The sequence below is a fragment of the Prosthecobacter vanneervenii genome (genome assembly GCF_014203095.1).
Taxonomy (GTDB): Bacteria; Verrucomicrobiota; Verrucomicrobiia; order Verrucomicrobiales; family Verrucomicrobiaceae; genus Prosthecobacter; species Prosthecobacter vanneervenii.
In genome coordinates this window covers 171753-227243 of sequence record NZ_JACHIG010000010.1, presented here as the reverse complement: position 1 = coordinate 227243, position 55491 = coordinate 171753, and the positions used below count along the sequence as shown (strand labels likewise).

58 protein-coding genes (2 of these 58 running past the window's edge) are annotated in these 55491 nt (G+C 62.0%); 31 read left to right on the top strand and 27 right to left on the bottom strand.

Going from position 1 to position 55491, the window contains the following annotated elements; translation table 11 throughout:
* Together HNQ65_RS21005 and HNQ65_RS21000 are read right to left on the bottom strand one after the other, a co-directional pair.
* Positions 1 to 1237 carry the 5' portion of a hypothetical protein gene (locus HNQ65_RS21005; protein WP_184342703.1) on the bottom strand. It extends 494 nt beyond the left edge of the window, so only the first 1237 of its 1731 coding nucleotides appear in the window; the start codon lies at positions 1235 to 1237; its stop codon lies off the left edge, out of view.
* Between the two features lie 73 nt (positions 1238 to 1310).
* A complete protein-coding gene (locus HNQ65_RS21000) occupies positions 1311 to 4166 on the bottom strand; it encodes an exo-alpha-sialidase (protein ID WP_184342702.1) in 2856 nt (951 codons plus the stop codon).
* A 175-nt stretch (positions 4167 to 4341) separates the two neighbouring features.
* Between HNQ65_RS21000 and HNQ65_RS20995 the strand changes: the two genes are divergently transcribed.
* Positions 4342 to 5118, top strand: coding sequence for an FCD domain-containing protein (locus HNQ65_RS20995; protein ID WP_184342700.1), 777 nt, complete (start codon positions 4342 to 4344; stop codon positions 5116 to 5118).
* Positions 5119 to 5125: 7 nt separating this feature from the next.
* Here the strand turns inward: HNQ65_RS20995 and HNQ65_RS20990 are convergent, their stop codons facing one another.
* From HNQ65_RS20990 to HNQ65_RS20980, 3 genes are read right to left on the bottom strand one after another with little or no spacing between them, the layout of a single operon-like run.
* Positions 5126 to 6457, bottom strand: coding sequence for a neutral/alkaline non-lysosomal ceramidase N-terminal domain-containing protein (locus HNQ65_RS20990; RefSeq protein WP_184342698.1), 1332 nt, complete (start codon positions 6455 to 6457; stop codon positions 5126 to 5128).
* A gap of 14 nt (positions 6458 to 6471) precedes the next feature.
* On the bottom strand, positions 6472 to 7569 hold the full coding sequence (locus HNQ65_RS20985) for a glycoside hydrolase family 99-like domain-containing protein (protein WP_184342696.1): 1098 nt from the start codon (positions 7567 to 7569) through the stop codon (positions 6472 to 6474).
* An 11-nt stretch (positions 7570 to 7580) separates the two neighbouring features.
* Positions 7581 to 8975: a hypothetical protein gene (locus HNQ65_RS20980; protein WP_184342694.1), complete on the bottom strand. Its 1395-nt coding sequence runs from the start codon at positions 8973 to 8975 to the stop codon at positions 7581 to 7583.
* A gap of 279 nt (positions 8976 to 9254) precedes the next feature.
* Between HNQ65_RS20980 and HNQ65_RS20975 the strand changes: the two genes are divergently transcribed.
* The 3 genes from HNQ65_RS20975 to HNQ65_RS20965 all read left to right on the top strand — a co-directional run bounded on the left by HNQ65_RS20975 (position 9255) and on the right by HNQ65_RS20965 (position 11936).
* On the top strand, positions 9255 to 10010 hold the full coding sequence (locus HNQ65_RS20975) for a DUF899 domain-containing protein (protein ID WP_246438500.1): 756 nt from the start codon (positions 9255 to 9257) through the stop codon (positions 10008 to 10010).
* A gap of 289 nt (positions 10011 to 10299) precedes the next feature.
* Positions 10300 to 10662: a YciI family protein gene (locus tag HNQ65_RS20970; RefSeq protein ID WP_184342690.1), complete on the top strand. Its 363-nt coding sequence runs from the start codon at positions 10300 to 10302 to the stop codon at positions 10660 to 10662.
* A 2-nt stretch (positions 10663 to 10664) separates the two neighbouring features.
* Positions 10665 to 11936, top strand: coding sequence for an RNA polymerase sigma factor (locus HNQ65_RS20965; protein ID WP_221306236.1), 1272 nt, complete (start codon positions 10665 to 10667; stop codon positions 11934 to 11936).
* Positions 11937 to 11972: 36 nt separating this feature from the next.
* On the opposite strand, the gene hemC is transcribed toward HNQ65_RS20965, so the two are convergent.
* The 5 genes from hemC to msrA all read right to left on the bottom strand — a co-directional run bounded on the left by hemC (position 11973) and on the right by msrA (position 16902).
* Complete coding sequence (hemC, locus tag HNQ65_RS20960; RefSeq protein ID WP_184342688.1) at positions 11973 to 12917, bottom strand: hydroxymethylbilane synthase; 945 nt, start codon at positions 12915 to 12917, stop codon at positions 11973 to 11975.
* Between the two features lie 120 nt (positions 12918 to 13037).
* Entirely contained in the window at positions 13038 to 13589 is a 552-nt protein-coding gene (locus HNQ65_RS20955) for a GDYXXLXY domain-containing protein (RefSeq protein ID WP_184342686.1), read from the bottom strand.
* Complete coding sequence (locus HNQ65_RS20950) at positions 13586 to 14926, bottom strand: DUF2157 domain-containing protein (RefSeq protein WP_184342684.1); 1341 nt, start codon at positions 14924 to 14926, stop codon at positions 13586 to 13588. The genes HNQ65_RS20955 and HNQ65_RS20950 overlap by 4 nt, the downstream gene beginning before the upstream one ends.
* A gap of 92 nt (positions 14927 to 15018) precedes the next feature.
* A complete protein-coding gene (locus tag HNQ65_RS20945) occupies positions 15019 to 16050 on the bottom strand; it encodes a GumC domain-containing protein (RefSeq protein ID WP_184342682.1) in 1032 nt (343 codons plus the stop codon).
* Between the two features lie 177 nt (positions 16051 to 16227).
* Positions 16228 to 16902: a peptide-methionine (S)-S-oxide reductase MsrA gene (gene msrA, locus HNQ65_RS20940; protein ID WP_184342680.1), complete on the bottom strand. Its 675-nt coding sequence runs from the start codon at positions 16900 to 16902 to the stop codon at positions 16228 to 16230.
* Between the two features lie 194 nt (positions 16903 to 17096).
* On the opposite strand from msrA, the gene HNQ65_RS20935 reads away from it, so the two are divergent.
* The 3 genes from HNQ65_RS20935 (at position 17097) to HNQ65_RS20925 (ending at position 19140) form a co-directional block, all read left to right on the top strand.
* Positions 17097 to 17477, top strand: a complete 381-nt coding sequence (locus tag HNQ65_RS20935) for a globin domain-containing protein (RefSeq protein ID WP_184342678.1) — start codon at positions 17097 to 17099, stop codon at positions 17475 to 17477.
* Between the two features lie 46 nt (positions 17478 to 17523).
* Positions 17524 to 18462 carry a 2-hydroxyacid dehydrogenase gene (locus tag HNQ65_RS20930; RefSeq protein WP_184342676.1) on the top strand — a complete coding sequence of 313 codons (939 nt, stop codon included), beginning with the start codon at positions 17524 to 17526 and terminating at the stop codon, positions 18460 to 18462.
* Positions 18463 to 18549: 87 nt separating this feature from the next.
* The gene (locus HNQ65_RS20925) at positions 18550 to 19140 is read left to right on the top strand and encodes a hypothetical protein (protein WP_184342674.1); all 591 of its coding nucleotides are present in this window, start codon (positions 18550 to 18552) and stop codon (positions 19138 to 19140) included.
* Positions 19141 to 19388: 248 nt separating this feature from the next.
* On the opposite strand, the gene waaF is transcribed toward HNQ65_RS20925, so the two are convergent.
* Positions 19389 to 21377, bottom strand: coding sequence for a lipopolysaccharide heptosyltransferase II (gene waaF / locus HNQ65_RS20920; RefSeq protein ID WP_184342672.1), 1989 nt, complete (start codon positions 21375 to 21377; stop codon positions 19389 to 19391).
* Between the two features lie 79 nt (positions 21378 to 21456).
* On the opposite strand from waaF, the gene HNQ65_RS20915 reads away from it, so the two are divergent.
* A complete protein-coding gene (locus HNQ65_RS20915; RefSeq protein WP_184342670.1) occupies positions 21457 to 22788 on the top strand; it encodes a sulfatase-like hydrolase/transferase in 1332 nt (443 codons plus the stop codon).
* Positions 22789 to 22859: 71 nt separating this feature from the next.
* Here HNQ65_RS20915 and HNQ65_RS27035 read toward each other — a convergent pair whose 3' ends face one another.
* On the bottom strand, positions 22860 to 23498 hold the full coding sequence (locus tag HNQ65_RS27035) for a response regulator (protein WP_184342668.1): 639 nt from the start codon (positions 23496 to 23498) through the stop codon (positions 22860 to 22862).
* 222 nt (positions 23499 to 23720) lie between these two features.
* Here HNQ65_RS27035 and HNQ65_RS20905 point away from each other — a divergent pair, with 222 nt between their 5' ends.
* From HNQ65_RS20905 to HNQ65_RS20810, 20 genes are all read left to right on the top strand, one after another.
* Positions 23721 to 24170, top strand: coding sequence for an ExbD/TolR family protein (locus HNQ65_RS20905; RefSeq protein ID WP_184342666.1), 450 nt, complete (start codon positions 23721 to 23723; stop codon positions 24168 to 24170).
* Between the two features lie 120 nt (positions 24171 to 24290).
* A complete protein-coding gene (locus HNQ65_RS20900) occupies positions 24291 to 24512 on the top strand; it encodes a hypothetical protein (RefSeq protein WP_184342663.1) in 222 nt (73 codons plus the stop codon).
* Positions 24509 to 24814, top strand: a complete 306-nt coding sequence (locus HNQ65_RS20895; RefSeq protein ID WP_184342661.1) for a type II toxin-antitoxin system RelE/ParE family toxin — start codon at positions 24509 to 24511, stop codon at positions 24812 to 24814. Before HNQ65_RS20900 ends, HNQ65_RS20895 begins: the two co-directional genes overlap by 4 nt.
* Positions 24815 to 24930: 116 nt before the next feature.
* Positions 24931 to 27858 (top strand): hypothetical protein, encoded by a 2928-nt coding sequence (locus HNQ65_RS20890; RefSeq protein ID WP_184342659.1) that lies wholly within the window; start codon positions 24931 to 24933, stop codon positions 27856 to 27858.
* 46 nt (positions 27859 to 27904) lie between these two features.
* Positions 27905 to 28321, top strand: a complete 417-nt coding sequence (locus tag HNQ65_RS20885; protein WP_184342657.1) for a hypothetical protein — start codon at positions 27905 to 27907, stop codon at positions 28319 to 28321.
* A gap of 138 nt (positions 28322 to 28459) precedes the next feature.
* Complete coding sequence (locus tag HNQ65_RS20880; protein ID WP_184342654.1) at positions 28460 to 29449, top strand: hypothetical protein; 990 nt, start codon at positions 28460 to 28462, stop codon at positions 29447 to 29449.
* Positions 29450 to 29660: 211 nt separating this feature from the next.
* Positions 29661 to 30065 (top strand): hypothetical protein, encoded by a 405-nt coding sequence (locus HNQ65_RS20875; RefSeq protein ID WP_184342652.1) that lies wholly within the window; start codon positions 29661 to 29663, stop codon positions 30063 to 30065.
* A gap of 217 nt (positions 30066 to 30282) precedes the next feature.
* Entirely contained in the window at positions 30283 to 32466 is a 2184-nt protein-coding gene (locus tag HNQ65_RS20870; RefSeq protein ID WP_184342650.1) for a TonB-dependent siderophore receptor, read from the top strand.
* An 18-nt stretch (positions 32467 to 32484) separates the two neighbouring features.
* On the top strand, positions 32485 to 33303 hold the full coding sequence (locus HNQ65_RS20865) for a DJ-1/PfpI family protein (RefSeq protein WP_184342648.1): 819 nt from the start codon (positions 32485 to 32487) through the stop codon (positions 33301 to 33303).
* Positions 33304 to 33361: 58 nt separating this feature from the next.
* A complete protein-coding gene (locus HNQ65_RS20860) occupies positions 33362 to 33838 on the top strand; it encodes a c-type cytochrome (RefSeq protein ID WP_184342646.1) in 477 nt (158 codons plus the stop codon).
* A 24-nt stretch (positions 33839 to 33862) separates the two neighbouring features.
* Complete coding sequence (locus HNQ65_RS20855; RefSeq protein WP_184342644.1) at positions 33863 to 34522, top strand: c-type cytochrome; 660 nt, start codon at positions 33863 to 33865, stop codon at positions 34520 to 34522.
* A gap of 4 nt (positions 34523 to 34526) precedes the next feature.
* A complete protein-coding gene (locus HNQ65_RS20850) occupies positions 34527 to 35264 on the top strand; it encodes an SCO family protein (protein ID WP_184342642.1) in 738 nt (245 codons plus the stop codon).
* A gap of 58 nt (positions 35265 to 35322) precedes the next feature.
* A complete protein-coding gene (locus tag HNQ65_RS20845) occupies positions 35323 to 35640 on the top strand; it encodes a heavy-metal-associated domain-containing protein (RefSeq protein ID WP_184342640.1) in 318 nt (105 codons plus the stop codon).
* Between the two features lie 38 nt (positions 35641 to 35678).
* Positions 35679 to 36116 (top strand): hypothetical protein, encoded by a 438-nt coding sequence (locus HNQ65_RS20840; RefSeq protein WP_184342638.1) that lies wholly within the window; start codon positions 35679 to 35681, stop codon positions 36114 to 36116.
* Between the two features lie 133 nt (positions 36117 to 36249).
* Positions 36250 to 38394, top strand: a complete 2145-nt coding sequence (locus tag HNQ65_RS20835; protein ID WP_184342636.1) for a TonB-dependent receptor family protein — start codon at positions 36250 to 36252, stop codon at positions 38392 to 38394.
* A 231-nt stretch (positions 38395 to 38625) separates the two neighbouring features.
* Positions 38626 to 39330, top strand: a complete 705-nt coding sequence (locus HNQ65_RS20830) for a PepSY domain-containing protein (RefSeq protein ID WP_184342633.1) — start codon at positions 38626 to 38628, stop codon at positions 39328 to 39330.
* 31 nt (positions 39331 to 39361) lie between these two features.
* A complete protein-coding gene (locus tag HNQ65_RS20825; protein WP_184342631.1) occupies positions 39362 to 40603 on the top strand; it encodes a DUF3142 domain-containing protein in 1242 nt (413 codons plus the stop codon).
* Positions 40604 to 40644: 41 nt separating this feature from the next.
* Positions 40645 to 42903: a hypothetical protein gene (locus HNQ65_RS20820; RefSeq protein WP_184342629.1), complete on the top strand. Its 2259-nt coding sequence runs from the start codon at positions 40645 to 40647 to the stop codon at positions 42901 to 42903.
* Positions 42904 to 42970: 67 nt separating this feature from the next.
* On the top strand, positions 42971 to 43975 hold the full coding sequence (locus HNQ65_RS20815; protein WP_184342627.1) for a sialidase family protein: 1005 nt from the start codon (positions 42971 to 42973) through the stop codon (positions 43973 to 43975).
* Between the two features lie 5 nt (positions 43976 to 43980).
* Positions 43981 to 44181: an addiction module protein gene (locus tag HNQ65_RS20810; protein ID WP_184342624.1), complete on the top strand. Its 201-nt coding sequence runs from the start codon at positions 43981 to 43983 to the stop codon at positions 44179 to 44181.
* On the opposite strand, the gene HNQ65_RS20805 is transcribed toward HNQ65_RS20810, so the two are convergent.
* From HNQ65_RS20805 to HNQ65_RS27030, 3 genes are all read right to left on the bottom strand, one after another.
* Positions 44157 to 44687, bottom strand: a complete 531-nt coding sequence (locus tag HNQ65_RS20805; RefSeq protein WP_184342621.1) for a hypothetical protein — start codon at positions 44685 to 44687, stop codon at positions 44157 to 44159. The two genes, HNQ65_RS20810 and HNQ65_RS20805, sit on opposite strands and share 25 nt — an antisense overlap.
* Before the next feature lie 40 nt (positions 44688 to 44727).
* A complete protein-coding gene (locus tag HNQ65_RS20800) occupies positions 44728 to 45162 on the bottom strand; it encodes an SMI1/KNR4 family protein (RefSeq protein ID WP_184342619.1) in 435 nt (144 codons plus the stop codon).
* Between the two features lie 82 nt (positions 45163 to 45244).
* Positions 45245 to 45499 (bottom strand): Fic family protein, encoded by a 255-nt coding sequence (locus HNQ65_RS27030; protein ID WP_184342715.1) that lies wholly within the window; start codon positions 45497 to 45499, stop codon positions 45245 to 45247.
* A 326-nt stretch (positions 45500 to 45825) separates the two neighbouring features.
* Between HNQ65_RS27030 and HNQ65_RS20790 the strand changes: the two genes are divergently transcribed.
* Entirely contained in the window at positions 45826 to 46026 is a 201-nt protein-coding gene (locus HNQ65_RS20790; RefSeq protein ID WP_184342617.1) for a hypothetical protein, read from the top strand.
* 85 nt (positions 46027 to 46111) lie between these two features.
* On the opposite strand, the gene HNQ65_RS20785 is transcribed toward HNQ65_RS20790, so the two are convergent.
* The 11 genes from HNQ65_RS20785 to HNQ65_RS20735 form a co-directional block, all read right to left on the bottom strand.
* Complete coding sequence (locus HNQ65_RS20785; protein WP_184342615.1) at positions 46112 to 46498, bottom strand: hypothetical protein; 387 nt, start codon at positions 46496 to 46498, stop codon at positions 46112 to 46114.
* A gap of 132 nt (positions 46499 to 46630) precedes the next feature.
* Positions 46631 to 46822 carry a hypothetical protein gene (locus HNQ65_RS20780; protein WP_184342613.1) on the bottom strand — a complete coding sequence of 64 codons (192 nt, stop codon included), beginning with the start codon at positions 46820 to 46822 and terminating at the stop codon, positions 46631 to 46633.
* Between the two features lie 36 nt (positions 46823 to 46858).
* On the bottom strand, positions 46859 to 47365 hold the full coding sequence (locus HNQ65_RS20775; RefSeq protein WP_184342611.1) for a hypothetical protein: 507 nt from the start codon (positions 47363 to 47365) through the stop codon (positions 46859 to 46861).
* A gap of 19 nt (positions 47366 to 47384) precedes the next feature.
* Positions 47385 to 48080, bottom strand: a complete 696-nt coding sequence (locus tag HNQ65_RS20770; RefSeq protein ID WP_184342609.1) for a hypothetical protein — start codon at positions 48078 to 48080, stop codon at positions 47385 to 47387.
* 69 nt (positions 48081 to 48149) lie between these two features.
* On the bottom strand, positions 48150 to 48356 hold the full coding sequence (locus HNQ65_RS20765; RefSeq protein ID WP_184342607.1) for a hypothetical protein: 207 nt from the start codon (positions 48354 to 48356) through the stop codon (positions 48150 to 48152).
* 28 nt (positions 48357 to 48384) lie between these two features.
* Complete coding sequence (locus tag HNQ65_RS20760) at positions 48385 to 49032, bottom strand: hypothetical protein (protein WP_184342606.1); 648 nt, start codon at positions 49030 to 49032, stop codon at positions 48385 to 48387.
* A gap of 137 nt (positions 49033 to 49169) precedes the next feature.
* Complete coding sequence (locus HNQ65_RS20755) at positions 49170 to 49706, bottom strand: hypothetical protein (RefSeq protein ID WP_184342603.1); 537 nt, start codon at positions 49704 to 49706, stop codon at positions 49170 to 49172.
* A gap of 224 nt (positions 49707 to 49930) precedes the next feature.
* Entirely contained in the window at positions 49931 to 50257 is a 327-nt protein-coding gene (locus HNQ65_RS20750) for a hypothetical protein (protein WP_184342601.1), read from the bottom strand.
* A gap of 111 nt (positions 50258 to 50368) precedes the next feature.
* The gene (locus tag HNQ65_RS20745) at positions 50369 to 51943 is read right to left on the bottom strand and encodes a solute symporter family protein (protein ID WP_184342599.1); all 1575 of its coding nucleotides are present in this window, start codon (positions 51941 to 51943) and stop codon (positions 50369 to 50371) included.
* 35 nt (positions 51944 to 51978) lie between these two features.
* Positions 51979 to 52326: a four helix bundle protein gene (locus HNQ65_RS20740; protein ID WP_184342597.1), complete on the bottom strand. Its 348-nt coding sequence runs from the start codon at positions 52324 to 52326 to the stop codon at positions 51979 to 51981.
* Between the two features lie 51 nt (positions 52327 to 52377).
* Positions 52378 to 52686, bottom strand: a complete 309-nt coding sequence (locus HNQ65_RS20735) for a DUF485 domain-containing protein (RefSeq protein ID WP_184342595.1) — start codon at positions 52684 to 52686, stop codon at positions 52378 to 52380.
* Between the two features lie 142 nt (positions 52687 to 52828).
* Between HNQ65_RS20735 and HNQ65_RS20730 the strand changes: the two genes are divergently transcribed.
* On the top strand, positions 52829 to 53386 hold the full coding sequence (locus HNQ65_RS20730) for a hypothetical protein (RefSeq protein WP_184342593.1): 558 nt from the start codon (positions 52829 to 52831) through the stop codon (positions 53384 to 53386).
* Here the strand turns inward: HNQ65_RS20730 and HNQ65_RS20725 are convergent, their stop codons facing one another.
* Complete coding sequence (locus HNQ65_RS20725) at positions 53387 to 54301, bottom strand: alkaline phosphatase family protein (protein WP_184342591.1); 915 nt, start codon at positions 54299 to 54301, stop codon at positions 53387 to 53389.
* 123 nt (positions 54302 to 54424) lie between these two features.
* Here HNQ65_RS20725 and HNQ65_RS20720 point away from each other — a divergent pair, with 123 nt between their 5' ends.
* Positions 54425 to 55491, top strand: the 5' portion of a protein-coding gene (locus tag HNQ65_RS20720) for an SLC13 family permease (RefSeq protein ID WP_184342589.1). Its footprint extends 697 nt past the window's final position; 1067 of the gene's 1764 nt are visible here — the first part of the coding sequence; the start codon lies at positions 54425 to 54427; its stop codon lies off the right edge, out of view.

Genomic DNA, 55491 nt, shown 5'->3' with positions numbered 1-55491 from the left:
TGATGCTGTGATTGATGAAGATGTTCCCCCAGTACACCTGCAGCAGCGGCGGGATGCGCACGCGGCGGAAGAAGAGCTTCTGCTGCGCGAATTCCTCGGTGTAAAGCAGCTCGCGGATCACCTCGTCGGAGTAGCGCAGCAGCTCGATCAGCGCCTCGGCGTCTCCCAGCGCACGCTCTTTGGCAAAGGCACGCACGGCGTCCTCCACCGGCATGCTGTCCTTCATGACGCGAATGGTGACGAAGGTGTTCAGGTCCGTCCAGATGGCCTCCGGATCGATCAGCGCGATGCGGCGGAAGGGCACCCAGCCGCCGGTCTGGCACCACACCATGCAGCCGATCACATTCTTCGCGTGTTTCAGCTCGCGGGCGTAGCGCTCATACTCCCAACCGGTAAAGCTGGGGTACTCGCCGCAGCCCTCATACTCGCGCCGCGTCTGCAACTCCACGATCTTCGCCACATCGGTGCGGAAGAAGTTGGAATTGAGCGGCAGGTAGCGGAAGAAATCGGACTCGCCGTACTTCATCGAGATGACTAGCGCCGGGCTCTCCAGCCCCTCAAACACACTGGTGAAGGTACGGCGGTGCCACATGAGATCGCCGATGCGGTACGCGCCCACTGTCCAGGTGCGGAAGATGAGGCGGCGTGCGTGCTTCTCGCACACGGGCAGCAGATCGCACAGGAGCTGGCGCGCCTGCGCGGGCTTCTGAATCACGAGCTGGCTGCGAAACTCATCGTGCACGCCTTTGCCATCCGATTCACCAATGCGGATGATGATGCCCGCCACCTGCGGAAAGCTGACAAAGAATCCATCAAGCAGCTCGGCCAGGTAGTCGTTCACCTCCCGCTTGTCTTCCACCATGCGCCGCTGCAGCTCGGGCGTGTAGGTCATCACGTCCATCGTCAGATGCACCTGCATGCCGCGTGTGGTGAAGATCTCGAAGCAGCGCGCAAACTCCTCGCGGTAGCGGGCGATGCGCGCGCGCAGCTCAGGCTCCAGCCAGGCGTGGTCCGCCAGATGCGTCACGTCATCGAGAGAGACCGCATTGAAACCCCACGCCGATGCCTGATCCGCAAAGCGCGTCAGGTCCGCCCGCACCAGCGCCCACCACGCCTCCGCCTCCGACCCGCCCGCCTTGGGCAGATGGTGCCAGGGAATCTTGGACCAGTTGATCGTACGCACGTCATGCCCGCGAAAAAAGGGACCGATGGCGTCGATGAGGTGGAGCGGTTGCAAGCGCCGCGAATGAAGCACGCAGGCGTGGGATGCAAGTGACGATGTGGTGGCGGACGGGAGACGTGGGACGATTCTACGGCTTCACCGCCTTGTTTAAATCCACGACGGTTAATCCCGTGGCCTCTTTGGTGATGGAATAGACGATGTAGAGCCTGCCTGCGTGCTCAACGGCGCTGGGGTAGGCCCACTGGGAACGCTTGGCCTTGGCGGGTATGCGGACCGGCGGCGAGGGGCGGTCGATGAGGCGGTACATTCGGTCAAACTGGAAGGTGCCGGGCCTGGTAAATGCAAGCACCAGCGTGTTGCGGGAGCGGACATTGCTTACCAGAAAGTGACGCCCGTCCGCGAGACGGCCCAGCATGGGGCGGCCGCCGCCGTGGGGGAGGTTGCTCTCGCGCAGCACGGGCCAGGTTTCGCCGTGGTCGGTGCTGATGGAGCACCAGAATCCTGTGCCGCCTTTTTTGCCATTACGGACGATGGCAAGCACACGCGAGCCCTCTACGCTGACAGTGGTCTCTCCCCAGATCTGGCCGGGCTCCAAACTGGCAGGATGTGGTAGGGTGCTGACACGCCAGCGAGTGATGTCCTCACCGTCGCAGATGGCCACGGCGGCGAGCACGGTTTTGTCTCCGTTGCGCGCTCCAGCCATGATCCATTTGCCATTGCCAAGGCGCACAGGTTTGCACAGGGGCCAGAAGCCCTCCAGGCCTGTGGTGGTGTGCGGCTCCCATGTTTTTGTGTCCGTCTTCCAGAGGAAGGCATCGGTGCACAGGCCGGAGAAAAAGCCGCCGAGCTGCGGCTGCTGGCGGATCTGGGCATTGAAGCTCCACAGTGCTCCCTCGTGTGAATGAAACACTCCGTGTGAGTGAAAGCCGGGGCCTTCAAAGCCCGGCGCGATGACTTCTCGTTCGCTCCAGGTGATGGCATCGTGCGAGCGACGGGCGCGTGCAATGCTGAACTCATCATTCTCCTCCACGCGGCTGTTGGCCCACTGCGTGATGAACTCTCCCTCATGAAACACGATGTCTGCGCCGAGCGTGAACTGAAACTCGCCAGCGGTGCATTCATCGATGACGCGATGTTCTGCCGGGAGAAAGGGGATGTTTTCGTTTTTGGAGAGATCTGTTTCACCCACCCACAGCGCTTCGGGGGCGGTGGTGGCAGTGGTTTTGGCAGAAGCGGTTTGAGCGAGTGCGGCCACAGGCACGACCGCCAGCTCATTGGCCGCATGGCTTTTATGCGTGTAGCCGATGTAGAGGCGGCCATCGTGCTCGACGGCATAGGGATAGCTGAAGTCGGCTTTGGGATCTGAAACGCCCGGGGTGCCCTCAAAAACGGAGGGGCGGATGAGGAAGACTTTGCTGAAGACATTCTGCCCCGGTCTGCTGACGGCGATGGTCAGCGGAGAGCGGCGGCCTCCGGTGTCTGCGGTGGTGGTGCACACGAGGTAGCGCTGGCCGGTGCTAAGCGTGCCTGCATAGGGTTTGCTGGTGGCCATGGGCAGATTGGACGGGGCGGAGGGCTTCCAGGTGCGTCCGTAGTCCTCGCTGGCGGCCACGAGCGCCTGCGCCCTCCTGCCATAGCGGGAGATGTTGATGATGCGCCTGCCGTCCACGATTACCGTGCTTTCGCCCCAGACACTGCCAAGACCGGGCACCACGGGGATGACCACGAGGTCCCAGTGCGTGAAGTCATCTCCATGGCTGATGGCCACGGCAGGCGGGTCGCCGCTGAGGTCGTAGCCTTTGGAGACTCGCGCGCCTGCCATGATCCAGTTTCCGTCCGCCATTTTCTGCGGTTCCTGCATGGGCCAGAATCCGGCATCGATCACGACGCCATGCGATTCCCACGCGCCGGTGGTTTCATTCAGCGTGTAGGCTCGTGTGTGCGTGCGCTGAAAGCGATCATAAAACGCGCCCATGAAGGCCCACAGCCTGTCTTTGTGAGAGAGGAACACACCGTGGCTCACGCCCAGGCTGCCCTCTCCGGCGTCCATCACCACCGAGGGGCCCCAGGTGCGGCCGGCGTCGCTGCTCACACGCACGTGCGCCTCCTCGGTGGGGGTATTTTCTTCGCCTTTGTTGAAGCCGTAAGAGGCATACAGCCTGCCTTTGTGCCAGGCCAGACCGACGCCGAGCGTCCAGCGGCAGCCGTCCACATCTGGTGCTTTCTTTTTGATGACGTGAAACTCCGTGCCCTGTACCAGGGGCAGTTCGGCGGCAGCCGGAAGCTTCTGCGTGCTGTCCCACAGGGGAAAGTCTGCGGTGAAGAACTTGGCAACTTCATGAGTGGCATCCACCGGATGATAGGCAGTGGCAATCTCAGCTGCTGACAGCGCGCGCGGCTCGATGCGGGCATCATCTAAAGCGCCGATGAACTGCTGGCGGGGTTTGGCCTCATCGTAAATGCCACCGAGCGTCACTGGCGCGGCGGTGGTGGGGATCGGCTGCATGAGCTTCACTTCTCCGGCGGGCAGGGCGTTGAGATACAGGATGGCCTGATCGGCAGTGACCACCAGCGTGGCAAGATGCCAGTGGCCCGCCTGCAACGGCTGTGCGCAGGTGATCTCGCTCCAGCGGCCTTTCTGCTGCAGGTGCGCGCGCAGCCTTCCATCTGGCTCGATGGTGATGCCCCACTGGCGCTCGCGGAGGGAGTAGCGGTTTTTGCCGATGACCATCTGCTGCCCACCTTGCAGCAGGTAGGGGTTGAACCACACCGAGGCGGTGAAGCTGGAGCCGCAGGCCAGGGCGCTGCTGTTTTTCAATTCAAGCACGGAGCCGCCATCGAGCACAAGGCTCTGGGCTGCCGCGCCGGGTGCGGGCCTGGCCTCTCCGTGCAGCAGGAGTGTGTTGTCCACGGCATCCAGCGGCCAGACCTCCGCCGTGCAGGTCAGGGGCAGGAAAAGGCAGAGAGTGAGGAGGTGTTTCATGAGAAGGGACGCCGGCAGCGAGTGGAAGGCCTTGGGTGGATTTGGCACAGGCGGTTGCCGTAGAGAATGATCAAACGTGCTGCCAGCAGCGTTTTCAATGCAGGGAAAGAGGCCTCCTTTCTTTTGGTCATTGCCGCATAGAATAAGGCCCGATTTCGCATAGCCACCGCCACGCATGAACATCGCCGATGTACGCAAGCTCTCCGAACTGCGCTCCGTGCTCGACGGCTTTGCCGCGCGCCACGCGGCCATGAACGCAGCCGCCGCCCCTGCGTCGCTGAAGCAGCTGCGCGTCCTGCTCTGCCGCGTGACACAGGCGCTGCGGCAGCGGGACTATGCAGCTTTTCGCCGTGCGGACCGCGAGCTGCACGAATGCATCATCGAACTCTCCGGCGTGCCTCTGCTGCACGAGACCTGGCGGCGTATCTGGGACAGCATGCTGGCTTTCCACCGGCAGGGATTTGACGACTACTTCCCGGATGCCCGTGTGCTGGCGGATGAGCACGAGCATCTGGTGGAAACCATCGCGCTGGGAGATCCCGCTGCGGCCGAGGACGCCGCGCGCAGTCATGTGGAGGCTGTGTGGTTCCGCATCTCGGAGTCTGTGCCCCATGCGCCCGAGCCCACAGGCGATCCGCTGCAGCGCGCCGCGGCGCATCTGGCCTTTCGTCTGCACTGCCCGCTGAAGCTCACGGAGGTGGCCCGCGAGATCGCCTTCACCAGCCCGGGAAATTTGAGCCGTCTTTTTCGACGACGCCATGGCCTCAGCTTTCAGGCCTACCTGCAAAAGCTGCGCATGGAAAAAGCTGCGGAGCTCCTGAGCCACACCCGCCTGCCCGTCTCACGAATCGCCCGCCGTGTGGGCTATCGTGATGTGTCGAGATTTGGCCAGCACTTTAAACGTGCCTTTGATGCGACTCCGGTGGAGCATCGCACTGCACGGAGGGGCTGAACCGCAGTCATGGCTTCGGGGTTTCCTGGCGCAGCTTGTTCAGCACCTCCATGGATTGCTTCTCGATGATGTCCGCCGCCTGGGTGGTCAGATACGAGTGCTCGCCGAACCAGGTTTCGTAGCTGCCGCCTTCAAAGCCTTTGGCACTGGGCACATAGCCGTGCGCGCCATTGGTCTGCTCCACGGTCATGGTGTGTTTGAAGGGGGACTGCTTTTTAATGCCCATGGCGATGCCGCAGAAGAGCTCGTTCGCATTCGTCACGATGGCAAAGTCCGGGCCGATGCGGATGCCCGTGATGAAGTAGAGGTAGGAGGGCTTCTCCCGCGCTTTCATGCTGGTGTAGGCCTTGCGGTAGTGCTCCAGCTGGCCGGGCCAGTTGCGCGCGACCTCGGCTTCGCGGAACTCTGGGTGCTCGCGGCCAGGCATCTGGAATTCGCGTGCGTCGATGGCAAGCGTGGGCTTCGCCACGGGCTCCAGCCGCTCGAGACATTGGAGGATTTCGCCGCCGAGGCGCTGCTCAAAAAGATCGCGCCGCACGCTGTAGATGGGGTTCACATCGCCGCAGGCGCCGGTGAGGAAGAGTGCGGGCACGGCGTAGCCGAGTGCCTTCTGCACATGCAGCTCCACATCGCCGGGATAGTCTGCGGAGATGAGCGGCGCGCGGTTGTTGGCGGCATGACAGGCGAAGTTGTAGAGGATGGCTTTAAACTTTCCGTCCGCGCTGCGCAGGGCCAGCAGATCAAAGTCGGGATCGGCAGGACCTTCGGCGGGATACTTGTCCGCCTCGTCCGGTTTGAGCTGCCAGCGGTTCCAGGCGTGGCCTTCTTTGATGACGCGGCGGCACTCCGCCACGCCCTCAGCGCGACCGCGTGCCATGCCCAGCGTGCAGGGCATGAGATCCTGCGCGGCTTTGCTGACAGCCTCCGCGATGGGAGTGACGAGCTTGTCCGGATAATAACTCCAAAGCGGACCGCTGTGCGTGTGCGAGGAGCAGATGATGACATTCGCCGCCGGGATGCCGGTGGCCTGCTCGATGCTGGCGCGTGCTTTGACCGTGAGATCCACGGGATACTTCAACGTGTCCAGCGTGACGATGGCCACCTTCGTCGCGCCAGAGGCAAGAACGAGCGCCCGCACAAAGAGCCTCGTTTTCACCTCCGACGTTTTCTTGGGCGAAGGTGAACCTGCGAGCGTGACCTCACCAGTGGGCGTGATGTCCACCAGGCCGACGCCGGCTTCCAACCTATCTGCTGCTGACGCCAGGCACTGCAGGCCCGCGATGGCGAGGGCGATCAGGCTTTTAAAACATGGGAGAACAATGCGGGACGGATGATGCATGAGAGGGAGATGTTTCAGTGGGAGCGAAGGACTTTACCGAGCGCTTGAATGCGTGAGTCGTCGGGCTTGCCATCATCGCCCAAGGTGGGGATGAGCCAGCCGCCTTCGTCGTTTTCATTCCAGCCGTAGATGAGGACGCAGTTGGCAGGATTGAGGTCGCGATGGGAGCGCGTCCAATGCACGGCCTCCAGCACATGCTTGGCGATCTGCTCCGGCTTCGCTGTCACAGCATCCCGCAGCGGCTTTTGCTGCTCGGGCGGTGTGAGATCCGGCTCGGCTTTGATCCAGCGGCACCAGCTTGGTGGCCGCTCCTGGCGCGGGCGGGTGTCCCAACCAGCCGTGGCAAAGGTGATGCACGGCGTGCGGTCGTGCTCCCATTTCTGCCACAGCTCCTGCGCCACATGCTTGCTCACGAGCTGCTCATACGCCACGGGCTTGGGCGAGTAACCGGTGCCCACGGCCGCGTACTCAGACACCGCATCAAAGCCCAGCTTCTCCCGTTCCTCAGCCGGGTTCCAGCCCATGAGCACGAGGTAGGGCTCCGGCATTCCCGCAGCGACGGTGAGCTGGCGCAGCTGATCAAACACCTCGCGGCCATATTTTTTCGGGCGTGCAAAGACGCAGAGCAGCGGGCGGCCATCCAGCACACGGAGGTAGTGCGGGTTTTTGAAATGCTCGATCACACGCGGCCAGTCTTTCGGACCACGGCCATCGATGCTTGCGCCTTCTTCGATGAAGCAGAAGCGCAGCCCGCGCTTGTCCGCCGCCGCGAGGAAGCGGTTGAACGCATGCGTCATGTCACTGCCCGGGCCATAGTCCAGAAAGGCCCAGTAATCCAGACCGGCAGTGGCGGCATAGTCCAGCTCCTGCTGCATGATGGCTTCGCTGTCGCCATTGATGCTCACCTTGTCGCCGCCCTGAAGGCGCGCAAACCACGGCAGGCGGAAGTGGTACTTGGGCGGCCCCAGAGAGCGCTCCACTTCCTTGACCGGGCCTTTGTCTGAATACCACGCATCCCAGCGGATGGCCCCGACGAGCGGACGGCTTTCCTCTGCAAAAAGGCTGACGGAAGACGTGGCGATGGCGAGAATAAGCAACAGAGCAGGCTTCATGGCAGAAGTGTTCATTTGGATTCGAGCTTCACCGGGGCCTTCTTCCACAGCTCGTCCAGCATCTCCACAGCCGTGTCTACCAGCGTCTGGATGCCTTCCAGTGACACGAAGTTGGCACCCGCGAGGGTCTCGTAGCCTTCGTGTTTAAAGGCACCTTCCGTGGGCTCGTAGCCCACCCAGTGGTTGGTCAGCTCGCTGAGGACGGTGTGGGGGAAGGGGGAGCGCTTCTTCACTGAGATGCCCCATTCCACAAACAGCTCGCCCGCATTGGTGGCGATGGCAAAGGGGCCGATGCGCGCGGCGCTCACAGGCACATTCAGCAGGCGCGGCATGGAGGCGGCGGTTTTCTTCGCGCCCTCAAAAGACTCCGGCCGCCAGCCAAGGCGCGAGATCGCCTCCGGGCGCTGGGCCTCGGCGTTGCAGCGTGGCACGTCCACATCGCGCCGGGCAAAATCGACGGTGGGAGATTCCACTGGCAGTGCGGTTTTCGCGGCCTCCGCTGCAGCATTGGCAAACACCGCCGCGCGTTCCTTCCAGTCCTGGGCCCAGCACACGGGCGGCTGGATGTTGCCAGACGCGCCTTGCATGAAGACACCGATGGCCTGCGGGCCAAACTCTTTGGCCAGTGTGTCTGCGATCACCCCCGGATAATCCGCCGACCAAGTGTGCGTCTTGATGCGGTCGTGCAGGCAGGGATGGCAGGTGAAGTTCATCAGCGTGCCGAGCATCTTGCCCTCAAGCGAATCAAAGCGCACCAGCCAAAGCTCGGGGTCGATCACGCTCTCGCTGCCCAGCACCTGCGGCACCTCCTTGAGGTCGTTCAGCTTTTTCAGCCAGGTGTTGAGCACGAGACCGTCGGACTTGGAGATGAGGCGGCGGTTGATGTGGCCTTCAAGCACGATGGAGCGCCCCACGGACATGCGCGCGGACTGCAGCGCCTTGCTGGCCTGCACGATGCTGTCGGAGATGAGCTTGGGGAGAGTGTCGATGTAGGCTTTGTTGGCCTTGGCGTTGTCGCCATCCGCCGGGATGAGGGGCCCGCTGTGATTGTGGCTAGGGCAGATAAGAATGCCCTCGCGAGTGATATCCGTCTGCCGCATCACCAGCTCGATCGTCTTGTCCGAGAGATCGCGGCGGATCTTCACCAGATCCACCCCCACGATGACGAGCTTTTTGCCGCCACTGGCCACCACCATCGCCCGCGCTTTGAGGGGATCGTCCGTGGCAGTGCTGAGCGGTCCCATGGGACCTGTGATGATCGCGCCGATGGGCGGTGTGATATCCACCTGCGCAAAGCCTGCCTGCAGGTCCGCTGCACAAGCAGCATTCTCCAAGCAAAAGCATGCTGAGAAGAGCACGAGGCAGGCGGCTACCGGGGCGGGAGACAAGGTGGTTAGGAATTTCATCAGGCAGGTTGGAAAGATGGTGCTCGGGATCAGGAACCCAAGCGACACTCTGTACGTTCGCAGCACCTGCATTGCTTCCACGATTGTCGTGCAAAGGATCGGGCAGGGTGAAGCACAAGGGACAAACCAGCTTTGCCAACCCCGGGAAAACTTTTTTCAGAAATCTTGTCCTCCCCTGTCCTCGGCGGGCGGGTTCGTTTGTCGTGTCATTGAACGGAACGCTGCGGCAGACCGGGAAGAAGCCAGAAACGATTACTCACAAACTCACCACCCATGACCATGAAAACTAAACACAGCATTGCATCTCGGGCCGAATGGCTTGAGGCCCGGAAGGCGCTCCTCGCGGAGGAAAAGCAGCTCACCCGGCAGATGGACGCCATCAGCGCCAAGCGCCGCGCCCTGCCTTGGGTGAAGATCGACAAGGACTATCAGTTCGAAAGCGGAGGCGGCCGCGTTTCGCTGGCGGATCTCTTCTGCGGAAAGAGCCAGCTCGTCATTCAGCACTTCATGCTGGGGCCCGGCTGGGAGGAGGGCTGCCCCAGCTGCTCCTACATGGCCGACCACACCGACTGCATGCTGCCGCACCTGGCCGCGCGAGATGTCACGATGCTGGCCGTGTCCCGTGCGCCGCTGGCGGAGATCGAAGCCTTTAAAAAACGCATGGGCTGGAGCTTCGGCTGGGTGTCCTCCCACGGCAGCGATTTCAACCACGACTTCCACGTCTCCTTCACCGAGAAGGATGTGGAGAGCGGCAAGGTGGACTACAACTACACCGCGCAGCCCTTTGGCAGCACGGAGGCACCGGGCATCAGCGTTTTCCAAAAGGAAGCCGATGGCACGATCTACCACACCTACTCCGTTTATGGCCGTGGTGTGGAGCTGATGATGGGCACCTACCGCATTCTCGATCTGGTGCCGAAAGGCCGTGATGAGGACAGCCTGGAATGGACCATGCAGTGGGTGCGCCACCACGACCGCTATGACGCCACCTCACCCTCGAAATGCGGCTGCCACGCGGAGGAGGCCAAAGCATGAACACGCGGCGCTGCTGCCAAAGCGCGAGGCCTGCCGGGCGCGTGAGAAAAGTTGCCGGTTGGCTGCTCCCGGGCACGGTGCTGGCTCTGATGCCCAAGTGCCCGATGTGCCTCGCGGCGTATGTGGCGCTCGGCACCGGCTTTACGATGTCCTACGCATCCGCCCATATCCTCATGCGCTCCCTAACCGTGCTTTGCATCAGCGCATTGGTCCTTTGCGCAGCGAAGCGGCTGCTGAAACACTTCCGTCAGAAATCTTCACTCAAACTCCACCCCACCCATTCCAATCCATGAAATCCGAACCCACCTCTCAATACATGTTTCTTGTCCGCGGCGGCTCATGCAGCTCCGGACATTCTCCCGAAGAAATGCAGGCCCACATGAAGGAGGTCTACAACTGGATCGACGACCTCACTAAAAAGGGCATCTTCAGCGCGGCACAGCCACTGACCCAGGAAGGCAAAATCGTCTCCGGCCCAGGCCTCGTGTCCGACGGCATCGCCGCTGAATCCAAGGAGGCGGTGGGCGGCTTCTTCATCCTCAATGTGGCATCGATGGACGAAGCCGTGCGCATCGCCGAGTCGTCTCCCATGTTTGGCAACGGCGGGCGGCTGGAGGTCCGCCGCATCGCCGCGCTCACTGCTTGCGACTGATCATGAGCCAGCAGGGCACCAGTGCAGGTGAGGTGGCCGATCACTTCTTCCGCCATGAAGGCGCGAAGGTGATCGCCACGCTCACCGCGCACCTCGGCACGCACCAGCTGCAGCTGGCGGAGGATGTGGTGCAGGAGGCGCTGCTGCGTGCGCTGCAGACCTGGTCCTACCACGGTGTGCCTGAGAATCCCGCCGCGTGGCTCACGCAGGTGGCGAAGAACCTCGCACTCAACGCCCTGCGGCGGGAGCAGCGCTGGAACGAGAAACAGGACGGCATCGCTGCGGAGCAGGAGCGGTGGCTTTCCTCACCGGCTGAAGACATGAAGCACGAAACCTTTGCCGACGACACTCTGCGCATGATGTTCGTCTGCTTTCATCCCGAGCTCGCCGCAGAGGCGCAGACGGCGCTGGCGCTGCGAACGCTCTGCGGCTTCAGCCCGGCGGAGATCGCCGCCGCATTCCTCACCAGCGAGGCCGCAGTGGCCAAGCGTCTCGTGCGCGCACGGCAGCGCATTCGCGATCTGGCGCTGCCCTTTGTCGTTCCTGAGCCGGGAGAGCTCTCCGCACGTCTCAGCGGCGTGCTGCACACACTGTACCTGCTTTTTAATGAAGGCTACAAAGCCTCCACCGGCGACCGCCTGGTGCGTAACGATCTCTGCCACGAGGCCATCCGGCTTCTCACACTGGTCACTGAGCATCCCGCCACCCAGGAGCCGCGCGCCCTGGCCCTGCTTTCGCTGATGCTGCTCAATGCCGCACGGCTGCACACGCGCACCGATGACGCGGGCCATCTCCTGCGCCTGCACGAGCAGGACCGCACCGCGTGGGATCAGGCCATGATCCAGCGTAGCATCGTATGTCTGCGCCAGGCTTCGCAGGGTGGTGGGCTCAGTGTTTATCACATCGAGGCCAGCATCGCCGCCACGCATTGCCTGGCGGTCGATGCCGCATCCACCGACTGGCCGCGCATCCTGCATCTCTACGATCAGCTTCTCGCCATCACCGGCTCTCCCGTCACGGCGATGAATCGCTCCGTGGCTGTGGCGCGTGTTCACGGCCCACAGGCCGGGCTCGATGCCCTGCGCAGCATCCAGCAGCGCAGCGTGCTGGAAATCTCCCATCTCTACTATGCCATCGGCGGCACCTTCGCCGCCGAGCTCGGCCAGACCGAGACCGCATGCGCCCACTTTGAGCAGGCGCTCAAACTAGCCACGCTGCCTGCGGAGCGCGAATTCATCTCCCGACGCATCGAGGAGTGCCATGGAAAAACCTGAGCCACTGCGGGCCGCAGTATGATTTAACGACCCACGTTACAGCATCCCCGCAAGGTCCTTGGCCAGCTGCGCAGCTTCGGCCACGGGGCGCTTGGCCTCGCGCTCCACGGGCGGCAGGGAAAGATCCGCTTCATTGAAGACGCGCACGCTCATGTGCAGCTGGCCTTCAGTGACCCAGGTATGCGCGCCCACGGGGGTCTGGCATCCGGCACCGAGGATCTTCAAAAATTCACGCTCGGCGGTGATGCGGGCTTCTGTCTCGGCATCGTTCAGCGCACGGATGGCAGCGATGGTGGACTGATCATCCGCCCGGCATTCGATGGCGATGGCACCCTGGCCGGCGGCGGGCAGGAATTTCACGGGATCAAGCACCAGACCATAGAGAGTGTGGGTGTCGATGTGGATGCGGCTGAGGTTCGCATTCAGCAGGCCCAGACGCAGCAGACCAGCGGCGGCCAGCAGCACGGCATCCAGCGCGTTTTCTCCCAGCACCTTCTTCACACGGGTGGGCACGTTGCCACGGATCTCCACGATCTCGACATCCGGGCGAAGAAACTTGAGCTGCGCGGCGCGGCGCACACTGCTGGTGCCCACGCGCGCCCCCTGCGGCAGGGTTTCCAGCGTGTAGGGATGCGCGGAGACCAGCACGTCCTCGATCGCAGCACGCGGCAGCACGGCGGCGATGGTGAATCCGGCGGCGAGGTCGCTGGGCACGTCCTTGAGGCTGTGCACGGCGGCGGCGATCTGCTTGTCTGCCAGCGCGATTTCCAGCTCCTTGATGAAGATGCCTTTGTCCACCTGCGCCACGTCGCTGAACTCGGAAAAGCGCAGGTCCTGGCGTTTGTCCCCGCTGGTCTGAATGATCTGGCGCTCGATCTGCAGATGCGGATGCGCGGACTGCAGCGCGGCGGTGACCATGGTGGTCTGCGTGAGGGCCAGTTCGCTGCCACGGGTGCCGAGGATGATTTTTGCGGGGGTCATGGGTGGGGCGCGCAGCTTTTCACGCAACACGGCCCCGCGCAAGCGATGCTCGTTCCGGTTTGCGCCCGGAATTGCGGCTCTTTGCGTGTAAATCCGCCTGCTGCCAGCCCGTGCAGCGGCTCACTTCGCCCGCTCCTTGAGGATCTCGCGGAAAGGCTTGCCGTCGAGGCTCAGGTCCGCAAGGACGGCGCGCCCGTTGAGCACGCGGACTTCGGCGGTGATGCCTTTGTCTCCCCGGATGTTTTCGGCGAACCATTTGTCCGCCTCAGGCGCGAGCTTTTCGTTCACGTAAAAGCGGTCAAAGGGCCACTCGATAGATGCTTTGTCACTGTACACGTAGCCTGCCCTGAGACGGATGTACGCGCCGTCAGCCGGGGGCGTGAGCGAGAGAGCGGAGATGGTGGCAATGCCGTCCGCACCGGGGGTGAGCAGCGCATACACCTGCATGCCTTTCTGCAGCTTCAGGCCCGCCGGCAAGGTGGCCTCCCGCAAAACGGGTCGCACGGCCAGGTAGCGTCCGCGTAGCGGGTCGTAGGGGTCCGGGGCCTGGCACTTGAGCCTGATGAGCGTGCCTTGGGCCAGCACCTGCTCATGCGTCCAGATTTGGGACAGGGGCGCCGCCCACTGCGCCAGCGCGGCGATGCCGAAGATGATGAGGGGAAACGTTTTCATGCGGGAAGGGGAGCAGCGGTTTTCTGTTTGAGCATGCGGCCCATGAGGATGTTGAAACCCAGGAAGGCGATGCCGACGCCGATGAAGGCCACACCTTTGGTCAGCAGGGAGAGATCGCTGTCCGCCATGCGGGCGATGATGAGCACCGAGAGCAGCGTGGCACCGAGACGCGGAGCGCCTTTCTTTCCAGCAAACTCCAGCACGATGAGCGTGATGCCGATGGCCGACAGATGCAGCAACGCCAGCCAGGAGAGCAGCATGCCATCAGGCTGGGCCTTGGGACGATAGAGCGGGATCATGAGCACGGGCAGCAGGGAAATCGAAGCGATTGCCAGCACCGCCCAGCGCCTGCGCAGGAAGGCCAGCACCAGAAACGCTGCCAGCACAGTCAACAAGCCCCAGCACCAGGGCAGATGCAGGGCATGGGGCATCCCTCGTAGAATTTCACGACTGGTCCCATGGAAAGTCGCGGCCACGCCGTAGCCCAGAAGCCAAAGACTGCCGAGCACCACCTGCGGCTTGCGGCGGGTGGGCTCGTCGAGGCAGCTTGGATTGAGCGGAAAGAGAGCCAGCACGGCAGCGGTCAGCGTCCAGAGCCAGAAGAAGCAGTTCTCGTAGTAGCCGTGGCCGGTGGTGGTGCTGCGGTCACAGGCAAACACCGCCGCGCTGCACAGGCCGAAGATGGCGCTGAGCGTCATGACCCAGCGCACGGAGAGGGAAAGCGTGGCCTTATTTTTCCACCCCGGCCAGTACGGCAGCAGGCCCAGCAGCAGCAGCGGGTAGAGCAGGGGACTGTCATACCACGGCCTGCTATGCTCCACCTGGGCCACGCTCCACACCGCGATGCCGATGAGGTAAAAGATGGCCACGGCGCTGGAGCGCAGCACCCAGACCAGAGGCAGGCTGAGCAGCAGCCACCAGAAGAGGAAATCCGGCCACTCGCCGCCGAGATTGTAGATTTGCGAGACCAGCGCGATGCACGCGCCCGTGGCCAGCGCCTGCAGCAGCGCGGCCGTCTCCCGTACCCAGGCCGCCGTGGCCTCTCCACGCTGCAAAGCACGAAAGCTGAAGAGCTGCGTGAGCAGCAGCGGCACAAAGGCAAACATGAGCCGCACCGGACGCGTGAAGTCATCCCAGTTGAAACCGATGATGGCGATCAGGCCGCTGCCGATGAGCAGCGCCCCGAGCGCGCCCATCACGATCTGCGCCGCGCCGGGCTGGGAGTCATCCACCGCATGGCGCTCGCGCAAAGTGCGCGCCGCGTCAGTGGAAACCAAACCTTCACGCTCCCATTGCGGGAGCTGCTCAAGAAGCCAGCGGTGATGATTGTTGCTCATGGCAGGAAACGGGATGCACCCATGCTGCGCGAAAGCACGGGCCACTGCGAATTGATTTGCTCAATGGATGAATTGCCCCGGAAGATTTGTGATCACACGATGGGCGTCGGGACCTGCGGCGGCTTGGGCGCACGCACCAGCAGCAGGCTCAGCACCAGGCCCACGATGCCAAACGGCAGACCGCCTGCGACTGCACCAATCACGAATGGCATGACCCAGTTCTCGACGTTTTCGCTGGCAGGCGTGGCGCGCTCCTGGATGGCCACGTAGTCGCTCTGCGTGTTGAAGATGGTCTGCAGCTTTTCCACTTCGTTGAAGAGCTTCTCATAGGCCAGCTTGTCAGCAGCGAATTTTTCCTGCCACGCTTTCAGTTCTGAGAGGGCGGCATCCTTGATGTCCAGGTACCTTTCGATGTCGCGAATTTCGGATTCGGTGGTTTCCAGTAGCGCTTGCATGGGCCCGCGGCCGGCATCGTCATCCTTCATCGTCCTGAGCTTGAAGCGGATATCGTCTCGCTGGTTGCGCTGGGCATTGAGGCGCCCCACCTGCCGCTCCAGGTCTGACCTGACGCTGAGTGTGTCCACCCCCTGGGCACGTGCCGCCTTCAGCTTTTCCATGGAATCTTCCATGGCCTTCTGTTTTGACACCACCTCATTGAGAAAGTGCTGCAACACCTTGCCCTGGGCCTGCTCGCGAATGCTCTGCCGGAAGGAGATGTACTCATCCAGCAATGCATCGAGAAAGAGGCGGGTGTATTTGGGTTCATCCCCCGTCGCGAGGATGTTGATGATGCCGCTGCCCTTGTTCTGGACGGCACGGATGGCCACATCGCACTTCTTGTCTTTGTACTCGGGGTTCAGCGCCCGCACGCGCTCCAGGGCGCGGCGGCTCATTTCGGCAGATTCCACGGTTTCAAGGATCGTTCCGTAAAAGTCCTGCTGCTGCTCCTTCCAGTTCAGCCCCCCATTGCTGAGATTCCCGCCGGCCACCAGCTTGGCCAGAGATCGAAACTCCGACGGTTGACTCGTGAGGCGCAGCGCCTGCCGGGAAACCCCGATGCTGGCGCCTACCAGCACACAGACCAGAACGATGATGACGCGGATAAGGATGCGGCTTGCACTCATAGGTATGGGAGTCAGTTGCCGCCTGTTCTGTCAGATTGCAGGCGGGAGAACAAGATAAATCCACCCCTTAAGAAATTGGTGGATTTACTTGGCATGAGCTCCCGGTTTCTCGGACTGCCCACAAAAAAGCCCAGGCCTTTCGACCTGGGCTGCACTCGAATGCTGGGCGGTGCGCGGTTACTTCGCCTCGGGCTTGATCTTGCCCTTCTCCTCCAGCGTGTGCTTGAACTTCTCAGTCTTCGGGGTGACGACGGCGCGCACGTAGCCCTGGTTGGGGTTCAGGGCCTTGAAGTTCTGGTGGTAGTCCTCGGCAGGATAAAACTTCTTCAGCGGGGCGATCTCCGTGGCGATGGGGTCTTTCCACTTCTTCTGCACCTCGGCCTTGGAGGCTTCGGCGATCTGGTGCTGCTCCTCGGTGGTGTAGTAGATGGCGGAGCGGTACTGGGTGCCGTAGTCGTTGCCCTGGTAGGCGGTGCCTTTGGGCAGGAACTTGCCATGGTGCACGCCGTCTTCCTTGGTCACGCTGGTGGGGTCGTGCGCGTCCCAGAAGAGGTCGATGATCTCCTTGTAGGTCACCACGGCGGGGTCGAACTCGATCTTCACCACTTCGGCGTGGCCGGTGTCTCCCGTGCAAACCTGCTCATAGGTGGGGTTTTCGGTCTTGCCGCCGGCGTAGCCGCTGACCACGCTCTTCACCCCCTTGACCAGGAGGTACTGCGCCTCCACGCACCAGAAGCAGCCGCCGCCGATCACAGCGGTTTCAGTTTTGGCAGGGGCCGCGTCTGCGGCAGGGGAGTGCGGGGCGAGCGAGGCCATGAGAAAGGTGGTGAGGAGGGTGAGCGCGGTTTTCATGGGAAGAATACGAACGAGTCGGGGTATTGAGTCAATCATCCGTCCTGTGGGAGACGAAACTTTCGGCTGAATTCCAAGAAAGCGGTAATTGATGGCCTCATAGAAACGCAAGAGCACAAAAAAGAGCGGGATTTGGAAGGTTTCGGTTTTTGATCCTTTTTGCGTTTCCTGGCCGCCATCTCTACTCTGCCTGCATGGATGAACTCTCGACTCTCTGCGCCCGGGTGGGCGAAAAGACCCTGCGCGACATGGTGACGGCCTTTTACCGCCGTGTGCGGGTGGATGACCTCATCGGCGTGATGTACCCGGCAGATGACTGGGAGAATGCGGAGAAGCGGCTGGCCGATTTCATCGTGTACCGTTTCGGCGGGCCGCAGACCTACATCCAGGAGCGCGGCCATCCGCGCCTGCGCGGCAGGCACATGCCTTTCCCCATCGGCGAGGCGGAGCGCGACCGCTGGATGAAGCTCATGACAGAAGCGATGCAGGAGGTGGTCGTACCTGCCGCCGAGGCGCAGACCATCGGCCTGTTCTTTGCCCAGGTGGCGGACATGATGCGCAACCGCGAGGGCTGAATCGCCGCTTGTCAGGCGATGCAGTCGCAGGATGGTGATCGCCTTCATGGAAAAGACCCCCGCCCTCATTCTTGCTCCTTTGCCAGACTTCCTCATGCAGCCGCTGCTGGCCGCGCATGTGTGTCATGACTACTTCCATGCCGCAGACAAAGCCGCGCTGCTGGCGCAGGTGGGCGGAGAGATCCGCGCCATTGTAATGGCTGGTGGCAGCGTCGCCCCCGTGCCGCTGCTGGAGCAGCTGCCGAGGCTGGAGATCATGAGCGTCTTTGGCGTGGGCTATGACGGCGTGCCAGTGGACTGGTGCAAGGCGCACGGCATCCGCGTGACGAACACCCCCGATGTGCTGACCGAGGATGTGGCAGACACGGCCAGCGCGCTGGTTTTGATGACGAGCCGCCAGCTTATCGCGGCGAACCGCTTTCTGCACGCGGGCTCGTGGCTGAAGGGGGCCTTTCCGCTGGCTCACGCCCTGCATGGCAAGCTGGCAGGCATCGTGGGTCTGGGGCGCATCGGCAAGGCGATCGCACGCAGGTTGGAGGCTCATGGCATGCGCATCGCCTACCACGGCCGCACGCAGCAGGATGTGGGCTGGGAATATCACGCCTCGCTGACAGAGCTGGCGCGTGCCGTGGACTACCTGGTGGTGGCCTGCCCGGGCGGTGCAGCGACCAAACACCTCATCAATGCCGAAGTGCTGGCCGCGCTGGGCAGCAAGGGCACGCTGATCAACATCGCCCGCGGCTCTGTAGTGGATGAAGGGGCACTGATCTCTGCGCTGCAAAACGGCACCATCCGTGGTGCGGGCCTGGATGTGTTTGAGAACGAGCCGCAGGTGCCTGAGGCGCTGCTGCAGTGTGCCAATGCCGTGCTCCTCCCGCATCTGGGCAGCGGCACGCACGAAACGCGCGCTGCCATGGCCCGGCTGGTGGTGGAAAATCTGGCCGCCCATTTCAGCGGCCAGCCTCTGCTGACGCCCGTATGCTGAAACAGACGCCACACCTCTGTGGCGTCATCGTGACAGTTTTGGCAGATTGCCTGCTTGCCCTTCCAGCCTGAGCCATTATTACCACCCATGGGCAAACTCATTCTCGGAGCCGTTCTTGCTGCGCTGGCCGTCTTCAGCTGGGAGGCGCTGTCGTGGACCGTCATCGGCTGGCACACGAATGGATTCCGCTCTTTCCGTGATGAATCCGCCGTGGCGGAGGTGATCAAGGCCAACGTCACCGCCGGTCATGGCACGTACCTGCTGCCCTCCATGGGCCAGGCACCCAAAGTCGCCACCGCCGAGGAGAAGAAAGCGTTTGAAGCAGCTCAGGCCAAGGCCCTGGCAGACGGTCCCTACATGTATGCTGTGGTGCGTCCCGGCAAAACGGAGATCAGCATGGGCACCAACATGGTGCTGAGCTTCATCCGCACGCTGGTCTGTGCCTTCCTGATCGCCGCGCTGCTTTCCCAGGTGGCCTTGTTCTACCCGGCGCGCATCGCCTACGTGGCGGCGGCGGGACTCTTTGCCGGACTGGTGGCCGACCTGCCCATGTGGATCTGGTTTGAAAACCCCGGCCGCGACACCGTGGTGAACATCGCCGATCACGTGATCGCCTGGGTCATCGGCGGTGCCGTACTAGGCATCTTCGTGGGCCGGGATCCGGTGGCGGAGCCGTAATGGCACCTGCGCTAACCGGGCTGATTTCGTGCCGTTCTTTCTGTTGCGGCAGCACTGCCCGCGCAGGTGAGGTTGGAATGACGAATGAGTAAATCCGAATGCCGAAATAATACCGAATGCAGAAGCCCCAAAGTGGGAGCACACAATTGTGAGTATCGGCGCTTCAGTCGAGTTCAATGCAGCAGTCCTGCGCACTTTTGAAAGCCTATTTCGTCATTGGTGCTTCGACATTCCTTCGTCATTCAGATTTACTCATTCGTCATTTTCCCCACCCCACACGCCTTCAGCACCGCCTGCGCCACCTCATCGGGCGTGACCTTCGTCATGCAGTCGTAGTGGCCAAAGGGGCACTCGCGCTCAAAGCAGGGGCTGCAGGGCACCTTGTGCTGCACCACGGTGTGCCTCTCTCCCAGCGGGCCGGTGGCGATGGGGCAGGTGGAACCGAAGATGCTGACCGTGGGGATGCCCAGCGCGGCAGCCAGATGCATGGTGCCGGTGTCATTGGTCAGCAGGAGCTGGCACTGGCGCAGTCGGGCGATGAGCTCTGAAAGGCGCGTTTTGCCCACCAGGTTTTCATGCGGCGCCTGCAGCATGGCGGAGAGCTTTTCCCCCATCTCCTTTTCTCCCGGCGCGCCAAACAGCTCCCAGCGGAACTGCGCATGCTGCGCGGAGATCTGATTCACCACGGCGGCAAAGCGCTCCAGCGGCCAGCGCTTGGCAGGACCATACTCCGCCCCGGCACACACGCCGACGCGTAGAGTGCCATCGGTGGAAACAGGCGGCGTACCGGCATCCCATAAGCCAGGCTGCTCGATGTCTGCGCCGATGCCCTGGGCGATGCGCATGTAGCGGTGTGCGTGGTGCTCGATGCCCGTCTTGTTTTTCGGCTCCTTGATAATCTGATTGAGCAGCTTGCTGCGCAGAGAGCCCTTGTAGCCCACGCGGCGCGGGATGCCCGCCAGCCAGATCTCCAGCGTGCTGCGGGTGGAGTTGGTGCAGAGTACGGCGGCGTCAAACTTCACGCCGGTGGCCTTGATCCGCTTTGCGACAGCGAAGAGCCCTTCCTTGGCGGGCTTGCCAATGTAGCGCGAGACCTCGGGCATGGAGAGCCAGAGCTCCTCCAGTTTGTCCGGCCCGAGCACGGTGATCTTGAGGTCCGGGCGGCCGCGCTTGATGGCGCGCACCATGGGGAAGGCCATGCAGGCGTCTCCCAGCCAGTTGGGGCTGCGAATGAGCAGCTCAAAGGGTTGCAGACGTGTCATGTCGTAATCCATTGGGAAGGCCACACCCCGGCGGTAGTTGGGCAGCAGGAAGTACGGCTTGGGCGTCTTCCAGCGGTTATGCACCCAGAACCAAGCCTCCGGCTGTTCACGAATGAGGCCCTCCACGGCGGCATTGATGGCCAGGGTCAGGCTGTCGGCGTCGGTCCTTCCACCTGCGCCGACGACTGCAGGGGCGCAGTGCAGACGCCAGCGTGCAGGGCCGTCATTGTAGACCATCATGGGCAGCACCACGGCTTTGGTGCGGATGGCCATGAGCGCGGCGATGGTGGTGGTGGAGGCCAGGCGGTCAAAGAAGGGGCACCAGATGCCGTGGTCACCGGCATGCTGGTCCACCAGCACGCCCACCTGGCCGCCCTCGCGCATGAACTTCATGGGTCCCGTGAACCCGTCCTGCCGGTCAAAGAGCGCATAGCCCAGTTTTTTCCGTCGGCGCAGCACCAGGGCATTGAGCCAGGGATTGCGCAGCGGCTGGTAGATGGCACCGGCCTTGTGCCCGCGCACAAACATGGCCGGCACCTGGGTCAGGATCTCCCAGCAGCTGGCATGCAGTACCAGGTTCATGAGAGGGCGCTCGCCGTCATCAAAGGCGGCCTGGGCGCGCTCGGTGCCGTCGGAGCGCACGCGCTTGCAGATCTCCGCCTCGGTCATGAGCGGCATCTTGAAGCCGCAGAGCATGTTGGCAAAGAGGCTCTTGAAATGCTCATGCGCCAGACGACGCAGCTCGGCGGGGCTTTTCTCACGGCCAAAGGCGATGTGCAGATTATGCAGCGCCAGACGGCGGTACTTTCCAGCCAGGAAATACGTCACGCCACCGAGCACACGGCCCACATACCACACAGTGGTGATGGGCAGCACCCACAGCACGCACTCGATGCACCGGAACAGCGCGTACGTCAGCCACTGTCCGGCGCGCTTGGAAAAACTGGCGGAAGCAGAATCGTTGGCACGGCCCATGCAGCTCCCTATGCCTCAGCGCCCTAGGCCACGCAACCCTTCATGCGAGATCGCACAGGGCTCCTTCGTTTGGCGCAGGATGCACCGTCTTGCGCTACTCCTCGTGCTCTGCCCGCTGCTGCTGCACGCAGCACCCGCGAAGCCCAACATCGTCTTCATCATGGCCGATGACCTGGGCTGGGCGGACGTGGCCTTTCATGGTGGCAACGCGCCCACACCCACGCTCGACAAGCTGGCCGCCGAAGGCCTGGAGCTGACGCACCACTACTCCGCCCCCGTATGCAGCCCCACGCGCACCGGGCTCATGACCGGCCGCTGCTGGAGCCGCTTTAATGTGACCACGCCACAAAACGAGCGCGCCCTGCCGTGGGACACCACCACGCTGCCACGTGCGCTGAAGTCCGTGGGCTATGACACCTGCCTCACGGGCAAGTGGCATCTGGGCTCCAAGCCCGAATGGGGGCCGAATCACTTCGGCTTTGACCACAGCTACGGCTCGCTGGCAGGCGGGGTGGGGCCGTGGGATCACCACTACAAGAAGGGAGAACACAGCGAGACTTGGCACCGCGATGAAAAGCTGCTCCAGGAGTCCGGGCATGTGACGGACCTGATCGCGAGCGAAGCCTGCGCCTGGCTGGCGGAGCGGAAAGACGCGCCGTTTTTCCTCTACGTACCGCTCACCGCCGTGCACCTGCCGGTGAAGGAGCCGGAGGAGTGGCTGGCCAAAGTACCTGCGGGCATCACCGGTGCAGTGGCGCGGCATTATGCAGCGTGCATCATGCACATGGATGCAGCGGTGGGCAGAATCGTGCAGGCGCTGGAAAAGAACGGACAGCGTGGAAAGACGCTGCTCGTTTTCACCAGCGACAACGGCGGCAGCACCGCCGAGAACAACGGCCAGGCCTACCCGGCGGACGACTACCCCACCGGCCCGCTGCCGGGAAACAACCAGCCGCTGCGCGATGAAAAAGGCAGCGTCTATGAAGGTGGCACCCGCGTGCCCTGCCTCATGAACTGGCCCGGCGTGCTCAAGCCCGGCAAGCACGATTCCCCGGTGCAGATCATCGACTGGATGCCCACCTTCTGCGCGCTGGCAGGTTTCAAATCCGTCACCGATCTGAAGTGGGACGGCGTGAACCTCTGGCCTCAACTCGCTGAAGGCGCGCCACCACCACCGCGCACGCTGTACACCGTAGGGCCCGGCTTTAAATCCCGCGCCCTGCGCTGCGACCCTTGGAAGCTCATCGTGCATGGTGCCGCAGGGAAAGAGAAATTCGAACTCTATAACATCGGCTCTGATCCTAGCGAATCCAAGAATCTTGCCTTGGATCAGCCCGATGCATTGGCCACCATGAAAGAACGGCTGGCCGACATGGCGAAAACGGACCGCGATGCCGAGGTGAAAGAGTGATGGGAAAACAAAACGGGCGCTGCCTTTGCAGCGCCCGCTTGGGTTGATTGGTTTCTGGTGTGAGTGGGATCCTATTTCTCCACCCAGCGCACGGCTTCCATGAGGAGCTCGCGGGCGGAGGCGAGGCCCAGCTTCTGACGGATGTTCGCCTTGTGGGCGTCCACGGTCTTGGCGCTGAGGGCCAGCTTTTCGGCGATGCTGTGGGAGTCGAAGCCACGGCCCACCATCTCGAAGATTTCGAGCTGACGGTCGCTGAGCATGCGGGCGGGTTCGCCACGGGAGCCGCCACGAGGGCCGCCGCCGGAGACGATGCTGCCAAGCAGGGAGGCGCTGAAGAAGAAGGAGCCTGCGGAGACCTGACGGAGACCCTGCAGCACGCGGGTGCTGGGCTCGCCTTTCATCACATAGCCCATGGCGCCGGCACGGAGGCAGCGCTCGGCGTACACGTTTTCATCGTGCATGGAGTACACGAGGATCTGCATGTTCGGATGGCTGGCGCGGAGCTTTTTGATGAGGTCCACTCCGCTGCGGTCCTTCAGGGTGATGTCGAGCACCACCACGTCAGGTTTGATCTTGGAGATCTGCTGGAGAGCGGTGTTCGCATCTTCAGCACTGCCGATCACCTGCATGTCTTCCTGCTGGTCGATCAGTTTCTTAAGCCCTTCGATAACGATGGGATGGTCGTCGAGTATATAGATTTTGCTTTTCACGGTGATATTAGAAGACTCATTTTCAAAAAGATGTCAAGCCTACCTTCTTAAGAAAGGCTGGACCCGATACGCACTGCATTGCTGTTCAATGCACGATGAATGCAACAATCGTAGTGAAAACGGCCCGAAAAAGCAACGCAGACAACCCTTAAAAATGAATTTCTAAGGTATTTGCGGTTACCCCAAGGTTCTAAGGCCTTGGGCGTGATGCAGTTGCAGACCATGAAACCCTCCATCCATACCGAGACTGCAGCAGCCACATTTCAGATCGCTCCCATGATCGATGTCACTTTCGTCATCATGCTTTTTTTTATGGTGATGGCAGGCACTCTTAAAGTGGAGCGCGAGTTGAGCATTCAACTTCCTAGATCGTGCGATTCGGCTGCTCATGTCACGTTTCCAGCAGATGAAATCACCATCGGCATTGAGAGTGACGGAACGGTGACATTGAACGAAGAAGTCTTCGACACAGCGCAGGACAAGAAGCTGCCTGCACTGACACGCACGCTGCAGCGCGTGGCCGTCTCATCCGCACGGCAGCAGCAGAAAGTGCTCGTGACCGTGCAAGCGGAAGAGCAGGCCCGCTATGAACGCATCATGGATGTGCTGAACTCGCTGCATCAAGCGAAGATCCACAACGTGACCTTCCTCGTCGGACAGGAGGCGCTTTGATTTTCTTGGCGGAGAGTCTGCCTCCATAACGTGCGTACTCTGCTCATGCCCTGCCGCCTGCTCCTTCCCCCTCTTAAATAGACACTTGAGCCAATCCGACGCTCCTGGTATGTTGCAGCCATGGTCATCGAGCAACATCCTGCCCTTCATTCGCTGAGCGTTGAAGACAAGCTCCAGCTCTCCGAAGAGCTATGCATGGATGCGATGCTGGATGCACAAAGGAATCCAGCGCTCTTGGAACGAGTCAAAGAACGTCTTCAGGACTTCCACAACGATCCTGACAGCGGCATCTCCTGGAATGACCTCAAAGTAAAGATTCTCTCCCGACAAAAGCTTGCATGACGGAAATCATCTGGACTGCAGGTGCCGGACGCGAGCTTCAGGAGGTCTTTGAGGAACTCGAACACGCACGCGAAAACAACGGAGTCCGTCTGATGGAAGAAGTGCAGCGCATGCTGGAGTTGCTCTCGGCGCAGCCTCTGATGGGCAGCTATTTCGAGAAACCTGCGCGGAAGCTGCTGATCGCGCACCGTTACGGCATCATCTACTCGCCCGAATCTCGCGGGGTGATCGTGCTTTCGTTTGTCGACATGAGGCGGGATCTGCAGCCTCTGCGCAAACGCATTCGAGACTGGTTTGGCTGACAAAAGGGCTCTGGGTCAAGCATGATGGCTGGCGTGACAGGCATCCCAGGTGGTGTACCCTCATCTGAACTCCATCGTATCGGACAGTGAAGCACCTCAGCGTGCGTATTCTGCGCATGCCCTGCCGCCTGCTTCTCCCGCTGCTGTTCTTTGCCACGGTCTGCCATGCCCAGATGGCGAACCGCCCGCCTGTGCCGCAATGGCTGGCGGCAGCCAAGGACGGCACCACGTTCACTCATGCCGTGAAGCACGAGGGCAAGCTGCTCAAGGCGGTGCTGCTTTGTGCCAGTGATGCCTCCGTGGAGCTGCTGCTGGATGGCAAAAGCATCGCGACTCTCAAGGCGGCGGAGACGGCCACCGGCACAGACCTCACACGCCAGCTGGGCGATGGGCAGGAGCACCAGGTGGGCCTGCGCGTCCCCGCCGGCGCCAAGGCTGCGGCGCTGCTGGAGCTGAATGGCGATCTGGCGGCGGTGCGCTGGATCGTGACGGATGCCACATGGGCGAACGCCATGGTGGCGGGCCCCACCGATGCCGATCCGGCCAAGAACCCTTTTGATCTGAAGAAGACCTTTGACGCCTACAACTCCTGGCAGCTCGCCAAACCGGGCGCGCAGAATCAGGCCACCGATCCCGCCACGCTGACCCTGCCACCGGGCTTCAAGGCGGAGCTGATCCGCTCCGCGCAGCCGGGGGAGGACTCGTGGGTGTCAATGGCCTTCGATCCGCAGGGGCGCATTACATTGGGCAAGGAGAAGAAAGGCCTGCTGCGTCTGACCCTGGGCGGCAGCGGAGAGCAGAAGATAGAAGAGATCGACAACGAGCTGCTGGAGTGCCGAGGCCTGCTGTATGCGCACGGCTCCCTCTTCGCGAATGCGAACAACACCAAGGCGCTCTTCCGCCTGACCGATGCAGACGGCGACGGCATTTTTGAAAAACGCCAGGAGCTGATGCGAACCGAGGGCGGCGTGGGCCATGGCCGCAACCACATCAAGCTCGGCCCCGATGGCGACATCTACGTGGCGCATGGCAACAACGTCCTGCTGCCCAAGAATCTCGATCCCGATTCTCCGCTGAAGAACTACGCGCCCGACCAGCTTATTCCCAACCCCTGGGACAGCAGCATGTTTGACGGCAATGTGGAGCTGCCAGCCGGCCACATCCTGAAAGTGAAGCCAGATGGCAGCAAAATCACGCTGCTCGCCGGCGGTCTGCGCAATCCGCTGGACATCGCCTTCAATCAAGAGGGCGATCTCTTCACCTTCGACGCCGACATGGAGCGCGATGTAGGCACGCCCTGGTACATGCCCACGCGTGTGCTGCAAATTGTACCCGGCGGCGATTACGGCTGGCGGCGCGGCACGGGGCGTTATCCTGCCTGGTATGCGGATACGCTGCCGAGCGTGATCGATATTGGGCTGTCTTCGCCGACGGGGATTTATTTTGGCTACACCGCCAAGTTTCCGGCGAAGTATCAGAATGCGCTGTACCTGCTCGATTGGAGCTACGGACGAATCATTGCGGTGCATCTCGACGATGCGTCCGTGTGGTATCGCGGAGAGCAGGAACCTTTTGTTTCGGGAAGGCCGCTGAATGTCACTGACGGGTGCATCGGTCCTGATGGAGCCATGTGGTTCATCACAGGAGGGCGGGGGACCCAGAGCGGGCTGTACCGAGTCTCTTATGCAGGCACGGAAAGCACCGTGGCCGAGCCGAGGTCCAATGATATCGAATACGGAATTCAGATCCGACGTCTCGCTGAGCTGAAAGGTCATTTGATGCAGTGGCCTGACGATGGTCCCGAACCGAGTTTGTCATCAGTCTGGTATTCTTTACCTGATTTTAAGAGGCCCTTGGTGGCTTACGAGGCACGCATGGCTTTGGAACGCATTCCGCCGGCGTCGTGGCGTGAGAAGGCGCTGACGGAAGAGAAGCGCTCCACGGCATTGCCAGCGCTGCTGGCACTGGCGCGAGTCGGAGATGCGAGCGACCTTTCTCCCATCCTGCAAAGGCTGACCACCCGCTTTCCGTGGTATGTGCCGCACACGCGGGAGAGGCTCATGATTCTGCGCATCATTGCCGTGGCCTGTGCGAGGTTTGGCAGGCCCAGCGCTCAGGACGAGCTGCGCCTGCTGGAGCAGACCGAGACGCACTATCCGGTTCAGGGGTGGGAGGGAGAAATCATCACGCCCGAAAGCGCCGCACTGCAAAACCGCGAAGCCTGCCGCCTGCTCGTTTATCTCCACTCTCCCAAGGTCATCGAGAAGACGATGCCGCTTCTCACAGCGGCCACGACTTCCGAAGACCTGCTCTATTACCCCTTCATGCTGCGCTACCTCAAAGACGGCTGGACGCTGGAGCAGCGGCGGGTGGTGTTTGAGGCGCTGAACAAGGCGGAAAAGATGAACGGAGCCTCCACCTTCTTCAAAGCGATCAGCGATACCCGCAGCGAGCTGGCATCGGCGCTGAAGCCGGAGGAGGCCGTGAAGCTGGCGGCCGTGATTCAGCCGGCGAAACCTGCGGTACTCTCCGCGCATGCACTGCCGGGGCATACGTTCAAGAACTGGACGCTCGATGACCTGGCACCGCTGCTGGCGAAAATGGACGCAAAAACACGCAACCGCGACAGCGCCAAGGATGCGCTCATCCGCGCGCAGTGCGTCTTCTGTCACCGCGTGAGCAATGACCCCGCGCTGCCTGCGGGCGTCTTTGGCCCCGATCTGGTGCAGGTCTCCGCACGCTTCAACCGCCGCGACCTGCTGGATCACATCTTGAATCCGTCGAAGTTCATCGATGAGAAGTACCGCTTTGTGACGCTGAAGCTGAGCGATGGCAAAACCATCACCGGCAGCCTGGAGAGCGAGGACGACGAGCGCGTGGTGCTGAAGCCCAATCCCCTGGCCACGCAAACCACGGAGGTGGCCAAGGCGATGATCAAAGAGCGCAGTGTGTCCGAAATCTCCCCCATGCCCGTAGGCCTGCTCAACCCGCTGAAGGCCGAGCAGATCCTGGACCTGCTGGCGTGGTTTGAGAACCTGAAGTGAGGGAGGCGGAGTTGACACGGTGCCGCACACACTCATAGTCCGCGCCATGTCCTCCCGCCCTGAAGCACCGCTGCTGCCGCGAATCGCGCGGCTGGTGGTCGTGGCGGCGATCTGCCTCTCCCTCGGAGCACACTGGGCGCTGCTGCAGGGCATTGCTTGGACAGGCATGCTGATCTCCTATGCCCGCGATGGCGCGGTGATGGAGGCGGTGCAGAAGACCTTTGACGGCCGGCATGGCTGCGCGCTTTGCAAAAAGGTCAAGGAAGGCCGCGACTCCTCCGGCAAACAGCAGCAGCAGCAGCAAAACGGAGACTCCGCGCAGAAGATCACCGCCGTGCTGGTGGAGATCACCACGCTGGTGGCACCTGCCGCTAGCAGCTTCACTTTCACCCCGCTGGATGAGCAGCTGGTGCACCGCAGCGAACTGCCGGAGACCCCACCGCCCAGACCGGGACTGGTTTGATCGAACCCGGAGCAGCCTGCACTCAGGCCTGCGTCCGCCCCCGCGCAGGCATGATGCCCTGCGTGTCAGCCTCCTGACAGCCGCCTTCAGTTTCTGCGGCCGTGCCTTGTCCTCAAACTCCTCTCCTTCGTCTGTACCATGTCTCTTTCCGTTCGTTTCTCCTATGCTACGCGCGCCTGGCCTGCACTGGCCGCCGCGCTGGCTGCTCTTGTTTCCGCCCCCTCCGTGTTTGCCTGTGCCAGCTGCGGCAGCATGCAGGGGCCGGGCTTTACCCCGGGCTGGGAAAGCCAGGGCCTCGCCGCCATGGATGGCTTCCGCTTTGACCTGCGCTTTGACCTGCTGAACCAGAACCAGCTGCGCAGCGGCTCGGGCACTCCGGCCACCTGGCCCATCGCCCCGCATGAGCAGGAGGTGTACACCAAGACACAGGCCTACAACGTGACCTATGACTACAGCAAGGGTCCGTGGGGTGTGAACGTGCAGGTGCCCTGGCTGGACCGCACACACGCGACGAACGGCTTCAATTACAACGGCACGGACGACGGCACCTCCAGCCGCCAGGGCTTTGGCGATGTGAAGGTCATGGGCCGCTTCATGGGCGTGCTGAAAAACCGCAGCCTCGGTCTGCAACTGGGCCTGAAGCTGCCCACCGGCAGTTTTCAGCAGACCTTCAATGGCGGTGCCATCGCCGGCGCGCCGTTGGACCGCGGCCTGCAGCTGGGCACAGGCACCACGGACCTGCTGGTGGGGGCGTACCACTTTGCCAATCTCTCGAAGGACTGGAACTACTTCTCCCAGATCGTGGCGCAGCTGCCGCTGGCCGCTCGTGAGGGCTACATCCCCGGCAATGCGCTGAGCGCCAACCTGGCGCTGCGCTACCAGCGCTTTCAGCGTGTCGTCCCGCAGCTGCAGGTGAATGCACGCATCCAGGCGCATGACCACGGCCTGTACGCCACTCCGGCAGACAGCGGCGGCACCACTGTGTACCTGAGCCCGGGCGTGACCTTCAACATCACGCAAAACATCTCCAGCTACGTGTTCTTCCAGCTGCCCCTCTATCAGTACCTGAATGGGTACCAGCTGGCGCCCTTCTACACCCTCTCGGTGGGCACGCGCTTCATGTTCTGAGGCTTTTTTCGCTGCGGTGCACCTGGGGTTGCATGCCCCTGCACCGTGCTTGCATGCTCCCTCCCCAGGGGCTCATGCCATCCCTTTCTGGTGAACAGTGTTGCGCAGCGCGAGCTGCGTTTTCCATCAGACGCTCCCGTCCGGCCGTTTTCCGGGCGGGGGCGACAAATTTACCTCTTCGCCGCATCAGCTCTCTGCTGGTGCCAGTCGCATGCTCCCCCGCATCACACGTCTCTGCATCATTGCCGCCCTGGTCTTTTCCATCGGGCTGCACTGGGTCGTGTTGCAGTCGGTCGCCTGGGCGGGCATGCTCGTGACTTATACTGTGCAGCAGGGCTCCCTCCTCACGGGCGTGAGCCAGACCTTTGACAACGAGCATCCCTGCCCGCTCTGCCATGCCATTAAAAAGGGCCGGACGACCGAGAAGAAAAAAACTCCCCCGAAAGAGCCTGTGCGGGAAATGGATCTGGCTCTCACCTTCCCGGCCCGGATCATCCTGACTCCGCCCGCTCCTTTCCTGACTCCGCTGCCAGAGTTGCCCCACGCCATCGCGCGCCGCATCCGGCCGCCCAGGCCTCCGCCACGATGTGGAGGCCATTCCTTTTCTCTGGGTTGAGAACCGCAGGCGCGTCCGTCCCCACTTGGGTTGCTGAGGATGCGTCTGTGGCCCGCCATTCATGGCGCAGCAGGCCCTAATGGTCTGCGTTCATGCGGCAGGCAAAGCCTCCCCTTCTTCAGCTCAGACAACGCGCACCGTCATGCCATGGCCGGACACTCATGGCTGAGGGTTTTCACACCTGTGCCCAGTCTCATTTTTCGCTTCATCCCATTCAATGTCTGACTTCTTTTTTCTGCCACGCATCTCACGTGCCGGGCTTCTCACTGCGGCAGCCCTGTTCGCTGCCACGTCCGCTTTTTCTCAATCTGCCCCTGCTGCGCCTGCAGCACCCAGGGTCAAAGCCAAAACCCAGGTCCCGGCCAAGCCTGCCGCCACCGCAGCCGACCTCGCCCGGCAGGAATCCAAGGAGCTGCCGGAGATCCTCATCACCGCGCAGACAGACCCCTATCTGGCACCCTATGCCAACACGACCACGCGTTCGGAGATCCCGCTGCGCCAGCTCCCGCAGTCGGCGCAGGTCATCACGCGCGCGCTGATGAACAACCAGCTCTCCCAGCACCCGGGAGATGTGGTGAAAAACTTCAGCGGCGTGGTGGGCAACGACTGGCGTGAGATGAACAACATCCAGTACTTCATCCGCGGCTTTCAGTCCGCGCCGTATCTGGACAGCTTCCAGCTCTACTACCCTGGACCCGCCTCGGAGACGCTGATCAACACCGAGCGCGTGGAGGTCGTCAAAGGCCCCACAGGCACGATGTTTGGCGGCGCGGCTGGCGGCCCTCTGGGCGGCCTGCTGAACTTCGTCTCCAAACGGCCGGAAAAAGAGGCCCATTACATGGTGGGCATGAGCGCAGGCACCTGGGGCTCCTATGGCAACATATGGGATGTGAACCAGCCGCTGGATGACAAAGGCCGCATTCTCTTCCGCATCACCGGAGATGTGCGCGACACACGCGATGTGAACGCGTACATCAAAGGCCATCTCACCAGTTTCTTCCCCACGCTGGCCATATCCCTCAGCGATGACACCACGCTGACGCTGCGCGGCCGCTACTCCGACCGTTCCATGACGGACTACAGCGGCCTGCCCGGCGCTGGCACGGTGAGCCCCGGAGGCTTCACCTTTGGCCGCTATGACATCTTCCGCGCCGAGGGCCAGCCCGCCAGCTCATCAAAAACACGCAGCCTGAACGCCGAGCTGAAGCACAGCTTCAACAGCGACTGGAACGTGATCCTCGAGGCCAGCTTCATCGACATGAACTTTGACCAGTTCTCGGTGTTCCCCACCTTCTTTGGCGCGCCCTTCGGCTCATTGTACCCGGTGGACTCCGGCACGCTGCTGCAAAACATGCACTCCTTTGCCTTCAATGCGCGGGTGAACGGCAAGTTTGAAACCGGTGCGCTCAAGCACAGCCTGACCACGGGGATGGACTTTGACCAGACCACGGACAACGGCGTGCTGCTGGTGAACCCGTTCATCGGCATCCTGGACATGAGCAATCCTGCCTACCCGGCCTGGGCAGGCGGCGGCCTGCCTTTTGCGGACCAGCACAACGACTACCAGACCATCGCGGGATTTGTGCAGGACCAGGTCACGTTTGCCGAGAAATTTCACCTCATGGGCTCGCTGCGCTACAGCCAGCTCAAAGTGCATGATGTGGACAACGCCGCATTCATCGACTCCCGCCTGAACGAGCACCGCCTCACCAGCCGCGCGGGCGCCTCGGTGGATGTGACGAGCTGGATGACCGCCTTTGCAGGCTGGGGCCAGGGCTTCCAGGCACCGGTGGGCGTGCCCATCGCAGGCGCGAAGAAAGTCATCAGCGGAGAGCAGATGGAGGCCGGGCTGAAGTTTGAGCTCAGCAAGACGCTGCAGGGCTCGCTGGCCTGGTTCCGCAATGAACGCACCAATGTGCCCGTCTCCACGGGGCTGCTCAGCGTGCAGTCCGGCGTGCAGCGCGCCTACGGCATCGAGGCGGACCTGATCTGGAAGCCGCTCGCCGGCTTCACTGTGCTGATGAACTACGCCTGGCAGGATGCCCGCATCGTCTCAGACACGACACTGCCCACCGGGGCCCGGCTGCCACGCATCCCGGAGCACACGGGGCGTGTGGCCGTGCGCTATGACCACAGCGAGGGCATGCTGCGCGGCTTTGGCATTGGCATGGGCGTGACGATGGGCACCTCCCGTGCGGGGAACTCCGCCAACACCTTCTCCACTCCGGCCTACGCCACGGTGGATGCGCAGCTGAGCTACACGCGTGGCCCGGCCACGGTCTCGGTCGGCATCCAGAACCTCTTCGACACACGCTACTACCAGCCGCAGGCATTCCTGGGCGGCTCCGTGGCTCCCAACGCGCCCTTCAACGTCTTCTGCCAGGCCACCGTGCGCTTCTAATCCCAAAGCCCGCACTCCATGAACACCGAGCGTCGTGAATTTCTACGCCAACTCACCTGCGTGCTGCCCGGCCTGGCCGCGCTGGCACAAACTACCAGCGCCCAGGCGGCCGCAGAACAGCAGCCGCCAGCGCATGATATGTCCGCCATGCCTCCGGGCTGGGTGGGCAGCGAGGTCATCGTGCAGGTGCTCTACCCGCAGTTCACGGCGCTCGATCTCATCGGCCCGCATTACTTCCTGTCTTCCCTGATGGGGGCCAAAGTCCTGCTTGCAGCAAGGACAAAGGACCCCGTCAGCTCGGACACGGGCGTGAAGATCGTGCCGGACATCACCTTTGCGGAATGTCCGGAAAAGATCGACCTGCTCTGCGTACCCGGTGGCACGACAGGCACGCTGCAGGCCATGCAGGATGCGGAGACGATGGCCTTCATGCGCAAGGCAGGCGCTGCGGCCAGGATCGTCTCCTCCGTCTGCACCGGCTCCCTCATCTTGGGTGCGGCCGGCCTGCTGAAAGGCAGAAAGGCCACCTCCCACTGGCTGGTAAAGGACCTGCTGCCGCTCTTTGGCGCCACGCCCTCCGACGAGCGCGTGGTGGAGGACGGCAGGGTCATCACCGCAGCGGGCGTGACCGCAGGCATGGACTTCGGACTGCACATGTCCACGAAGTGGCGCGACCGCGACTACACGGACTGCCTGGCCCTGCTGGCGGAGTACGACCCCCACCCGCCCACCACGGCGGGAGATCCTGCCAAGGCGCCCGCCAAAATCCGCAAGCTCATGACCGACATGCTGGCCGGCTTTCACCAGAAGGTGGAGGCCATCGGCAAAGGCGGCTGAGCTTCATACACACATTTCCCCCAAACCCCACACACAAAAAACCCACATCACATCATCCATGAAAAAACTCGTCACACATCTCCTTGCAGCCGCATGCGTGCTGCCGCTCTCCTCTCTTGTGCACGCCGATGACTCCGCGTCCATCTCACGCGGGCAGGCGGTGTACATGCAGGTCTGCTTTGCCTGCCATCAGCCCACCGGCATGGGCCTGCCGCCCATGTTTCCGGCGCTGGCCAGCTCCGACTGGGTCAATGCGAAGAAGCCTGACCGCATCATCCGCATGGTGCTGCACGGATTCACCGGCCCCATCACCATCAATGGCAAGCCCTTCACCTCTCCAGCACCGCTGATGCCCGCGCAGGGCAATGCACTGAACGACGCGCAGATCGCCGATGTGCTGACCTACGTGCGCAACAGCTTTGGCAACAAGGCCGACGCTGTGACGCCAGACCAGGTGAAGGCAATCCGCGAAGCTGAAAAGGCCCGCACCGCCATGTGGACGGAGGCCGAGATCACCAAAATCCCCACCGAATAAACAACACCTCACTCATCCAATCTCATGTCCAGGAAATCATCTTCATCTGACAGGCTCGTCACTCTGGCCACCTACGGCATCGGCACAGCGATGGGCGGCGGCCTCTTACTCATGGTGGGCGCGTTCATGATCGGCTCTTTTGTAGCGCTGCGGGCCAAGCCCGCTGCTGCTGCGGAGGCGCCCGCGGCTCCGGCTGCCGCTGCTCCCGCTGCACCAGCACCTGCGGCCACACCCGCTGCCGCCGCCACCACGCCTGCCTCTCCCGCCCCTGCGGCTGGCGGAGCGGATCTGCTGGCCACCGGCCAGCGCATCTACTCCACCGTGTGCATTGCCTGCCATCAGCCCACCGGTCAGGGACTGCCGCCCATGTTTCCGCCGCTGGCTGGATCTGACTGGGTCAACGTGAACAAACCCGACCGCATGATCCGCATGGTGCTCCATGGGTTCACCGGCCCCATCACGATCAATGGCAAGCCCTTCACCTCTCCCGCACCCATGATGCCGCCGCAGGGTGGCGCGCTGAATGACGAGCAGATCGCCGGCGTGCTGACCTATGTGCGCAGCAACTTTGGCAACAAGGCCGGCCCTGTGACCCCCGAGCAGGTGAAGACCATCCGCGAAGCTGAGAAGGCCCGCAGCGCCATGTGGACGGAGGCTGAGATCCTCAAAATCCCCGTGGAGTGATGTCATGACAAACGACGCAACTCCACAAGCACCAGCACAGGAGCAGCCCAACATCCGCTACGAGTCGGCGGGGGCTGAGCACCGCGTCAGCACCGGCTCATGGCTGCGCATGGCGCTGGGCATTGGCATGGCCGTGGCGGGCGTGCTGATGCTGGGGCGTCTGGCCAACCAGATGCTGCCGCAAAAGCCCCTGCCCGTGGTGGCGCAGATCCAGGGAGACCTGGAGGTGACCGAGCGCAGCGGCCAGAAGGTCAGACTCTCCGCCCTGCGCGGAAAGGTGACCGTGATGGCCTGCCTCTACACCGTGTGCCCGCACGGCTGCGCCGCCGTGGTGGACGCGATGAAACGACTGAACGCCGCGCACCATGCGCGGGCGGACTTTCATCTCGTCTCCCTGGCTGTGGCACCGGAGCGGGACACCACCTCCTTTCTCAAAGCCTATGCCGAGGGCGTGGGCGTCAAGCCATCAGACCCCTGGTGGTTCATCACCGGGGAGCAGCAACGCATCTGGGACTACATGACGCATGACCTGCACATGCAGGCCCCGGCTCCCATCCCGGAGGACAAGCGCATCAATCCGCTGGACCTCTACGAGCACGACCTGCGCCTCGTGCTGATTGACCGCCAGGGCCGCGTGCGCGGCTTCTATGCCGCCTTTCATCCGCAGCTTGAGATGGCCGCCATGATGAAGGAGCAGCTGGAGCGCGATGTGCAGCGCCTGCTCGACGACCCCTCCGCCTGAACCCGCCAGTCCACCCGCATACTCAAAGCTAATACTACCTAATACCCACCCAAACCTCATGAAACAAATCCTCGTCCTCATTCTGAGCCTCACCGCCCTCATCTCCTGCGAAGCCGGAGAGCCCGTCACCTTTCTCTACCAGGGGGAGGTGGCCGGCGTCATGTGCAGCGCCTGCTGCAACCACGTGGAAACCGCCCTCTCCAAGCTGCAAGGCGTGCAGAAGGTCAAGGTGCTGCCCGCCAAAGAAGGCGGCGTGCCACGCCTGGAAGTCACCGCCACCAGCGCCCTTTTGACCAAGGAAGACGCCGTGAAGGCCCTGGGCGAATACGCCAAGACCTACGACATCCGCAGCTTGAAACTGGTGCAGAGCCGGTAATCCTGCGCCATACCTCCCGCCTCCTCCATCCTGCACCGATGCCAGCCTTCCTCTCCAGCCCCCAAACTCTGCGCCACACCCTGGTGCAGCGCGGGGTCGTGCTGCTGCTGTGCCTCACGCTGGGCCTGCAGTGGACGCTGCTGCAGGGCATCGCGTGGACGGAGATGTTCATCTCCTTTGCGCGGCAGGGATCGGTGATGGAGGCGGTGGAAAAGACCTTTGACGGGCGGCATGCCTGCCCCCTGTGCCTCAAGGTCAAGGAAGGCAGCCAGCATGCCGAAAACAATGGCCAGCCGCCCGAGGAAGATGACACCAAGAAGGAGCTGGATGCCAAGGACGCCGCCGCTGTGCTGGTGAGCCACACGGCGCTGAGACCTCCTGCTGCGGAGACGCTTTCCTTTGCACTGCTGCATGCGGTGCCGGTCAGACGCAACGAGATGCCGGAGCGGCCACCGCCACGACGCGGAGTGGTCTGAACCCAGAACCATGCAGCCCTCCCAACCGGCGGGCTGCGGGATCACACCCTCCTGCATCAGGTGCACACAGCCCTGGTCCACCCCTGCGCGCTCGCCGCTCTGCGCGGCAGTGCCACACGCATCTCGTTATTCCATGAAACCACTCTCTTTTCTCTTTTTGCTAGCTCTCCCTGGCGCTGCGCTCTCGCAGTCTGCCAAACCGACCCAACCAGCCAAACCCACGACGACAGACCTCAAGGAAGTCGTCATCACCGCCAAGAAAGACTCGCCATCCCTCACAGTCCCCAGCCTGGAGCTGCGCAGGGAGCAGATCGCCCAGTCCGTACCCGGAGGCGCGGGTGTGGTGGATGCGGAGTTTTATAAGCGCGGCCGCGCCTCCACGCTGAAGGACGCGCTGGACTTTGCCCCCGGCGTGCTGGTGCAGTCCCGCTTTGGCGCAGAGGAGTCGCGCCTGGCCATCCGTGGCTCGGGCATTCAGCGCACCTTTCATGGCCGTGGCATCTGGACGATGCAGGACGGCATGCCGCTAAACCTCGCTGACGGTGGCTTTGACATGCAGGCCCTTGAGCCGCTGGCGGCGAACTACATCGAGGTCTTCCGTGGTGCCAATGCGCTGCAGTATGGCTCCTCCACGCTGGGTGGTGCCATCAATTTCATCTCCAACACTGGCTACACCGCCCCTGCCAGCCAGGCGCGTGTGGAGGTGGGCAGCTTCAACACCTATCGCGGGCAGATCTCCTCCGGCTTTGTGAGCGGGAACACGGACATGTATGTGAGCATCACCGCCTCTCATACGGACGGCTTCCGCGACTGGAGCAAGCAGGAGAGCTTCCGCGTGTTTGCGAACATCGGCACCAAGATCAGCCCGAACCTGGAAAACCGCCTCTACATCACCTATGTGGACAGCAATTCCCAGCTCCCCGGAAACCTGACCAAGGCGCAGATGCTGGCCAATCCACAGCAGGCCGCCCCGGGCTCCTTCAAGCCCACGGTGGCCGGTGGCGCGGGCTACCAGGAGCGCAACTACCGCCTCTTCCGCCTGGCCGACAAGCTGACCTACAGCGACGGAGGGGACAACACGATCACCCTCAGCACCTTCTGGTCCTGGAAGGATCTGAACCACCCGATCTTTCAGGTGATCGACCAGCTGAGCAACGACCTCGGCTTTGATCTGCGCTACGACCACCGTGGCAGCCTCTTTGGCAAGGAGAACACCCTGACCATGGGCACGGGCTTCATGTATGGCGACACGAGCGACAACCGCTTTTTCAACATCGGCGGCGCACGCGGTGCGCAAGTGGGCTCCTACCGCCTGCAGGCCACCAATTTCAACTTCTACTTCCAGGACAAGCAGAAGCTCACCGACAAGCTCTCCTTTCTGGCCGGTGCGCAGGTGGCCTATGCCTCGCGTGATTTCAAAGAACGCCAGCTCTTTGGCGGCGTGAATCCTCCGGGCCAGTTCACCGGTCTGCCCAACCTCATCAACAACAGCGACCGCCTGGAGTACTGGGGCTTCAGCCCCAAGCTGGGCCTGCTCTATGAGGTGGACCCCAAGACGCAGATCTACTTCAATGCCAGCCGCAGCTTTGAGCCGCCCTCCTTTGGCGAGGCCACGCCTGCGGGCAATGGCATCCTGCCGCTCAAGGCGCAGACCGGCACCACCCTGGAGATCGGCACCCGTGGCCAGCGCGACCGCGTGTCCTGGGACTTCAGCTACTACTACGCCTGGCTGGAGCGCGAGCTGCTCGGCCTGGGCTCGCCCATCCTCACCCCCACCACCACCGTCAATGCGGGCAAGACGATCCATCAGGGCATCGAATTTGGCCTGAACGTGGACGTGCTGCGCAACCTCGCCTACTCCTCCGACCGCCTGGTGCTGAACCAGAACTTCCTCTGGAGCGACTTCCGCTTCAGCAAGAGCGCTGCGTATGGCGACCGCCTGCTGCCGGGCTACTCGCCGGTGTACTACCGCGCACAGCTCCTGTATGAGCACCCCTGCGGCTTCTACGCTGGCCCCACGCTGGAGTGGTCTCCCTTCAAGTATGCCGCCGACCTGGCCCGCACCACCTTTGCCGATCCGTATGCGCTGCTCGGCATGAAGCTGGGCTACCGCACCAAGAAAGGCCCGTCCTTCTACTTTGAAGCACGCAACCTCACCAACGAGATCTACAGCCCCACCGTGAACGTGGTGACGAATGCCACCACCCCCGGCAGCACCGCCGTCTTCCTCCCCGGCGACGGCCGCAGCTTCTACGGCGGCGTGGAGTGGAAATGGTAAGCGCATGATTCCCCGTAGGACGGGTGTGGCGCAAGCCCGCCCGTCTTTGCGGAGCGCGGAATTCATTCCGCAGCACTCGGCAACGCATACAGCTCAGCATTCCACCCACACCTCCTCCACGCACGGCATCACCCTGTTTGCCGATGCTGGCGCTCAAGCTCGACCCACAACCTATTTGCCACCTGCTGCGGAATCAATTCCGCGCTCCCCCAAACTCCACTCACCCACCCCATGAACTCACGTCTCATCCGCAAGCTCCACCGCTGGCTCGGCCTGGTCTTCAGTCTCTCCGTGCTCATCGCCTCTGGCAGCGGGGTCATTCATAATGTCATGACCCGCACGCAGTCCCCGCCACCCCAGGCGCGCCCCTCCGGTGGCGGCATGGATGTCAGCGCCATTAAGATCACCGTAGCCGATGCTGTCTCCAAGCTGCCCGGGGACAAACCCGAGGTGCAGGCCGTGAACCTGCGCGGCATCGGCGGCCAGCCCTGGTACCAGATCTACACCAAAGCCACGCGCGGACCGCAGTACGTCAGCGCCGTGGACGGCCGGGTGGACGCCGCCATGGACGAAGCCTACGCCGCCGAGATCGCGCGGAATTTCCTCGCCGGAGCCAGCGTGAAGAAGACCGACTTCCTCACCGCTTTTAACACCGAATACATCAACATCTTCCGCATCCTGCCCGTGTATCGCTTTGATGCCGGAGATGCGCTGGACACACGCGTGTACGTCTCCACCACCACCGGCAGCGTGACCCGCCACACCGACCGCCAGCGCCAGTTTGAGGCCACCATCTTCACCAACTTCCACAAGCTCGGCTTCATCCCCGACAAGGACACCCGCGACCTCGTCCTGACCCTCCTCACCGCCGGCACCTTCCTCGTCGCCTGCCTGGGCGTGGCGCTATTCTTTGTCACCCGGCCAAAGAAACGATGAAAAGCTGCGGGCGTTTGAGTATAACCACCTTATGCGCCCCTTGCTGCTCCTCATCGCCATGCTGGCAGGCTGCGGCCGTGAGGAGGCGCGGCAGGCACCTCTGCCATCTCAGGTGTATGTGTGGCAGCGGAGCTGGAAGCCCGAGGTCTCTGCGGCAGTGCGCAGCGCCCGATGGGATGCCATGCATGTGCTCGCGGCCGAGCTGAGCATGCGGAAGGGAAAGCCCGAGACCACCGTCATCGCCCCGGACTGTCAGGTGCTGGCAGAATCTGGTATGAACGTGGGGGCGGTGCTGCGGGTGCATGCCTCCGTGGGAAAAGGCGGATGGAACGACGCGCTGACCCAGGAGCTGCAGCGCCTGTGCACGGACACCGTGGCCCGCTTCAAGACCGAGGGCGTGCGCCTGACGGAGCTGCAGCTGGACTACGACTGCGCCGAATCCCGCCTGCCCGAGTATGCACGGCTGCTGGGCGTGCTGCAGACAGACGTGCCGCTGTGCATCACCGCGCTGCCTGCGTGGCTGAGGCAGGATGCCGCGCGCGATCTTTTGAAACGCGCTCCGGGCTATGTGCTGCAGGTGCACTCCCTGCACCTGCCACGGCAGGGCGGCGTCATCGGCCTGATGGACATGAAGGAAACCCGTGAGGCCGTGCGGCGTGCGGTGGCGATGGGGGTGCCCTTCCGCGTGGCGCTGCCCACCTACTCATGCATCGTGGAGTTTGATGACGGCGGCCAGATACGCGACATCCACGGCGAAGACCTGCCCGCAGGATTTGCGGTCGGCGCGCGGCACTATGCCGTGCTGGATTCAGACGCCTATGCCCTCTCCGCGCTCATGGCAGACTGGCGTGCGCATGCCCCGGGGCTCATGCAGTCTGTCATCTGGTACCGCCTGCCTGTGAGCAGCGACCGCCTGAACTGGCCCCCCGGCCTGCTGGAGAGAGTGGCGCGCGGAGACACGCTCCAGCGCGGGTGGGAGGCAGCCGCCAGACTCACGCCCGAGGGGCATCATGAAATCATCCTGCTGCAGAAGGGCGAGGCACCGGATGACCTGCCGCGCGAGGTGCAGGTCTCGTGGACGGGCGCTGCGGCAGAAGCCAGTGACGGCCTGCGCGGCTACGTGGTGCAGCAGCAGGCACCGGGGCACCTGACGCTGCGGCTGGCACATCCCTCCTACTTTGCGCGGTTGCGCTCCGGACAGCAGATCACCGCCGGGTGGCTGCGACTGCCAGAAGGGCAGACGGCAGGGCAGCATATTCGTCTGATTCGCTAAGAATTTCATCGCATTATATACCGTTGGGTTACAATGCACGCATGACTCTGCGCCGTCATTCCAGCCGCCGCTGGCTTTGCACCTCCGCCATGCTGGGAGCTGTCACGGTCATCGCCTGCGGCCCCTTTTTTCCTGACAATGCCCTGGACCAGCCGCGCGTCATTCTGCGGCCGCCGCTGTTCCATTTTCAGAGCGAGCTGCTGCAGTTGGCCGTGCCCGCAGACGCTCATCTGGCGCATGAGAAAGGCACCCCCGCCTACACGCTGGATCTGGAAATGGCCGAGATCAAAGAGATCACGGCCACTCAGTCTTTTCCCGCAGGCTGGCTCGAGCGCTACCGTGAGCTGCGGCGTGTGATGCTGGATGAAGGCGACCAATCGGCCCAGAACATGAAGGCGGCAGATGCCCTGAACGTGCCTGCGTGGACCAACAAAAAGCAGGAGTTTGAGGAAATCATCGCCCCGCTGCCGGAAGACATGCGCCTGTACCTTCAGGGTGCGGCGGAGCGGATTGAGGCCGACGGGCGGATCTCTCCTGATCCTTTCAAGGCCGCACGTGCTCTCTGGCTGCAGGTGCTGGCGCTGCCTGCTGAGAAAAGGCAGCACCGCAGCACCTGGTCCGCGTGGATGCTCTTCCGCACTGCGCCGGAGGAGGAGCAGGGGCGCTGGCTCAGCGAGACGCGGAAGCTCGCAGCCGCAGGATTCAAAGATTGCCTGCACCTGGGCATCGAGGCCACCTACATCCTCGGCAGGGCCAGCAGCGACTATGCGGAAAAGCAGGAGGTCTCCGCCGCCGAGTGGAAGCGCGCCGCCATGCTGCGCGCACCGCTGGGCCTCAGCCGCGCCGAGACCATGCTCAGGAAGGACCGGCGTGTGCTCATGGACTGGAGCGCGGACTTTGCGCGCGTGGTGGTGGCAGATCCCTTCCTGCGCCGGGTGCAGATGCTGCAGCTCATTGAGCACATGGGGTCTCTCAACGGCTGGGAGCAGGGACAGGCAGGCAGCTCTGTGGAGGATGAGAACCTGCCACGCTGGCTGAAGTCCTTTGAAGACGCCGGCGTCAAAGACCAGCAGGAGACCGTGATGCTGGCGTGGATCTGCTACAATGCCGCACGCTTTGACGATGCCCGCCGCTGGCTGGCGCTGGCCCCGGCAGATGACACCAATGCCCTGGCGCTGCGTGGCAAGCTGGCCGCCATGCGTGGCAGCCGCCGCGAGGCCCGGCAGCACCTGAGCCGCATGGCCGCAAAACTGCCCACGCCCGAGCCCTCCGCACGCAGCGGGTATGAGTCGGAGGTGGGGAACGAATGGTATCCGCTGACCACCACCAACTACTCCGCCGTGCGCACGCACATGCTCCTGGCGGACTGCGCCGTGGCCCAGGTGGCGCGCAATGACTTTGCCGGGGCCCTGCAGACCTTTCTGCGCACCGACTACTGGCGTGACACAGCCTATGTGGCCGAGCGCCTGCTCTCCGTGGAGGAGCTACTGGCTCTCTCACATGCCGGCAAGCTCCCACGCCTGCAAAAGATGACCGTGCCCGATGCCAAGCCCCTCACCCAGCCGCTGAGCATCGGCTATCTCGAAGCCAAGTACGGCGGGTGGTCAGACAAGCCTGAGCTAGACCGCTTCACCTACCTCGTGGCGCGCCGTCTGGCCCGTGAAGGCCTGATCCAGGAAGCCTGCAAACTGCTGCCTGCAGACCTCGAGCGCGCGCTGCGGCGCTTTGATGCCGAACGCCGCCGCTCCAAGGACACCCGCCTCTCTTCCAAAGAACGCGGAGAGGCCCTGTGGACCGCCGCGCAGATCGAACGCAGGCTGGGCATGGAATTGTTTGGCTACGAAGACGCTCCAGACTACACGAGCTGCGGCGGCGTCTTCCGCCATTACCCCTTCCACGAAAGGCGCAAGACTGCACTATGGCGCTATGATTGGGATCCCACGCCTGAGACACGCACGGAGACCCTTCGCTACACACCCGTACTCCCCGCCACGGCGGACGAGATCTGGTGCGCACGCCATTACGGCCCACGGATTGACCGGCGCTTTCACTACCGCTACCTCGCCGCCGATCTCGCCTGGCAGTCCGCACGGCTGCTGCCGGATGACAGCGAGCAGACCGCCCACGTCCTGGCCACCGCCGGCATCTGGCTCAAAACCAATGCCCCCAAGTCCGCCGACCGCTTTTACAAAGCCCTGGTGAACCGCAACCCCTCCATCCCCTGGCCCAGGAGGCGGATCAGATGCGCTGGTTTCCCCCGCTGGAATGGAGCTTTGACCTGTCGCTGGAATGAGATCTGAGGTACTTCTTTGTCACCCGGCCAAAGAAACGATGAAAAGCTGCGGCTTCTGCTTACGATTCTGCATCATGCGCCGCTCCATCCTCTCCGCCCTCGTCGTTTTGCTCTCCGCCAGCCTCCTGCATGCGCAGGCACCCACGGCCGAGCTGGTCTCCGTGGAAAAAATCTGGGACAAGGCCCCGCACAATGCCTTCACCGACCTGACGCGCTTTCAGAACCTCTTCTACTGCTGCTTCCGCGAGGCCGACTCCGCCACGAAGGGCGATGGCACCATCCGCGTGCTCGTCTCCGCCAGCGGCAAGACCTGGGTGGAGCAGGTGACGCTGAACGAGCCCGGCACCGACCTGCGCGATCCCAAGCTCATCATCACCCCCGACGAAAAGCGCCTCTACCTCCTGTGCGAGGGCGTCTCCCCCACGCTGGGCCGCCAGCCCCGCTACGCCACCAGCATGGACGGCAAAGTGTGGACCCCGCTGCAAAAGCTCCTGGCCAAAGGCGACTGGCTCTGGCGCGTGGCCGTGAATCCGGCCGACAAGCGCTTCTACGGCGCCAGCTTCAACATCCACCCCAGCTCCGGCGGCCCCGCCCCTGAAAAGGAGTGGTCACTCAAGACCTACGCCAGCAGCGACGGCAGCGTTTGGCAGCTCTCCTCCATCATGCAGGTGCCCGGCCAGCCCGGAGAAACCACCATCCGCTTTCTCAAAGACGGCACCGCACTGGCCCTCGTGTCCCGCCAGGGTGCCGACCGCAAAGGCGTGATCGGCACCGCCAAGGCCCCCTACCGCGACTGGACCTTTGCCGCCACCGGCCTCCCCCTCGGCGGCCCCAACTTCATCGAGCTGCCCGATGGCAAGCTCATCGCCGCCTCCCGCGGCTTTGGCAAAACCCCCGGACCCCACACCGTCCTCTTTGCCATGACGCCCACCAGCCTCACCCCCATCCTCGAACTCCCCAGCGGCGGCGACTGCTCCTTCCCCGGCCTCTACTGGCACGACGACATCCTCCACGTGACGTACTACAGCAGCCACGAAGGGAAAGCGGCGATCTATTATGCGCAGGTGCGGGTGAAGTAAACGCCATGAGCGAGCACGACGACGAGACCTCGGGTAAAACCGAGTGGGAAGCGGAAATCGATGCCCGTGTGAAGGAGATTCAGGAAGGAAGAGTGAAGCTTGTTTCCGCAGATGAAGCCATTGCCCGCGTCCGCTCCAGGCTAGCTGCGCGCCGTGCTGGTCTTTCGTATGCGGGATGCAGCTACGTGCCGCTTGGTGGGGCATAGGGCGGTGCAGCACCGATCTTCTCGGTGATGAGTCCGAGAAGGTATCCAGTGGCTTGATTCAGCAGGTCTCTCGAACAGCCTTCATATCCCGTCCAGGTTCCCAACTCTGCAGGCGGGCGGAGGAGCTGCTTCATGCGTTCCAAATGCGATGGATGCTCTCCAAAGAAAATCCCTGGTCCTCCGCAGATGAGCGCACGGGCAAAGTTGTCCGTCTCTCCATCGGGATCCTCTTTCAGGCCGTGGAAGCTCAAACCGACCAGCAGATGGAAAAGCGGATTGCCCACCACGATCCCGGAATCAGCATAGTGTTCCGGCAAGACCAGCAGGGCCTCGAAGGCCTCTTCAAAGTCACCGAGACGCACAGCGGCATTGGCTATGGAGAGAAGCAGCCAGACTTGCTGCTTCTCATCGAGCTGATCCTGCAGCTGCACCCATGCCGCCTGATAAGCGGCAAGCGCATCTGCATACCGCATGGCACGCATGTGTTCGTCAGCGATTTGAGTCATGGAAAAAATGCGCCGGTCGTTGCCCAAATGGCTTGGTGATTCACACGCTGATCTTCCCAGTCAGCCACCACTCGTAAAAGGTCTTCAGTGAAGGGGCTATCCATGACCTGCTGTCGTCCTCGTGGTTCCAGACAAAGATGTCGGGCCGGATCACGCCACCCCGGAGAATCGTGAAGGCAAATTGATCTCCATTTCCAGCGTCTCCGAAAAACAGCAGATGGTCGAAAGGCATGTAGAGATCGGGGAATTCGGATGAGTTCCGAAAGCGCTGGTTGTCCTCGAGGATGCGCGTTCCTTCCCATAGCAAACCGAGACCATATTTGCCTCCAATGCCGTTCGATTCACTGAGAATGCTGTGAAGCTCAACCGGCAGGTCGATCCCCAGCTCAGCGGCGATCCGGGCAATCTCTTCAGCGGATGCCGGCGGGTGGAATGTGAGGTCTTCACTCAGGTTCTGAAGGAGGTCGCGCCACATGGTTTCTCAGTATGGGTGGATAGCCATTCATGCCAGACATTATTCAGAAACGCTGAAAGCGCAGAAACAGGCCACCTACCCCTCACCCCCCGCTCCGCCGGTACTTCTGCAGGCGGCTGTTCGGCTTGTCCGGCAGCGTGCGTTCGATCAGCCCGGCGTCCAGCGCGGGCTGGAGGTAGTTTTGGCGGAAGGTGGGCCGATGGGAGAGACCCAGCTTTTTCATGCACTCCAGCGCACTGACAGGCTTGGTCCCCACACACTTGAGCAGGGCTTTGACTTGGTCGGTGACTTGATCGCTGACTTGGTCGGTAGCGGTGGCTTCACGCGCCCAAAACAGGCTGCCTGCGACAACCCAAAGCCGTTTAGAATCCGAGCCTCAAGGTGGGCCGCGTTTGCAGGCTACCTGGCGACTTATCTCTCGGCGATCGTCAGACTGGCGAGGTAGGCATCGAAATCCGTTGCCCTCGAAAAATCGGGAATCTTGTCGAAAGGCTTCGCTTCCAAACCTCGAAAGCCGAGGACGTACTCTGCATGGGGTGCACGGAGATCTTCATCAAACAGCACAAAGGACCGGTAGCTGCTGATGTTGAAATCGCAGTAGCTTTCCGTACATGCACGCCCGCAGCCGGGACATCTGTACCGGCGCTTCCATTCACCATTCTGATGAACGCCGTCATCCAGGGCATCAAATCCATTCCGAATGATCTCATGTATCAGAATCTCGGCATCCCAGAGCAGCGTGGGTGCAGTGCCATAGTCCTCGAAGTTGAAGCTGATGAGCTTTTGGAAGCCGGGGACCGAGCATCGGCACTCCTTCCTCACCTCAGCGACCACATCATGGGCAAATTGATCTTGGGTGAATGACTTCATTTTCCACACATTGCTGCGTCAAAGCACAATATTCCAGGCATGATGAAAACCGAATTGCATTCTCAGCCATGGTTTTAGATCACGAAAGGTATTCGATCACGACATCAATGCTGTAATCATCAGCCAAGGATGAGTGCAGTGCCGTAAACAACAAGTCGATGAACTCGGCAAGGGAGTCGACCCCGCATGAGCTGAATAGCCAAGTGGCGTATTGATTTGCCTGCCAGCTTTCGAGCCTCAGACCAGGAATAGCCGGTAGCTTGGTGCTGTGGAGAAAGTCTGTCGGATCGCTGGATCGAGGATAAGCGGCATTGATCGTTCCATTCATGACCTGCACCCATATCTCCGGATGCTCCGGGACGGTGAAAGTCACGCACAAGGTATCAGCGTTAGATTCGTTGTTGGCGACAGCGTCGAAAAGCTCACGCAAAGCCGGACGAATTTCTGCAGTTTGGTCGGCACCCATTTCAGTCAAAGTTTTTTTGAAGAGTACTCGTCTGTGAATGCAGGGCAAGCAACTCACTTGGCGGGCATTCACTACAAAATGCTCTTCACTTTCGATTCGCGGAATACCCGCGACAGGCATTATTTTTCCCCCTCAGCACCACTGCTCCGCCGTGCCCACAAAGCCCCAGTGCAGCCGCGAGGCATGGGCCAGGTGGCTCATGCGCGCGTCCTCCTCCGGCGTGCGGTCGGTTTTGTCCAGCAGCGTCCAGGTCTCATTGAAGAGATCCACCGCCATCTTCTTGTGGAAGGCCGTTTCAGAGAGAGGGCTTGCGTCGGTCGTCATGGCAGGGTGGCGTGGATGGGGAGTGATGGAGGAACCTCACCGCACCTCGTGGAAGTTGGAGAGCTGCGCGATGATGGCCCGCACCTCCTTCTCCGTCTGGCCGTGCACCATCAGGTGCCAGATATAACTGGGCTGGTGCTCCTGCTCAGGCTCGGCCACATATGCCGTGGCGCGGTAGCCCTCCGCTTTCTGAAAGAGACTCCAGCGTGCAGTCCTGCTGCCAAAGCGCGCCGTGAGCTTTCCCGTGGGCTTGTCTGTCTCATCCTGCGGATGAGCGCCGTGGTAGATAGCCAGGGAGCCGCGCTGCGGCCAGGTGAAATAGTGCACGGTGAAATCCGGCCCCAGCACGCAGTCTGCCTCAGGTGCCCCAGACAAGCGCACGACATGAGAGACCTCTGCTCCTGGCCATACCTTGAAGGTGTAGGAGTCTCCCGACTGACGGGCCGCGATGGCGGCCTGCCTTTCTTTCTGAAGCCGCTGCGTGCTGGAGGTGCATGCGCTCAGCAGGGCCAGGAGCATTACGGAGGAAAGGAGGTGCTTCATGGCTTGGAGCATGTGGTTCTCACCGCACGTGTCTGGCGGTGTTTTCGTCCTCCGTCGGAGGTGCTTTGCGAAAGCGGCGCTCCAGCCATCCTGCCATCTGGGAGACGGGCGCCAGCATCAGCAGCACGATCAGGGTCAGAAACCTAAGGCCATGTGGCAGGTGGGGGAAGGCCACGTTAAAGACGAAGTTGAAGCCTGTAAGGACGGCCAGAAAGCACAGCACCTTTCCCCAGGCAAAGGTGCCACCGCCGGAGAGCCAGTGAAAGAGCAGCGCCGCTGGAATGAGGAAGAACCCCTGCAGCCACACCGGCACGCCCAGCGCGCCGCCGAGCACAAACCCCAGCACGACCGCCGCCGTGACCAGCAGCGTGTTTCGCAGGAGCAGGCCGGTTTCTTGAAGAAGCTTCATGACGCTATGATCTGGTAGAATGTGGTTGTTGGAGAGGGTGTCAGCGGTGGTGCGTTCGGCCTTGCCTGCTTTGGAGCGGAGCTTCCGCACCACCGCCACCACACCGGAGCAGAGCAGCACCCAGACGAAAGTGACCGCCGTCACGGACAGATGGTGCAGATCGGCGGCCTCGAGCAGAAAAGCTCCCGCCATCCATGCCAGGATGAAAAGCGCGGCCGGATGCGTCTGGCTCCCCAGCAGCCGTCTGCCATGGATGAAGAACACAAAGGGGGTTACGCCCACTAAGATGAGGATCAGCCATGTCATTAGGCCAAAATAGCAGGCGGCGGCTCGTCCCGTCCAGCCAAAATCTGCCGAGGTCAGGCGCTGCAACGCTCAGCGCTTCCCGAGCCCCCACACCAGCGCACGTCCGGCGCCCTTGCGCCGCTCCAGGCCGATGTCCTCCTCCAGCCGCCGTGTCCATTCAGGGCAGGCACGCTCGTAGGGCAGGCCCAGTTGATCCCGCAGCTCCACCCACGTGGCGCCAGACCGGCTGCGCTGCAGATGCTGCTGGATGGCGGCTTTGAATTCGAGGTAGGTCATGGCCGGTTCCGCGAGGGTATGAGGCAGATCAGTTCTCGTCGATATAGATGTAGGCCCCTGGGTGGAGCGGGTAGTACCACTCTGTGTAGTACACCATGTCCTGGTCGCCTCCATGAAAGCCGGTGCCACGAAAGGGAATCGGCTCATCTGAGATGACCAGCCCGTGGTGGGCGATGAGCGCTGAGCCCCAGGTCAGCTGCACTGACTTCAGCCCGCCTTTCTCATCAAAAGAGCAGGAGGCGCCGCCCGGTGCCCCCCACGCTGTCGCGCAGACGGCCGGAGGGAGGTCGGTGGCTTTCAGGCGCACATTGCCGTGCTCATCTTTCGTGTCGGAAAGCTTTGAGACGGTTCCGCGAAGCTCGGCGATCAATTCAGGAGTGAACAAGGACCGGATGTGTGCGCGAAGCCCCATCTCATAGTAGCCGTCCCCCATGAAAAAGGGCAGCCACAGAAAAGCCAAGCAGCCCACCAGGGCGGCCAGACGGAGCAGCCACCGCTTCCAGAAGGGGCCGCCATCCCTGCAGGGCAGCAGCACCCACAGGGCTGCCAAAAGCCAAAGAAAGGCCGGAATGAACACAGGCGGAATGAGGAACAAGACTGCCCACCGCCCGCCGGCATAGGCGGTGAACGCCGTGAGCAGCGCGAGACCTGCGAGGATGAGAATGCGGAGCTTCATGGGTCTTTGCTTAAAATGCCTTGCCGCACGGTAGCTTGGGGATTGAAGTAGTGTATGGCTGGAGCAGATGCTGCGCCAGAGTGCGCGCGGTGCAAGGTGAGGATTTGAGCGGGGGCAGGTCGGAAAGAGGCAGCCGTTCAGGATCTGCTGCTGAGGAGTACGGTGATGGTTTCCCACATGGTCAGACCACGAAAGGAGCGAGCACTCGGAACCTTTCTTTTGGGATCCTCATCCCGGTAGTCATAGAACTTGTTCAGGGAATTGCGCTTCCTTCTTTCCTCCGCGCTGATGGGATGCAGACGCATATAGTCTTCGCAGCCAGCTTCATGCGGCTCATCGATGCAGTACTGCCGTTCCACTTCGTGCCAGCGGGTGTGGTAAAATGCCTCTGCTTCGGCATAGATGCGGGACTTCCATTCTGTTCCCAATCTGGCGCTCAGATATGGATTCATCACCGACTGATAGCCTGAGATCCGGGCCTGATTGTCTGCAGGAACACCATGCCCGCGCATGCGATACTCGATGCCATACTTTTCCGCCAGGATCTTGCGGAAGCACCAAAGGACGCGCCAGTACTCCTGCTCTCCATTATCCTGAGTCTCCCACGCCAGAGTTCCGCGTTTGATATCCGCCTTAGCGGAGCGCGCTCCCAGATTGTACTGGGCTTTCCGCATCGCCCGACCATAGGCAGGATCGATACCCGGCGCAGGTGGCTGAGAGCCCGTGGAGCAGCCCACCAGCAAGCAAGCACACCATACTGCAATGAGTGGACTCCATCGATGAGAATATGACAACCTCTGCTGGATGGCGGCTTTGAATTCAGCGAAGTGCATGACCGGTGGAGATGCTGCGCCAGAGTGCGTGGAGTGCAAGAGTGGGAAGTGTTTGCAAAATCACCTCACTCCAGCGCATCTCCCTGCAGCGCCGCTGGGATCAGGCGCATGCCGGTGTGCCAGGTTTTGAAGTCGAGCTTCTGCGTGGTGCCGTCCTTTTTCAGGATGAGGTCGATCTGGCCAAAGCCGGTCTTTTCCCCCAGCTCATACAGCTCCTCTGGAGAGATGGCCTTGCCACGGTAGGTCATGGTATCGCGGCCCGTGAGGGTGTCGTGCTCAAAGACCACTCTGCGCCGGTAAAGGCAGGAGGGCAGAAGGAACACTGCGGCGCACAGCCATGCCAGTGCGGATATCCGGAGCAGGGTCGGTGGGGAGGGCCGGGCTGGTTTCATGGAGACCCTTTCTATGCTGCTGACTGCCGAGCACCGCCAATGCCGCTGCGGACGGAGGCTGCCGCAGGAGCAGCCTCCGGGCGGGCGGTGGTGCCCGCATCAGGTTTTGGATCAATGCGCGGTGGCCTTCTCAGCGCCGAGTCCGGTGTGGGCGCGGACGGTGAGCTCGGCGAATTTGGCTTCCGCCTCAAGGTCACGCGGAGTGAGGATGGTGCCGAGATAGGCCGCCAGGAAACCGATCGGGATGCTGACGATGCCGGGATTTTCCAGCGGGAAAATGGCGCCGGCTTTGCCAAAGACACCGTTCGGGCTCAGCAGGATGAGGATGATGGAGGAGAGCAGGCCCACGCTGAGGCCGGCCACGGCGCCAGCGGTGTTGAAGCGCTTCCAGAACACGCTGAAGATGATCACGGGCAGGTTGGCGCTGGCGGCCACCGCGAAGGCGAGGCCGACGAGGAAGGCGGTATTCACGCTGGGGCCAAGGAAGATGGCGATGCCGATGCTGACCGCGCCCACGCAGAAGGCGGTGAGGCGGGCCACTTTGAGTTCGGCTCCCGGACGGTTTTCTTTGCCGTGATGGATGACGTTGGAATAGAAGTCATGGGCGAAGCTGGCGCTGGCGCTCATGGTCAGACCGGCGACGACAGCAAGGATGGTGGCAAAGGCCACGGCGCTGATGAAGGCGAAGAAGTACTCTCCGCCCAGATGCCTGGCCAGGATGGGCGCGACCATGTTGATGTCGGGTTTGCCGGCAGCGGTGGTGATGAGCTCCTTTTTCAGGATGGTGGCGGCACCAAAGCCAAAGAAGGTCGTCATGATGTAGAAGAGACCGATGATGGCCATGGCCCACACCACGCTGGAGCGGGCGGTCTTGGCGTCCGGCACGGTGTAAAAGCGCACCAGGATGTGCGGCAGGCCGGCGGTGCCCAGCACGAGGCCGAGGCAGAGGGAGATAAGATCCAGCGGACCCCAGGGACCCGCAGCGGCCACGCCGTATTTCAAACCAGGCTGCATGAGGTTTTTCGGCTCCGAAGTGCCACCGTAGTCGGCTTTGGAAACAGAGCTGAAGAACTCCGCAAAGCTGAAGTGGTGATGCTGAAGCACCAGATAGCTGAGCAGCAGCGCGCCTGCGATGAGCAGCAGCGCCTTGATGATCTGCACCCAGGTGGTGGCCAGCATGCCGCCAAAGACCACATACACCAGCATGAGCACGCCCACGCCGATCACTGCGGGCGCGAACTGAATGTTGATGAGACGCTCGATGATGCCACCTGCGCCCACCATCTGCGCGATCATGTAGATGGTGGAAACCGTCAGCGTGCTGAGGGAGGCCAGCGCACGCACCGGGCGTGGCTTGAGGCGGTAGGCCAGGAGGTCGGCCATGGTGTACTTGCCCGCATTTCGCAGCGGCTCGGCCACGATGAGCAGCACGGTGATGTAGGCCACCAGGAAGCCGACGGAGTACATGAAACCGTCATAGCCGGAAAAGCAAATAGCGCCCGAGATACCGAGGAAGGAGGCGGCGCTCATGTAGTCGCCAGCCACCGCGAGGCCGTTCTGCCAGCCGGTGATGCTGCGGCCTGCCGCAAAGTAGGCGCTGGCACCGGTGTTCTTTTTAGCGGCGTAAAAAGTGATGAGGAGCGTGAGGCCGACGAAGGCCAGGAACATGATCTGCGCGATAGTCATAGGGGAAAGATAAAAAATTAAAGATTAAAGATAAATCAAAGCTTCCGCTTCGCCTGAACAACGACGGTCGTCATGATGGCGTTGAGTTCAGAAGCTTCCTGAAAAAGGTCTTTCAGTCTGGCGGGTTTAAGCAGCTTGTGATCCTGAATGAGTTCCAGCCAGAGTGTGGTTTCTTCGAGTTCCTGGATGGCTCCCTCGATTTTGCTGATGAAGTCTTTGGGGGACTTTGGCCTTTTGCCCTCCCGAGTTTGCGCTGCAACTGAGGTGGCAGAACGCAGAATCTGAGGACCAAACACTTTTGTCAGATCGTGCTTCGGCAGAGCCAGATACATGTTGATGATTCGTGAGGCGAATTTCTTGGTGCGATCTGGCAGGTCCGTCATAGAAAGCCCCGGGGTTATGTTTCAGATTTCAGTTTTTATTCTTCATCTTTCTCAATGGTGTCCGTCGATCACCTCTGCGGCCGCCTTGTCCCACTTGGCCGCGACGCGCACGTAGATGAAGGCCATGATCCAGGCCATGAAGAACTGGGAGAGCGCAAAGACGTAGGCGATGTTCACCTCTCCCCACACCTTCTGCTTCATGAGATCCGGGCAGTAGCCCACCAGCACGGGAAGCGCGAGGTAGTAGATAAGGAAGAAGATCGTGGCGGGAATGATGAAGGCCTTTTTCCGCGTCATCAGCGTGCGGAATTCCGGCTTCTCCTCCAGCTTTTCCCAGTTCACAGGTGTTTTTTGGCTCATAATAAATTGGGCGCGAGAGTACGGAGACATGCCGTGGATGGCAAGAGCGGAAAACTGCGGCGGGTAAAAATGCGCACGCCGTGATTCTTTTCGTAACACCTATCCGTTTGACTCATCGTAATCCTTCTTCAAAAAAGCACTGATGACCCCGCGCCAAAAATGCCCGCACTGCGGCAAGTTCGCTGAATTCCATGAAGACTTTTGCTCCCAATGCTGGAGCCACCGCAGCAAGGGCAAGGTGCTGACGGAGGAACAGATCGCGTCCTGTCGGAGTCGGCAGACCACAGCGAACGACCGCAAACGCTGGCAGGATGAACTGGACGTGTGGCAGAAGAAGATGCTGCCTGCAGTCATTGCTATGATCCTCTGGTGCTCATACGGTGTATACTTGGCGATACCCTTTTACTTGAAGCTGGGCGTCGGAGAGCTGGAGCTTGCGATCGGAGTGTTTTGCACCGCAGGCTTCGCCATTGGTGGGTATCTGATTGGCGGGTCGAAAGCCTTGAAGCTCGCGTGCTCTGTCTTGATCGCAGCCAGCCTGGTGGCCAGCTACTACATCTTTGAGTTCATGCTGGAGGTGATGCGCGGAGAAGTTCAGAGCTTCCAGGGCTTTGCGTACAGCTGCATCCGTCTCGTGCTTTGTGGCACAATCTTCATCTCTGCACTGAAGATCAAGGCCATCAAGCCACCGGCGGTCTGATCACTCAAAGGCGCTGGTCACCGGCTTGCCGTCAAAATCGGCTGGCAGGGGCACATCCAGCAGCCAGAGGGCGGTGGCGGCGGTGTCATAAGTAGTGACGGGGGCGGTGATGGTGTAGCTCTTCTTCACGCCCTTGCCCCAGGCCACCCAGGGGATGATCATGTCGTCGGGAGTATTGAGCCCGTGGGTCTTGTCATGCCCGCCGTGGTCGGCGCTGATGAGCATGACGCTGGTGTCGGCGATGCCGGCGTCCTTGATGGCCTGCCACACCTGCCAGAGGGCCTGGTCGGTCACTTTGATGGCTTCCTTCTGCTGCGGGGAGCCCCAGCCGTCCTTGTGCCCGGCGGTGTCCACATCCGGGAAATGGATGAAGGTGAGGCGTGGCTTGGTCTCCTTGATCCAGGCGGCGGCCTGCTTGGCCACCATCTGCGAGGGCTTTTTGTCCTTCTCGATTTCAGGAGATCCGGCCACAGGCGCGGCGGTCTGCGGGCCGCCGAAGTCGAAGACGTCCAGGGAGTTTTCCAGCCACAGGTGGCGGAATTTGACCTTGCCGACAAACATGCCGTCCACGGCTTTGGGGTCGGCGGCTTTCAGCAGGGAGAAGACCGTGGGCACCTTCACCATGCCTTTGATCGGTGTGTAGGCGTTCCACAGGATGTGGTGCTTGTCAGGACCCACACCGGTCAGCATGGAGGTGTGGGAGGGCAGGGTAATGGACGGGAAAATGGTGCTGGCCTGCCAGGTGACGGCACCCTCGGCGGCGATTTTCTTCAGCGTAGGCGCTTCGCTCTCGGCAATGACCGCCGGCTTGCCGCCATCGATGCTGATGATGAAGACATGTTCAGCGCGTGGAGCGGCAAAAACCTGCAGTCCGGAAACCAGGACTGCGAGAAAAGTGAGGGAGAGGGAACGCATGGAGAGTAAGCGCGAGATAACGCGCACAGGGGCTGCTTGCTTCCACAAAAACGGCACGCAGGTCCGGTTTAAGCAGCTTGCTCCTTGAGCTGTAAATCTCCCTGCGCCACTGGTGCGCCAACAATGGAAGCCTGGATCGTCATCGGACTGCTCGTCGTCGCCGTCATCGCCTTTGCCACGGAGAAAATCTCGGTGGACCTCGTCACACTGTCGTTGCTTTGCGTGCTGGTGATGTGCGGCATCCTGAAAGCGGACCGGGCCTTTGCCGGATTTGGCGATCGCGTGATCATCCTGCTGGCGGCCATCTTTGTCATCGGTGCGGCGCTTCGAGAGACGGGCGTGCTGGACCTCATGGGCGGCTTTCTGGCGCAGACCTTTGGCACGCAGCCGAGGCGGCTCATGGCGGTGATGATGGCGGTGGTGGGCGGCGTCTCCGCCTTCATGAACAACACGACGGTGACGGCTGTGTTCATCGGCCCGGTGATGGGGCTGACGCGCAAGCTGCGCATCCCGCCCTCGCGCCTGCTCATGCCGCTGGCCTTTGCCTCGCTGATGGGCGGTACTTGTACGCTGATCGGCACCTCCACGAATGTGGCGGTGAGCGGCGCCATCACCAAGCTGGGGCTGCAGCCGCTGCGCATGTTTGAGTTTACCGGCATCGGCCTGGTGCTCATGGTCACCGGCATTCTCTACATGGTCTTCTTTGGCACCCGGCTGGTGCCCGAGCGCGACAAAGCGGCTGTCATGTCTGGCGATGCCATGCGCGACTACCTGGCCGAGGTGATGGTGCTGCCAAACTCGCCGCTCATCGGCCAGGCGGCGTTTGATTCGGACTTTTCCGCGCTGGAGTTTCAAGTCATCAAAATCCGCCGGGACGAGCAGGCGATCGATGCAGGGCCAAACCTCCGTTTTGAGGAGGGAGATGTGGTGCTGGTGGCCGGGAAGGTGGAGAACCTCATCCGCGTGAAGAAGATCGAGGGCCTGGACATTCTGGAAGACGTGACGCTGCGCAGCTCCGGCATCGACATGCGGGACGCCCAGGTGGCTGAAGTGGTGCTGACACCGCGCTCCGGCTTTGTGGGCCGCTCCCTGCGGGAAAACAACTTCCGCCAGCGCACGGGCCTTTCCGTGCTGGCGCTCACACGCAGCGACCGCGCCCTCATGCACCACATGGCGGATGAAAAGCTCCG

Excerpts from the sequence above, each read along its gene's own strand:
- HNQ65_RS20810 (WP_184342624.1), top strand. The coding sequence starts at position 43,981 with ATGAGCGAGCACGACGACGAGACCTCGGGTAAAACCGAGTGGGAAGCG.
- HNQ65_RS20865 (WP_184342648.1), top strand. The coding sequence starts at position 32,485 with ATGAACACCGAGCGTCGTGAATTTCTACGCCAACTCACCTGCGTGCTG.
- HNQ65_RS20975 (WP_246438500.1), top strand. The coding sequence starts at position 9,255 with ATGAAAACTAAACACAGCATTGCATCTCGGGCCGAATGGCTTGAGGCC.
- HNQ65_RS20840 (WP_184342638.1), top strand. The coding sequence starts at position 35,679 with ATGCCAGCCTTCCTCTCCAGCCCCCAAACTCTGCGCCACACCCTGGTG.
- HNQ65_RS20835 (WP_184342636.1), top strand. The coding sequence starts at position 36,250 with ATGAAACCACTCTCTTTTCTCTTTTTGCTAGCTCTCCCTGGCGCTGCG.
- HNQ65_RS20770 (WP_184342609.1), bottom strand. The coding sequence starts at position 48,080 with ATGACATGGCTGATCCTCATCTTAGTGGGCGTAACCCCCTTTGTGTTC.
- HNQ65_RS20735 (WP_184342595.1), bottom strand. The coding sequence starts at position 52,686 with ATGAGCCAAAAAACACCTGTGAACTGGGAAAAGCTGGAGGAGAAGCCG.
- HNQ65_RS20790 (WP_184342617.1), top strand. The coding sequence starts at position 45,826 with ATGAACGCCGTCATCCAGGGCATCAAATCCATTCCGAATGATCTCATG.
- HNQ65_RS20970 (WP_184342690.1), top strand. The coding sequence starts at position 10,300 with ATGAAATCCGAACCCACCTCTCAATACATGTTTCTTGTCCGCGGCGGC.
- HNQ65_RS20830 (WP_184342633.1), top strand. The coding sequence starts at position 38,626 with ATGAACTCACGTCTCATCCGCAAGCTCCACCGCTGGCTCGGCCTGGTC.
- HNQ65_RS21000 (WP_184342702.1), bottom strand. The coding sequence starts at position 4,166 with ATGAAACACCTCCTCACTCTCTGCCTTTTCCTGCCCCTGACCTGCACG.
- HNQ65_RS20755 (WP_184342603.1), bottom strand. The coding sequence starts at position 49,706 with ATGCGGAAAGCCCAGTACAATCTGGGAGCGCGCTCCGCTAAGGCGGAT.
- HNQ65_RS20900 (WP_184342663.1), top strand. The coding sequence starts at position 24,291 with ATGGTCATCGAGCAACATCCTGCCCTTCATTCGCTGAGCGTTGAAGAC.
- HNQ65_RS20905 (WP_184342666.1), top strand. The coding sequence starts at position 23,721 with ATGAAACCCTCCATCCATACCGAGACTGCAGCAGCCACATTTCAGATC.
- HNQ65_RS20980 (WP_184342694.1), bottom strand. The coding sequence starts at position 8,975 with ATGAAATTCCTAACCACCTTGTCTCCCGCCCCGGTAGCCGCCTGCCTC.
- HNQ65_RS20850 (WP_184342642.1), top strand. The coding sequence starts at position 34,527 with ATGACAAACGACGCAACTCCACAAGCACCAGCACAGGAGCAGCCCAAC.
- HNQ65_RS20875 (WP_184342652.1), top strand. The coding sequence starts at position 29,661 with ATGCTCCCCCGCATCACACGTCTCTGCATCATTGCCGCCCTGGTCTTT.
- HNQ65_RS20750 (WP_184342601.1), bottom strand. The coding sequence starts at position 50,257 with ATGAAACCAGCCCGGCCCTCCCCACCGACCCTGCTCCGGATATCCGCA.
- HNQ65_RS20855 (WP_184342644.1), top strand. The coding sequence starts at position 33,863 with ATGTCCAGGAAATCATCTTCATCTGACAGGCTCGTCACTCTGGCCACC.
- HNQ65_RS20820 (WP_184342629.1), top strand. The coding sequence starts at position 40,645 with ATGACTCTGCGCCGTCATTCCAGCCGCCGCTGGCTTTGCACCTCCGCC.
- HNQ65_RS20745 (WP_184342599.1), bottom strand. The coding sequence starts at position 51,943 with ATGACTATCGCGCAGATCATGTTCCTGGCCTTCGTCGGCCTCACGCTC.
- HNQ65_RS20880 (WP_184342654.1), top strand. The coding sequence starts at position 28,460 with ATGTCTCTTTCCGTTCGTTTCTCCTATGCTACGCGCGCCTGGCCTGCA.
- HNQ65_RS20885 (WP_184342657.1), top strand. The coding sequence starts at position 27,905 with ATGTCCTCCCGCCCTGAAGCACCGCTGCTGCCGCGAATCGCGCGGCTG.
- waaF (WP_184342672.1), bottom strand. The coding sequence starts at position 21,377 with ATGGGCCGTGCCAACGATTCTGCTTCCGCCAGTTTTTCCAAGCGCGCC.
- HNQ65_RS20815 (WP_184342627.1), top strand. The coding sequence starts at position 42,971 with ATGCGCCGCTCCATCCTCTCCGCCCTCGTCGTTTTGCTCTCCGCCAGC.
- HNQ65_RS20860 (WP_184342646.1), top strand. The coding sequence starts at position 33,362 with ATGAAAAAACTCGTCACACATCTCCTTGCAGCCGCATGCGTGCTGCCG.
- HNQ65_RS20995 (WP_184342700.1), top strand. The coding sequence starts at position 4,342 with ATGAACATCGCCGATGTACGCAAGCTCTCCGAACTGCGCTCCGTGCTC.
- msrA (WP_184342680.1), bottom strand. The coding sequence starts at position 16,902 with ATGAAAACCGCGCTCACCCTCCTCACCACCTTTCTCATGGCCTCGCTC.
- HNQ65_RS20930 (WP_184342676.1), top strand. The coding sequence starts at position 17,524 with ATGGAAAAGACCCCCGCCCTCATTCTTGCTCCTTTGCCAGACTTCCTC.
- HNQ65_RS20990 (WP_184342698.1), bottom strand. The coding sequence starts at position 6,457 with ATGCATCATCCGTCCCGCATTGTTCTCCCATGTTTTAAAAGCCTGATC.
- HNQ65_RS20925 (WP_184342674.1), top strand. The coding sequence starts at position 18,550 with ATGGGCAAACTCATTCTCGGAGCCGTTCTTGCTGCGCTGGCCGTCTTC.
- HNQ65_RS20740 (WP_184342597.1), bottom strand. The coding sequence starts at position 52,326 with ATGACGGACCTGCCAGATCGCACCAAGAAATTCGCCTCACGAATCATC.
- HNQ65_RS20825 (WP_184342631.1), top strand. The coding sequence starts at position 39,362 with ATGCGCCCCTTGCTGCTCCTCATCGCCATGCTGGCAGGCTGCGGCCGT.
- HNQ65_RS20775 (WP_184342611.1), bottom strand. The coding sequence starts at position 47,365 with ATGAAGCACCTCCTTTCCTCCGTAATGCTCCTGGCCCTGCTGAGCGCA.
- HNQ65_RS20965 (WP_221306236.1), top strand. The coding sequence starts at position 10,665 with ATGAGCCAGCAGGGCACCAGTGCAGGTGAGGTGGCCGATCACTTCTTC.
- HNQ65_RS20845 (WP_184342640.1), top strand. The coding sequence starts at position 35,323 with ATGAAACAAATCCTCGTCCTCATTCTGAGCCTCACCGCCCTCATCTCC.
- hemC (WP_184342688.1), bottom strand. The coding sequence starts at position 12,917 with ATGACCCCCGCAAAAATCATCCTCGGCACCCGTGGCAGCGAACTGGCC.
- HNQ65_RS20785 (WP_184342615.1), bottom strand. The coding sequence starts at position 46,498 with ATGGGTGCCGACCAAACTGCAGAAATTCGTCCGGCTTTGCGTGAGCTT.
- HNQ65_RS20780 (WP_184342613.1), bottom strand. The coding sequence starts at position 46,822 with ATGACGACCGACGCAAGCCCTCTCTCTGAAACGGCCTTCCACAAGAAG.
- HNQ65_RS20765 (WP_184342607.1), bottom strand. The coding sequence starts at position 48,356 with ATGACCTACCTCGAATTCAAAGCCGCCATCCAGCAGCATCTGCAGCGC.
- HNQ65_RS20725 (WP_184342591.1), bottom strand. The coding sequence starts at position 54,301 with ATGCGTTCCCTCTCCCTCACTTTTCTCGCAGTCCTGGTTTCCGGACTG.
- HNQ65_RS20890 (WP_184342659.1), top strand. The coding sequence starts at position 24,931 with ATGCCCTGCCGCCTGCTTCTCCCGCTGCTGTTCTTTGCCACGGTCTGC.
- HNQ65_RS20870 (WP_184342650.1), top strand. The coding sequence starts at position 30,283 with ATGTCTGACTTCTTTTTTCTGCCACGCATCTCACGTGCCGGGCTTCTC.
- HNQ65_RS20955 (WP_184342686.1), bottom strand. The coding sequence starts at position 13,589 with ATGAAAACGTTTCCCCTCATCATCTTCGGCATCGCCGCGCTGGCGCAG.
- HNQ65_RS20945 (WP_184342682.1), bottom strand. The coding sequence starts at position 16,050 with ATGAGTGCAAGCCGCATCCTTATCCGCGTCATCATCGTTCTGGTCTGT.
- HNQ65_RS20915 (WP_184342670.1), top strand. The coding sequence starts at position 21,457 with ATGCACCGTCTTGCGCTACTCCTCGTGCTCTGCCCGCTGCTGCTGCAC.
- HNQ65_RS20730 (WP_184342593.1), top strand. The coding sequence starts at position 52,829 with ATGACCCCGCGCCAAAAATGCCCGCACTGCGGCAAGTTCGCTGAATTC.
- HNQ65_RS20800 (WP_184342619.1), bottom strand. The coding sequence starts at position 45,162 with ATGTGGCGCGACCTCCTTCAGAACCTGAGTGAAGACCTCACATTCCAC.
- HNQ65_RS20935 (WP_184342678.1), top strand. The coding sequence starts at position 17,097 with ATGGATGAACTCTCGACTCTCTGCGCCCGGGTGGGCGAAAAGACCCTG.
- HNQ65_RS20950 (WP_184342684.1), bottom strand. The coding sequence starts at position 14,926 with ATGAGCAACAATCATCACCGCTGGCTTCTTGAGCAGCTCCCGCAATGG.
- HNQ65_RS20805 (WP_184342621.1), bottom strand. The coding sequence starts at position 44,687 with ATGACTCAAATCGCTGACGAACACATGCGTGCCATGCGGTATGCAGAT.
- HNQ65_RS20760 (WP_184342606.1), bottom strand. The coding sequence starts at position 49,032 with ATGAAGCTCCGCATTCTCATCCTCGCAGGTCTCGCGCTGCTCACGGCG.
- HNQ65_RS20985 (WP_184342696.1), bottom strand. The coding sequence starts at position 7,569 with ATGAAGCCTGCTCTGTTGCTTATTCTCGCCATCGCCACGTCTTCCGTC.
- HNQ65_RS20895 (WP_184342661.1), top strand. The coding sequence starts at position 24,509 with ATGACGGAAATCATCTGGACTGCAGGTGCCGGACGCGAGCTTCAGGAG.